Genomic DNA, 57,671 nt, shown 5'->3' with positions numbered 1-57,671 from the left:
ATCGGTCTTTTCTCATGTAGCTGTCGGGGAAACGAGGCAGGTTTTCCGCCAGAACCCGCCAGTCGTCGCGCTCGCGTTCGCCTTCCTTGCGCGCACCGAACAACTGGATGATGATCTTGCCGTCGGACCCATATGCTTCGAGCGAGGTGACGTGACTGTCATTGGTCGGCTTGCGCACGGCCCAAACCTCACGGATTTGGTGGGTCCTGAGATGCAGCCGGAACGTTTCGTCCAGCACATGGATGCACGGCCCGATCTGCTTGACCGACTTGATTAAGCCGGAATGGGTCTGGATAGAACCTCGGTTGCCGACGAAGCACATGATCGGCAATTCGTCTTCGGCCGCACGCTGGAGCACGGCGCCAACTGCGGCATTGTCGAGCAGCCAAGCGTAATCCTGGCCGACCATGCGCAAAGCCTGGCAGCGGCTGAGCTTGAGCGTCTTTAGAAGGTTGACGTCAGTCAGCCGGCTCCAGTGCTCGCGTAGGTCGTCCACCGTGCCGGCCCAGTCCGCAGTCCTCGCGCCCAGGTCGGCTACTCTCGCCTTAAGCGACATGGTCGGCTCCTGGTTGGCGGATACGAGCTCGGCCACCAGCTTTCGATAGGCATGAAGGTTGGAGACCGGCCTGAGATGCACCTTATGCACTGCTGCGCCGGTGGCGTCGAAGAATTGCAAACTGCGCTGGATTCCGCCGCGATGGCGCCTTTCAACAGCGAAACCATACCTCCAAGCTTGCGGGAAGACGCGAAGGTCGAATTCGTCACCAAGGACCATGGCGTGATTGTTGCCGGTTATCACTCTGTTGAAGACGCCAATCTTTTCGTGCACGGCACCTTGATTGCGGGTCAGCGCCGTCACTTCGCCCACGAATTCGAGGCCCGTCAGAACGTGATTGACGCGCGGGTCGATGCGTGCCGCGCCGAAACCGCAATGGGCCGCGACCAGTTCCGCTTCCGAAATGGCCAATTGGGCTGCGAAATCACGCGCGGGAATGTTCGGACAGACTTCCCACGCACGCCGGATTTCGTTGGGCGACCGCTTCTTGCGCTGATCCATGTTTTTACCCCTGCCCCGTTCTTCTTTTGACGATCGATCGAAAAACGGGCCTCAGGGGTGTGCACGGCGGACGCGATCGATCGTCAGGCACATGCCAGTCGAATCCTGTCTCCGGGCGGTCAGCGGCCAATCGCCGGTAGAGAGCGATTGTTGGGTGGTCGGCGCCAATCGGCCGATCGAGCATTCGGGTACCACCGGCGGTGCTGCTTTCCCACTCAAGGCGGGTCTGATGGATCATATTGCTCTCCTTCGTTCTTCGATTGCGAGGGCAACCCAAAGGTGAATCGGCCGGCAATTTTGCCGCCGCAACGAAGGCTTCACAAAAATCGTGCCAGTTGCTCCGCGGCAAGCTCTGAACATCTTTGGCTCTGTTCATTGCTTTACGCGTGAGTGCATCGCGAACTCAGGCGCCCTTCCTGTGACGCGGACGCGACAAATCCGACAGTAAGTGTCGGTTGTCGGACGTCTCCCCAGCAATCGAGCATAAGAGACGTCGGGATGTCCTACGGTTTTTGACACGTCTTCCCTTTGGCACGGTCCATGCGAGATGATCCGCGAAAACGTCGGACCGAGGAGAAATCGAGCCATGATTACGCTCACCGACAACGCTGTTGCCGCCATCAAGGCCGCTCTTTACCGCGCCAGCGAGCCGGCGGAAGGATTTCGCATCATGGTCCATGCCGGCGGCTGCGCCGGCTTCCAATACTCAATGGGCCTGGAGAGCGTCTCACGTGAGGGCGATGCGATCATCGAGCGAGATGGGCTCAAGGTGTTCATGGATAGAGGCTCCCAACCCCATGCAGCCGGCATGACCGTGGACTTCGTCACTGGGCTCGAAACATCCGGCTTTGTTTTCGATAACCCCAATGCGCGTGAGACGTGCGGCTGCGGCAAGTCCTGCAAATGATTGCGAGGGAACAGGCTATGTTCGACTATAGCGACGCCAAGGAATACTGCGTCGAACCGGCACCGCCGGCGCTCTGGAACCGGCCGACACGCACTGTCGGCCCGGAACAATTGCGTTCGGTGATGCGCCAAATCGCGATCATCGATCGTTGCCGTGGGCAAGCAAACAAAATTGCCCGAAACAGCTGAATTCCCGGCAGATGCCGCCACCAAAGGGCAATGTCGACAGCGACCGGTCAGCCAAGCCATCGCTCGCCCGGCCGCCCACCTTACCAGATACGATATGCGCCAGAGGTTCAATGGCCCGCCTACCCTTGAATCATTTCAGCAGTTGAAGGATCACTCCCATGAACCCTGTCTATCTCGACAACAACGCAACGACGCGGGTTGATCCTGCAGTCGTTGGAGCGATGTTGCCTTTCTTTACGGAGCAATTTGGCAATCATTCGTCCATGCACGCCTATGGCGCATCGGTTGCTGAAGCCGTGAGAAAGGCGAGGCAACAGTTGCAAGCCCTCATCGGCGCGGGATTCGAGGACGAGATCATCTTCACCTCGGGCGGGACTGAAAGCGACAGTACAGCCATCCTTTCGGCGCTGGAGGTGATGCCCGACCGAACGGAAATAGTGACTTCCGCGGTTGAACATCCGGCCGTTCTGAAGTTGTGCGCGCACCTTGAAAAGACGCGCGGCGTCAAGGTGCACATTATCCCAGTCGATCACCACGGCCGGCTCGACCTGGACGCCTACAGAACCGCTCTCACTCCACAAGTGGCAATCGTCTCGATAATGTGGGCGAACAATGAGACCGGTACGATCTTTCCCGTGGTTAAGCTTGCCGATCTAGCCAGGGAAGTCGGCGCGCTTTTCCACACTGATGCAGTGCAGGCGGTCGGAAGGCTTCCGATTGAGCTGAAATCGACCGCGATCGACATGCTGTCGCTCTCCGCCCACAAGCTGCATGGTCCAAAGGGGATAGGCGCGCTTTATGTAAGACGTGGCGTGCGCTTCTCCTCCATGATCAAGGGTGGGCACCAAGAGCGCGACCGGCGTGCAGGCACTGAAAACACACCCGGCATAGTCGGACTGGGCATGGCGGCCGAACTCGCCTTGAAATTCATGGACGAGACAAAACGAATAAAATGGTTGCGCGACCGCCTTGAGAACGGGATCATCCAGCGCATCCCAAACACATCCATCAACGGCGATCCGCAAGAGCGATTGCCAAACACTGCAAACATTGGATTCGAAGGTATCGAAGGCGATGCAATTCCAATTGTCCTGAGCCGGCTGGGAATCGCCTGTTCCGCCGGGTCCGCCTGTGCCTCTGGCTCACTGGAACCGAGCCATGTTCTGATCGCTATGAACGCGGCATGTGGGGCAGTCCGCTTCTCCTTGTCGCGTGACAACGGCGAAGATGACGTAGACCGCGTGCTTGAGGTCCTGCCTGCGATCACCGAGAAGCTACGGGCCGTTCCCAGTGCTGGACTGTGCGGGCGAGGTGCAGAACAGCTTCATTCCGGCCCGGGTCCGAGCGGCACAATAGCCGACGAGCCGTGAGGTCTTCCTCAACGTGACGACCCTGCGCAATGGAGAGCAGTCAAACTCGGGGTCGCCTTCACCACTTCAGAAAAGCTTGAGATCGCCAAGTCTCTTGCCCAGCCGCCGTGCCAGAGGTCGGCACGCCGTCAGCAATGTCACCAATGCATCGACACCACAATTACGCGCCGGGAGAATACAATGAACTGCTCCGCTGATAGCCGCCCGATCGATCGCACCGATATCCTAGCGCGACTGAAGGGCCTGTCGGCCGCGGAGGACTTCTTCGCCTGCCTTGGCGTCTCCTACGACCCGAAAGTGATGAATGTCTCGCGGCTCCATATCATGAAGCGCGTGGGCCAATACCTTGCCGAAGAAGATTTCTCCGGTCTGCCTAACCAGGTAATCGCCGCGCGGGTGCGCGCCAAGCTGGAACGCGCCTACGAAGATTTCGCGACTTCCTCGCCGCTCACGCAACGTGTGTTCAAGGTGCTAAGGGACCACGATCCAAACATATGTCCCGCACCTGGCCGCGCCTTCGTCCCGCTCGACTCTGCACTGAAGCGGTTCGGAAAGTAATGAGCCCGACACGGCTGCGACGCGACAATGTCGAGAAGTCGACAAATCCAGTCCTCATGACGCCTCCTCGGAAGCAAACGAAGCCACCTTCTGGAATAGAGGCAGGAAGACGACTTGGCATGAACGATGCAGGCAATGAGGCGAACCGCCAAGCACGAATCCGGACTGGGAGCTTAGAGAAACCGCCAATGCATATCGTAATCTGCATCAAGCAGGTGCCGGATTCGGCACAGATCCGCGTGCACCCGGTGACGAACACGATCATGCGTCAGGGTGTTCCGACCATCATCAATCCTTACGACCTGTTCGCCCTCGAAGAAGCGCTCAAACTGCGCGACGTTCATGGTGGCGAGGTTACTGTGCTCACAATGGGTCCGCCCATGGCGGAGGACTCGCTGCGAAAGGCGCTCGGTTACGGTGCTGACCGAGCAGTTCTCTTGACGGACCGCTATTTTGCCGGATCCGATACGCTGGCGACTTCCTTTGCTCTTTCGCAAGCAATCGCAAAAATTGGGGAGACTTTCGGCAGGCCGGACATCGTCTTCACCGGCAAGCAGACGATTGACGGCGATACCGCCCAGGTCGGACCGGGCATAGCCAAGCGCCTAGATTTATCGCAACTTACCTATGTCGCGAAGATTGCCTCCATCGATCTCGATACGCGAGAGATCGAAGTCGCGCGTCGCGCCGAAGGCGGCACCCAGTTGCTGAAGAGCAGACTCCCTTGCCTCATTACCATGCTGGAAGACACCAACGAAATCCGCCGGGGCTCGCTCCAGCAGGCTCTGTGCGCGGCGCGCAGGCAAGTCGTGAAGTGGACTGCAGCCGACGCCGGCATTGACGATCTCACCCGGTGCGGTCTGCGTGGCTCGCCTACAGTCGTCAAGCGTGTTTTCGCCCCCACCGCACGGGCAGAAAGGGCGGCGCAGATCGACACCGCGGAAAGGGGCTTGCAGGACATAGCCGATGAACTCATCGCCGATATCTTAACCCGCCGGCCGGCGCTGGAACATGAGCTGGCCTTCAACAGCGGCACGTGACGGCCAGGAGCAGAAAATGTCGACCGCAAGCCAAACCACCCCTCGCATTGCCCCCGGCCGTGCCGGTGTAAAGAAAGAACTTCCCGACCATTTCAAAGACTACCGGCACGTGTGGGTCTTCCTCGAGCTCGAACGCGGCAATGTGCATCCTGTATCATTCGAACTGCTGGGCGAAGGCCGCAAATTGGCCGACAAGCTTGAAGTCCAGCTCGCGGGCGTCGTGCTGGGACCGCCGGGCGAGATGGTCGAGGACGCTGTTGCCGAGGCCTTCGCTTACGGGGCGGATCTTGTCTACATCGTCGATGCGCCGCCGCTCGCCGACTACCGGAACGAGCCGTTCGCCAAGGCGCTCACGGATCTGGTCAATACCCATAAACCCGAAATCCTCCTTCTCGGCGCGACCACACTGGGCAGGGATCTTGCAGGCTCGGTAGCGACGACCCTGCAGACGGGGCTCACGGCCGACTGCACCGAACTTGATGTAGATTCCGACGGTTCACTCGCCGCGACCCGTCCGACTTTTGGTGGCTCATTGTTGTGTACGATCTATACACTAAATTACCGGCCGCAAATGGCGACGGTGCGACCAAGGGTCATGCCTATGCCGCAACGGGTGGATAAGCCGGTCGGGCGTGTCATGCGGCACAAGCTGTCGCTCGTTGAGGACGATATCGTCACCAAAGTCCTCGGCTTCCTACCGGATAACCAGTCGGCAATGGCAAATCTTGCCTATGCGGATGTCGTGGTTGCGGGAGGCCTCGGTCTCGGAGCGGCGGAGAACCTTCAGCTTGTGAAGAATCTTGCCCGAGCGATCGGCGCCGAGCATGGCTGTTCGCGCCCCTTGGTCCAGAAGGGCTGGATGCCGGCTGATCGACAGATTGGACAAACTGGCAAGACCATTCGACCGAAGCTTTACATCGCGGCCGGAATTTCCGGCGCCATCCAGCACCGAGTTGGGGTCGAGGGGGCCGATCTCATCGTCGCGATCAACACCGATCCGAACGCGCCGATTTTCGAGTTCGCCCACCTCGGGATCGTCACGGATGCAATCCGCTTCCTGCCCGCACTGACGGAAGCCTTCACCCGGCGGCTGTCGCCGCACAGTCGAGACAAGCTTGCGAGTTGAGGGAGAGGACATGATTGAACAATTCGATGCCATAGTGGTCGGAGCCGGCATGTCTGGAAACGCAGCTGCTTACACTTTGGCAAGCCAGGGGCTGAAGGTACTGCAGTTGGAGCGCGGGGAATATCCGGGCTCTAAGAACGTCCAGGGTGCCATAATGTACGCGAACATGCTGGAGAAGATCATCCCGGACTTCCGGGATGATGCGCCCCTCGAGCGGCACCTGGTCGAACAGCGACTTTGGGTGTTGGACGACACGTCTCACACCGGAATTCATTACCGGTCGGACGACTTCAATGAGGCGAAACCCAACCGCTACACGATCATTCGCGCCCAGTTCGACAAATGGTTTTCCCGCAAGGTGCGCGAGGCTGGCGCGACGGTCCTGTGTGAGACGACCGCGACGGAACTCGTCCGTGATGGCAATGGCAAGGTGATCGGCGTCCGCACAGACCGGGCTGGCGGAGTGGTCTTCGCGAATGTGGTCGTTCTCGCAGAAGGGGTGTCGGGATTGCTTGGCACTCGCGCAGGCCTGCGCGAGATGCCGAAGCCGGAGACCGTGGCGCTTGCCGTCAAGGAAATGCATTTCTTGCCCGAAGAGGTCATTGGCCAGCGGTTCGGGGTCAAGGGCGATGAAGGCTGCGTAATCGAGGCCGTGGGCACGATCTCTCGCAGCATGGCCGGGCTCGGCTTCCTTTACACCAACAAGGAGTCGATATCACTCGGCATCGGCTGCCTGGTCTCGGATTTCGCCGCGACGATGGAGAGCCCGTCCGCCCTCCTGGATGCGATGAAAAACCATCCTTCGATCCGGCCGCTGATCGCTGGCTCGGAGGTGAAAGAATATGCCGCCCATCTTATCCCCGAAGGTGGTTACAAGGCCATTCCGCAGCTCTTCGGCGACGGTTGGGTCATCGTCGGCGACGCAGCGCAACTGAACAATGCCATTCACCGTGAGGGTTCGAACCTTGCCATGACCTCGGGTCGTGTCGCGGCTGAGGCGATCATCAAAGTCAAAAGCCGCAACGGTCCTATGACCAAAGCGAACCTTGCGCTCTACAAGACGATGCTGGATGACTCCTTTGTGATCAAGGATCTTAAGAAATACAAGGACATGCCAGCCTTGCTCCACACCAATTCCAGCAACTTTTTTGACAGCTATCCGCGGCTGATGTCGCATGCCGCTCAGAACTTCATGCGTGTCGACGGCACGCCGAAGATCGAGAAGGAAAAGAACACCACGGCCGCCTTCATCAACGCGCGCTCGCGCTGGGGGTTGGTCAGCGACGCGGTCCGCCTGGCATTGGCATGGCGCTGAAGAGGGTACAAGATGACGATCGCAGTGACGAAGGTTCGTGTCGAGGACAAACTTTACCAGAACCGCTATCTGGTCGATTCCGGCCGCCCCCATATTATAGTGCGACCGCACGACAAGCCAAGCGCGAACTTGCTTGCGTTGACCTACGTCTGTCCGGCGAAATGCTATGAGTTGAATGACAAGGGTCAAGTCGAGATCACCGCCGACGGCTGCATGGAATGCGGCACCTGCCGGATATTGTGCGAGAAAGGCGGCGACATCGAGTGGAACTATCCGCGCGGCGGCTTTGGTGTCCTGTTCAAGTTCGGATGATCAGCCGGGACCGTGCCAAGAGCATGCCGGCAGCGAGCAACTGCGGCACACCATGAGCCTCTCCATCCACTTGCAAAGAGCTAGTGAATATTGGCCTTTCGCAATTCAAATTTCCTTGACTCGTTAGCGGTGTCCTCAGGCCACGGCGCTGCCCTGTGCGCCGGACTTACCACCGGTCACGTGGTCGAGCCCCTTTGGGACAACGCCCGGCCATCGTGCCGGATGGCAGCCACAACGGCCGGTGAGCAAGTGGAACGGCACAACCCATGGCAAAGACGTATGTGCTAGTGCATGGTGCCTGGCATGGCGGATGGTGTTGGCGGGACGTGGCTGCCAATCTTCGCAAGATGGGATGCCACGTGACCACGCCGACCAGGTGTCGGCGAACGCGCACGTTTGCTGTGCAAGGACATCACGCCCGACACATTCGTGACCGACATCGTCAACCACATTGTGACGGAAGAGCTGAGCGATGTGATCCTTGTCGGTCACAGTCTAGGCGGCATCAGCATCACCGGCGCCGCCGACCGGATACCCGACCATATCAGCCATCTCGTTTATCTCGACAGCGCCATCGTCGAGAGCGGTCAAAGTGTATTCAGCACCATGCCCCCCGACATCGTCGCGGCCCGTCGAAAATTGGTTGCGGAGGAAGGACGGGGTATCTTCATGCCGACTCCGCCGCCAACAGCATTCGGCATTCCCGAGGGACACTCGCTCACGGACTGGGTGCGGCGCCGGATAACACCGCATCCGGCAGGCACCTACGAAAGCGGACTTAAGCTCGAGCACCCGCTCGGCAACGGCAGACCCCGAACCTATGTCGTCTGCACTAATCCACTCCACCCGCCGATGGCGGGAGCGCGAGAATGGGTCGCGAAGCAGGATGGCTGGGCGTGGCAGGAACTCGCCACTGGCCACGACGCAATGATCCTCGCGCCGACGGAAGTTGCTCTCCTTCTTAGCGCAGTCGGCTGAGGAACCAAGTAGGGTGAGCGGCGGCCGATTCTCAGGCCGTGGCCTTGAGCTCTGGTGCACGGATAGGCCCAACGGGTCGTTCCGGTGGCGCCACCGAAACCACTAGGCGGGAGTGGCCTGTCCTGCCGACGTCGCAAGCTTGCGAGCGTTCCGCCGCGGCCGCAGCCCGTAGCGCCGGGCAACCTCCGAGATCACCGCGTCGGCTCCAGGGTCTCGGAATGACTCCGTGCCTTGTCGTCCATCGACCAATGCCGCCGACCAACAGCGCCGTTGATCACCCTCGAAAACGCCGAGGCTGCCGCTCAGGGTCAATCGTAAGTTCAAGTTCAGACACAAGCCGATCTCCGATCCACCTCAGAATCGGCAGGCCCACAGATCGCGGGTCCTCCTGGAAGGACACAGCGCTTACCCTTGAAATATGGAGAACCATGGCTTTGCGCCGTCGGCAGTTGAGCTGATCTCGCAATGCTATTTCCCCGGCAACGTCCGAGCCGGAGAACTGCGTGCTTGGCGTTCTCCTCTGGAAGGAACCAATCTTTCGGAACGTGGCAATGTCATCGACGAGCTCTCACGGGCCAGCACGATGCCGGTTCGGCGCATCGGCGCCCCCTGAACACGAGATAGCCACTTGCGATTCTAACGATACGGCCGGACGGGGGCTGAGACCGCGGCGGACGGAGCGTGACGGCTGATCGACACAATGGAGAAGGCCGGCTGGGTTCAGGCTAATGCGGCTCGAATTCTCGGCCTCAAGCTGCGACAAGTCGGCTAGGCGATACGCCGGCATAGTATCGAGGTGAAGGAAATTCTAAGAGCCTGATGAGCCAATCGTCAGGCCAGTGGTCTTGCGCGCCCTGTGCGCGACAAGGAGTGCTTCGTGCTTCTGAACGGATTTGGACTTGCACTGTCGCAAGCAGGACAAAATTGTGTCGCGCCGGCCTGACACAATGCGATATCGACCCGAATAGTGAACTGAAGCCGCTTTTTTCAGTTGGTATGGCTCTTGCACCTTGAACCGCGACGTTACCAGCAACGGAGCCGTTTGATGTCCTCACCGACAGTTTCGATTGAGGGGCCGACTAGCACGACATCCGAGGGTTTTCTGGCAGCCGCGAAATCCGGTGGCTGCGCATCGTCCTCCTACGGCTCGTCGCCGACCAGCCCGGGCGAAGGGGATCCGGCTATTTGGGAAAGGATCAAGGATCACCCCTGCTTTTCGGAGGAAGCGCATCATTATTTCGCGCGTATGCATGTGGCGGTCGCGCCGGCTTGCAATGTCCAGTGCAACTATTGCAATCGCAAATACGATTGCGCCAACGAGAGCCGGCCTGGTGTTGTGTCTGAGAAGTTGACGCCCGACCAAGCGCTACGCAAGGTCATCGCCGTTGCCAACAAAGTTCCGCAGCTTTCGGTTCTTGGCATCGCTGGGCCGGGGGATGCCTGTTACGATTGGGAGAAAACGAAGGCAACGCTCGACCGCGTCATCAGGGAAATCCCCGACATAAAGCTGTGCGTCTCCACTAATGGGCTCGTGCTGCCGGACCATGTCGCCGAGCTTGCCGAAATGAATGTTGATCACGTGACGGTCACCATCAACATGGTCGACCCGGAAGTCGGCGCGAAGATCTATCCATGGATCTTTTATGAAAATCGCCGCTACTTCGGCATCGAAGCCGCTCGAATCTTGCACGCGCGGCAGATGCTGGGCCTGGAGATGCTGAGCGCGCGCGGCATCCTCACCAAAATCAACTCGGTGATGATTCCTGGAGTGAACGACCAGCACCTGTTTGAGGTGAACAAAATGGTCAGGGAGCGGGGCGCGTTTCTGCACAACGTGATGCCTCTGATTTCGGACCCGGCGCACGGTACCCACTACGGACTCATCGGGCAGCGCGGCCCAACGGCAATGGAGATGATGGCTCTTCAGGATCGACTTGAAGGTGGCGCCAAGTTGATGCGCCACTGCCGGCAGTGCCGGGCAGATGCTGTCGGCCTGCTCGGTGAAGATCGTGGCCAGGAATTCACGCTGGACGGGATTCCCGACGATGTCGCCTACGATGCTGGCAAGCGTCAGGCCTATCGGCAGGTGGTCGCACACGAGCGCCGTGATCATGAGGCGGCGAGGAGCGAGGCCATCGGTATGGTCAAGGCAACAGACTCCGAAAAGTCGCTTCTGGTTGCGGTGGCCACTAAGGGAGGTGGACGGGTCAACGAACACTTCGGCCACGCGAAGGAATTCCAGGTTTATGAAGTCTCGCCTAGAGGGATCAGCTTGGTCGGGCATCGGAAGGTCGAGCGGTATTGCCTCGGAGGCGGGGGCGAAGACGCCATCCTCGAGGGCGTCATCGCAGCGCTCGAAGGCATACACATAGTGCTATGCGCCAAGATCGGAAATCGCCCGAAGGAACAACTCTCGCGAGCTGGACTGCGCGTAACCGACGCCTATGGCCATGACTACATCGAGACCGCAGTCAGCGCACTTTACGCGGCAGAGTTTGGGATCAGACCACTAGCGGCGACGGCCTGAGCCGTCTCGTCCGATAACCAGGAGTTAGAATGGCTTTAAAGATCATCGCATCCCAATGTACCCAATGCGGGGCCTGCGAGTTCGAATGTCCTTCGGAAGCGATCAAGTTCAAGGGCGACGCCTATGTGATCGATCCAAACAAGTGCACCGAATGCAAGGAGGCCTTCGATACGCAGCAATGCGTGTCGGTCTGTCCGGTACCGAAAACCTGCGTTCCCGCTTGATTCCTACCGAAACGGTCGGGTTCGCCGCACGACGACGCCTGCAACCCGCGACCACAACAAAAGCCTCGAGAAAGGAATGGACAGCATGTGGTCCAGACGCGAACAGGAGGTCGAAATCGGCAGACCGCCACGGTTCATGCAGGGTGAGCGGGTCCGTGCGATACGCCACATAAAAAACGACGGCACCTATCCCGGCAAGGAGATCGGCGAAAACCTCGTGCGGAAGGGCGACGAAGGCTACGTGCGCGACATTGGAACCTTTCTCCAGCAATTCTTCATCTATGCGGTCGAATGGATCGATCGTGGCACGGTCGTCGGCATGCGAGCGCGCGAACTCATTAGCCTCGACAAAGTCGAGGTTCCCTGCGGAGCTGAAGGCATTTCCAACGGGGGAACAGCCGGATGAAAGTAATGATTCGCAGGACCGCTACTGGCTTGTCGGCTTATGTCCCCAAGAAGGATCTCGAAGAGCCGATCACCGAGATTGAGAACGCTGACTTATGGGGCGGGACCGTGACGCTCAGGAACGGTTGGCGGCTCATGCTGCCCGACCTTCCGCGCGACACGCGTTTGCCGATCACCGTCGAGGCGATGAAGATTTCCGACGGGGCCTGATGCCGGTGGGTTCAGTGGCGGAGAGGAAACGCGTATGAACACGATGCTGAGCTGGGACCATCTCGTCGTCGTCCGGGGCAGTTTTGCCAAAAAACTGATTGACCTGCTGAACGGCGCTCTCAAGGCCGATCGAGTGATCCCCTATCTCGGTCCTGGTCTTCTGCAGCTTAACCCACCGGAATCACCTGTACCTTGCACCCCTGAAGATGTCGCCGCGGCCCTCAACAAGCGGGCGCCTGCCCCTTCCAGGATTCGCACCAATATGTGGTCGGTCGCGCAGTTTATCGAGCAGCGCCGACATCGTCGGACTCTCCAAGCGTGGATGGCGGAGATATTCGCAGCCCCCGCCGAGCCGACCGTTCTTCACGCCTGGCTCGCAACCCTTCAACTGTCTGTCATCATCGACAGCTGGTACGATGGCGCCATGCGAGCAGCCCTTGCAGAGGCCGGCCAAACAGACGTTGTCGAGATACAAGGAACGACGCGCGCGACCGGAATCGGTAACATCTGGACGAGAACTTACGATTTGTCAGGAACAGAACTCGAGGCCGAACAAGTGGCTAGGACGGTGCTCTATGCGCCGCACGGCAGCGTCAGGCCGGCGGCAAACTTCCTCGTGGCTGATTCCGATTACGTCGAAGTCCTAACCGAAATTGATATCCAGACGCCGATCCCGGACGCGGTGAAGCAACGGCGCGTCAACCGGGGTTTTTTCTTCGTGGGCTGCCGCTTCAACGATCAGATGCTGCGCACATATGCCAGACAGCTGATGAAGCGCTCCACTGGCCCACATTTTGCGGTGATCGATTCGGCTACGCTGACCAGAAACGAACGTCGTTTCCTTGCCGAAGGCGCAATCACGGTCATCGACATGCCGATCCGCAACGCCGCGGCTCGCCTCGTCGGGGTCGATGCTAGCCAGGATTAATGGCCGGCGATTGCTGGTGAGTCGCTGCTTGCCTCCAAGGGCGAAAACTCAGTTGGGAATACATTCGTGAGTAGTAATGCTAGTGGCAGCACAACGTAGGCTCTGAATTCGTTGGGCGATGTGAAAGGGTCCGCTGCTGCGGGACGTGAGCACGTTGCGGCGGCATTACGCACATGATCTTGTGACCCCCGTGGCAAAAGAACTGAAGCGCCCGAGTCGCGACAACATATGCAGCGCTCAATGGCTTCGACAAAAATTCGGCACAGTTTCGACAGTTCGCATGCACCTCCAGGGTCAACGAGGTTGATTATGCCTGTTTATGTGGGTCGGCCACGCGAGCAGGAATTCCCACTACCTTTGCCCCGGCGGGAACATCTCGTGTGACCACGCAGCCAGCGCCTACCACTGCATTATCACCAATCGTGACGCCAGGCAGAATGATTGCTCCACCGCCGATCCAGACACGGCTGCCAATGTGAACAGGACGCCCGACCTGCAGGCCGGCCTGCCGCTGCTCGGCATCATGTGGATGATCGGCGGTATAAATCTGCACAGCAGGCCCAATTGCCGTTCCTTGCCCGATTTTGACCTCTACCACGTCAAGAATAACGCAGTTGAAGTTGATGTAGGCATTGGCTCCAATGCGGATATTGAATCCGTAGTCGCAAAAAAAGGGCGGACGGATGACCGTTCCGCGCCCAACCTCTCCCAGCCGCTCGGACAAAAGCTCATGCCAATGCCCCGTGGTCTGCCCCAGCGTATCATTGTACCGCTTGAGCCAAGCCCCGGTGGCCAACAGGTCAGCTTGGATCTCCGGATCCGCCGCATTGTAAAACTCGCCTGCGAGCATCTTTTCTTTTTGGCTACGCATCATAGTCTCCCGTCAGGTCGTGTCCCGTACAGTGATGCAGGAACGCACATCAAACTGCCTCGGCAACTTTGTAACTCGGTCTTGCCGGGCGCGCGGTCGGTCACGAGCCGGGGCGACAGTTTCGTCTCGACCAACTTCCGCGAATTTGGATATCGCAGATCAACCGGTCGCAGGGGCCAATACCTGACGAGGTCGGCAACTGTCCAGCGGTCGAACTCACTTTCATGCCCATCTCAGATTGCGTGATATCGAGCGGTAAGCCATCAGCTAATGTATCGACCAGGTCCCGCCAGCGGAGATCTGCGCGTCGCCTCTACGCATGCTGGCGTGTCACCAATAATACATCGATTATTTCTGGATCCAGGCACGTCGAATTGATTTGCCTTGCGGTGTAGAGCGAAGTTACTAGCCATAGGATTACTCCTTTTTAGTTTGTCAGTCGCAGAGCCCCAGTATGACTACGTGGTAGAAAGCACACGGCCGGAATCTTGGCAGCGCTGTTCACACCCACTTCGTAAGCCTGGCCGATGGGCTCGCCAGAGCACCAATGCTTGACCTGCTCCAGCTCTTGCTCGGCGGGTTGTTTCAGAGACGCTTGATCTCGATACCGCGTTTTCTCAGCACGTAGCCGATCTGGCGCGGGGTCAAACCGAGCAGGCGCGCCGCCTTTGCCTGCACCCAGCCACACTTTTCCATGGCAGCAATGACCGTATCGGCATCGGGCACCCTACCACGACTCGTGGCAGGGCCTATCGGCGCTTGCCCGTCGCCGACGGGCGGGGCGGCACAGGCGGCGGAAGGCTGGATCGTAGTCGACTTCTCTGACGTCGGCGGTCCGTTCTTCCACAGCGCCGCGGCCAAGCACTGATCCGCGTAACAGGCAAAGTCAGTTCTGAGGATTGATGGACCCGTCGCCAGAACTGCCGTCCGTTGAACGCAGTTTTCGAGCTCTCGGATGTTGCCTGGAAATTCGCAGTTCATTAGCACCTCAATCGCTTCGGGAGCGAAGGTCAGCGTGTGATCATTCTCAGTATTGAAATTCTTGAGAAACTGAGCGGCCAAGAGCGGAATATCACCTCGCCTTTCGCGCAATGCCGGCACGCGTAAAGTGACGACGTTGATGCGATAATAGAGGTCTTGCCGGAACTCCTTGCGTTGAACTGCCGTTTCCAAGTCCCTGTTCGTTGCGGCAATCACGCGAACATCAACTTTAATGGTGTGGTTGCTGCCGACGCGCTCAAACTCCTGCTCCTGCAGGACACGCAGCAGCTTAGCCTGGAACGAACCTGATATTTCGCCAATCTCGTCCAGAAACAATGTGCCTTTGTCGGCAGCCTCAAAGCGCCCCTTGCGCAAACTGCTCGCGTCGGTGAAGGCACCCTTCTCATGACCGAACAAGTCAGATTCCAGAAGCGTCTCGGTGAGCGCCGCGCAATTGACCTTGATGAAGGGCTGCTTGGCGCGAGGCGAGAGCTCGTGAATGGCTTTGGCAACCAGCTCCTTACCGGTTCCGGATTCACCTCGCAACAGGACCGTAGTCTTCGCCTTGGCCACCTTGACAAGGTGCTCACGCAGCTTGCGCAGCGCCTGACTATCGCCAAGCATCTCCTTGCTGATCTTTTTACGTTCCATTTGGCAGCCCATCCCACTCCGCCACCCGCCGGTAGAACTGCACTGGACGGTGAGCTGTGTTGTATTTCGTCATCATCATTCTCGATCTCACCTTTGTTGCTTCGAAATTTTCGGCGCGCGGACGCCCTCGGCAAATGGCAATGGCGCCTGAGCATCGTTGCCTTTCACCAGGACGAGCGTCTTCCTCCGCGCGGGCGCTCGCAATATGCGGTTTGCGCAGGCCTTTACTCGACCGGTCGCTGTTCTGTCCGGCTTCTGCCGCACCGCAGCCTGCAAACTCATCCTTGACAAGAAAGGAGGGGAGTCAACCGAGCTCTCCTTGCATTTATGCAAGGAAAATTGTCAGTTTGATAGAATTCTATCAAAACGGCAGAAACGCCCCGCCCCAGTTTGGCTGTACCTGCGGCGTTCAGCGTACGTGACGACATGTGCGGACTTGTCCCAATTGCCATCCGAGTTGTGCGGAACAGTAGCTGCTGCGCTGTTCGCTTCAACCGCGTGAGGCCGGAGACAGTAGAGACGGCGGCTCGTCGAGCGAGGTTTCATTGTTCGGCTACTAAACCGGCTGTCCTTTGGTGGGAGTTGGTTTCGCCCAAGTTCTGGGCCTGGGGGCGTCTAGCCCGTTTCGCCGCACAGGCTCCTTCCACATCGTCGAGGCCGAGAAGGAGGGACCCCACAGCTCTCCCTGTATCACAATGCCCCGCCCCTCAAGCAGCTAGATACGACAGGTGACCTCAAATGAGGCGTCTTGCATGGCTTCTACACCTGCCTGAATGCCAGAACTGCGTTCGTACCGCCCATGGCGAAGGCGTTGCTCATGGCGACGCGCACCTTGCGCTCGCGCGGCACATTGGGTGTGATGTCGAGGTCGCAAGCGGGATCTGGCTCGCGATAGTTGGCGGTCGGCGGCACGACGTCCTCTTGGATTGCCATCACGCAGGCGATCATTTCAAGCGCGCTCGCTGCGCCGAGGCAATGCGCGTGCGTGGACTTGGTGGAAGAGATGGACATCGAATAAGCGTGGTTTCCAAACACACGCTTGATCGCCGCCGTTTCAGTCTGATCATTGCTCTTGGTACCGGTGCCGTGCGCGTTGAGGTAGTCGACGTCCTCGGCATTCAGCCCGGCATCGGCAAGGCAGGCGCGCATCGCCGACGCTGGCCCCTCGACAGATGGCGCGGCGATGTGAAAGGCATCGGCGGAAAGGCCGACGCCGGCGATCTCGGCAAGAATTGTGGCACCACGCCTCGTGGCATGCTCGTAGCTTTCCAGCACGGCCATGCCCGCACCCTCGCCCAGCACCAGGCCCTTCCTATCGGCGGAGAAGGGCCGGCAGGTATCGGGTGAAAGCACGCGCATTGCTTCCCATGCTTTCAGCACGCCCCATGCGAACGGCGCGTCGCTGCCCCCGGAAACCATTACGTCGGCCCGGCCCAGCTTGATCTGATCCACCGCCGAGGCGATCGCATGGTTGGCCGAGGCACATGCGGAGGTCACCCCGAACACCGGCCCGCGCAAGCCGAGGCGCAAGCTCACCTGGCCGGCGGCGGCGCTTGGCATCGTTTTGGGTACAGCGAGGATGCCAACTCGCCTCGCGCCGTCCAAAAGGAGGGCCCGGTAAGTTTCCTCCATTACATCCCAGCCCAAGCCGCCGACGCCCACTGTAGCGCCGAAGCGATGGGCATTCCCTTCGTCGCAGGAAAGTCCGGCCTGCCGCATGGCTTCGCGCGCTGCAAGCACGGCGAGCAAGCTGAAGCGGGCCATGGAGACGAGCTGCTTGCGATCGATGTCGTGCTCGGGCAGCGCCTTGATCTCAGCGCCGGTCATGCCCTCCAGGTCATGAAGCTCGGAATTGGCGAGCGGGCCGATGGCGGAGCGGCCTTCGCGCATCTCTTTCCACATAGAGGCGGCGTCAGTGCCCAGTCCGCACAGGCCGCCCACTCCGGTGATAACGACGCGCCTGTCCATTCAAGCCTCCTTCGCAAGCAAGCCGCGGACGGCTTCCACGACGTCGCCGACATTCTTGAGATTGGACCAGGCATCGGCCGTGTTCATGTCGATCTTGATGCCGTAGGCCTGCTCCACATCCCAGAGGACGTCCGCCAAACCCAGCGAATCGAACCCGAGCGCGTCCAGTTCCGTGGCGATTGTTATCTCGCCGACGAATGACGCAGGCATTCCCTCACCGCTCTCCGACTCGGCGCGTTTCTTGATCAGGGCAATGACGTCCGTTGCGAATTGATCGGCCATTCTGTTTCCTGTCTTTCTTTCCCGCGTTTCGACCTGGACGCGGCTCAGTTCCTGAGGCGCGCCGCGTCGCGAAAGCCACGACGCTTGTGCGTCTGACAAAGCCCAATGCTCATAAAGCCGGATCAGGTCCGGCCGGTGTGTGGCGTAGGTGCAGTATGACGATGTGAGCCGCTACACCGTGCGCGTCTCCCAGTCTGTCCATAGGCTCGGAAGAAGTCGGACAGTTTGACATGGCCGGTCAGTTGCAACTCCCTTTCCCAGCACTCCACTGCCCGGTAGAGCGCATGAAAATCTCCTTTCGGGCGGTTTCTTAAGACGCTCGCCACGCTATGAGGCAGTGGGGCATCGGTGTGCGTCAGGTGCTTCTGCCCATGCAGGATTCCAGAACATTGATGAAATCGTTTGTTTCGATGAAAGGCATCCACACTTTGGATAGTTGACCACGCGTTTCAAAGGTCGTGAACTACATCTCCTCGTTGTGCTCGACGCACTCCCGACAGAGCGCAACCTCATGGGCGCGGCATGCAGGATTAACCGAGCCCAGCCGGTCATGAGTGCGGCCGGCGCTCGGCTGCTCGATTATTTGCGCGATGAGCTCGCGACCATGTCCGCGGAGGTATTCAAACTTAACGCTGCGTCCGGGAGCTCTTGCCCTCCAGTTCGCGACGCTCTCCCGCCCATCCAGTGCTCGTTTATTTCGTCGGATAGTTTGACCCGGCTCTACCGAATCGCCGCTTCAGGATCATTCTTTCCGATTTCGTCACGCTCGTATTTCTGCCGCGTCCTACACCGATTGGGCGCGAACAAAACTGAGCGCCTTGGAACCCGAACCCGTGCGTCGTGACCGGGAGCATCCGGGGCGAACTCATCCGCTCGGGGGCATCGCATCACCGGACGGCGACAGGCACGGTCGACCGGCATCTCGGCATCGGCTGGGAATTCGTCCATGGTCTGCATTGGCGACGCTTCCTGAGGCCACGTAGCCCTTATGCCAAGCTGGGCGCCCGGGTCGAGCGCGTAATGACGACAATTGCTTCGCTACAGGTCAAACGCTTTCCGGGCCACCTGCAAAGTCTTCACCCGGCCGTACAGCGCCCAAGACCACTGATGTGATCGACAAGAGCCTTTTTGATAAATCTGCGCTATTCTCCTGTCGCGCACGGACGACCGCGTGGCGAAGAGCAGGGTCCGAGATGAGAGCCCTGCCGCGCAGCTTCTATCGTCGCGCCTCGTTTGCGGCATCCGTGCCTACCCTCTTCGGACCTCGTGGGTTCCAACCGGCGACGAGGCGTGCATAGGCGCCCTCGGCCTGCTCCACCCAGCGGCGCTCTTCTTCCCGGTGGCTCTTTATGTTGTAGGCGTGCGCTCCCTTTTGGCCGCGCACAGCCTTGCTCCCGGCCTTGAGTTCCACATCGCGCAAGCTTCTTGGCATGCAGGGAGGGTCGAGCCCACGCGTAACTCTCGCCCTTCTCAACAGATGCCAGATCACGACAGAGAGTTTGCGTGCGGTTGCCACGGCCGCGACATGCTGTCCGCGCCGGGCTCGCACGCCGCAGGGAGAAGGCTCGCAACGGTCCGGGAGCACGAGCGGCCGCCCAGGCCGCCTCGACGAGCATGCCGCGCGCATGACCACGGCCTTGCTTGGTGATCCGCCCATGGTAGGCCGGACCTGGCCGGACTGCCGGACGCTTGGGTTCAACCCGAGATAGTCACGAGCTTCTGCGGATCGTCGAAGCGCGACACGTCGCCGATCGCCGCCTTCATCGCCAGCGCGACGGTGATGTCGACGCCGGGAATGGTCATCAGCCGCTTCACGCCTTCATCCTCGAGAGCCGAGCGGACAAGATCGCGTTCGATGACCTGGAGGTCTTCGCCCAATCGGTCGAACTCGCGCAGATGCCCATCGATCGCGAGGCGCTCGTCCTGCGGTACGACCTGCTCGATTAACCAGGTCCGACCCTTGGCGCCGCACAGGTCGGCATGCGGGCAGGACGGGATCAGGTGGCTATGAAGGATCGACTGGATGACGCTCTTCAATCGAGATCTCTGTCGGACAATCTGATTGCGCCGTGTCACCTGTCGACGCAGAGCCTGCGTCGGCTCGTCCGCAATCCAGACTTCTGGCAAGAAGCCGCTGGCATAGAGCTGCGCAAGAACGTCGGCGTCGATCGTCGTTTTGATCTTGGCATAGGCAACGATAAACACCTGTTTCGGGTTGGCGATCCCCACCTTCTTCACATGCGGCGCAACCACAGCTGCAGCGGACGTCGCGTTGCCGGTGGCCTCGATCACCCCGACATCGTTCGGCGACAGCTTCGCGGCGAACGCCGCCAGCAGATCGCGCCGCATGTCGACGCGGCCGAGTCGCCTGAACCTGCCCTCCTCCCATGCCACTGCTTCGGCGAAGGCGCGGTGAATATCCAGTCCGATGATAAGCATGCCCGTTCCTCCTTCTTGGCTCGGTCAAAGACGGGAGCTGGCGGGCAACACGACATCTACTGATCCGCGCTCGCAGCGCATCCGGGAAAGTCGCGAGGGGCGGCCATGTAACGAGCTCGGGCTCTCAGCCCACGGTCTATTGACGGCCTGCCTGCACCTTTGTGCTCCCGGTGCCCCACGTCCCGGATGGGCTCACCATAAGGGCGTTCCAAAACAAGAACAGCAGGACGAAAAGGCACCACAGATCACATACCGGATAGCGGCAAGGCCAAGCGCTTCGTTCAGACAGGCTTGCGCCAATGGGCTTAGGCCGAGCCTACAACAGCTCTCAAAAACGCTGCCGGACTGCTGCATTGGCTTCGCCGATACAATTGGCACAGGCCTCACGGCAGCTTAGGATCAAACCGCCCATCAGTCGCCTCGGACTGGAAGGGTGCACCCTATTAGGTTCCACGCCTAGCTAGGTCGGGGCCGCCGAAGACGCTGGTTGATAGCCCGGCGCCATCGGCCCGGCGTTTCAAACTGCCAATCTCTGACCTGCACAGTACGAACGATTGCTCGCTTCGGCAGATCACGCGGCTCATATGTCGGACCTTTACGTCATCCATCATAAACTTTTTGCGACAAAAGATTGCAAGAATGCTAAATTGTTAAAGTCGTTTGTTTCGGTTAAAGGCATCCATCCCATGGATGGCTGATGACATGCGTTTCAAAGGACTTGATCTAAATCTCCTCGTTGTGCTCGACGCACTCCTGACGGAGCGTAATCTCTCGGCGGCGGCACGCAGGATCAACCTGAGTCAGCCCGCCATGAGTGCGGCCGTCGCCCGACTGCGCGATTATTTCCGCGATGAACTGTTTACGATAAGAGGTCGCGAACGATTTCTAACCCCGCGTGCGGCAGCATTTGCCCCCGCAGTTCGCGACGCTCTCCAGCACATCCAGTGCTCGATTATTTCTTCGGATCCGTTTGACCCAGCTCGAGCCGATCGCCTCTTCAGGATCATTCTTTCCGATTTCGTCACGCTCGTGTTTTTCGAAAAGCTTGTGGAGCGTATTTCACGGGAAGCCCCCGCCGTCAGCTTCGAACTGCTGCCTGTCGACGATAGCCCCGATGAGCTTCTCCGGCGCGGTGACGTCGATTTTCTAATTCTACCGGATATGTTCACGTCGAGTGTGCATTCAAGCGTTGCGCTGTTTGACGAGAAGCTCGTGTGCGTAGGCTGTCCCACAAACAAGCAGCTGCCACAGCAGCTTACATTCGAGAGATACATGTCGATGAGGCACGTCGCGGTCAGGTTCGGGCGTACGATGAAGCCGTCTATCGAGGAATGGTTTTTGCTTGAGCATGGCCTTAAGAGACGTGTCGAGGTCGCCGTGCAGGGCTTCAGCATGATTCCACCTATGGTGTCCGGCACAGCTCGTATAGCGACCATGCCCTTACGGCTGGTCAGGCATTTCGAAAAAACGTTCCCCCTGCGGGTTATCGAACTTCCGCTGCCATTTCCCACATTCACCGAGACCCTCCAATGGCCGGCCCTCCACAATAGCGATCCGGCAAGCATCTGGATGCGGGAGATAATGATACAGGAGGCATCTCGGATGGCTGCCCCGCTGTGAACCCACGGAAAATTCAGGCGCACCTATAGTCACTACTCCTGTCACCATCTACTCTGACGACAATAGCCCTCGCCGGATAAAGTCGATGCTGGCGGCAAGTGCGCCTGCGAGATCGTCCAGAGAATGGACTTCCTCGACCAGCTCGAACGAGAAAGGTCCCGCGTAGCCGCCATCCAGCAGCGCCTGAATCTGGCTGCCATTGTCGGAACCTGCAAGAAAGCGATCGGGGTAAATCCAGAAGGTCGGGTCGTTTACGCTTGAAATGTGCACCAGGCCGGTAAGCTCGCAGAACAGGCATGTCTCCCCGGCCAGGGTGTGGTGGAACGTGTCGTGCACGAGGCGAAAGACGGACTGGCCATCAACCGCGGCAACGGCCTCGGCCGCTTCCTTCTTTGATCGAAGCGAGCAGGTTCGGAAACCCAGCGGCTCGATGAGACCGATCAGACCCCGCGACTGGAGGATTGGCTTGATCTCGTTTAGAGCGAAACGAAGATTGTCCTGGCGCTCGCTATTGGTGGGCCACGAGCTGCGGTTGGCCGGCACCAACACGAGCGTCTCCGCCCCGCACGCCGTCGCATAATCGGCGAGGTTGCTTGCCTCGGCCTGACGCGTTGGAGTCCAGTCGTTGAACCGCTGCAAGGCGTTGACAGAGATGATCGTGACGCCCGCTTCGGTAGCGGCAAACCGAACGTCCGCAGCCGGAATGCCGCGTGCGACAGGATTGCTGAAATGAGGGTAACGGATTTGGACGTCGGTCAGGCCTTGGTCACGGGCAAGCGCGAAAAGCGCACTGACGTCAAGGCGGGGCGCCGCCATGTGATCGAGTGCAAAGCGGGGCGATACCTGGCGCATTGCTTGACTTTCCTTCCATGAAGCGCGGCTGCCATTTCGGCATCCGGCTTCTTTCAAGACGGAACCACGCCGGTTCACAGATCGGACAGAGACGGCCGAGTCAATCGAGCTTTCCTTTCATCGGTGAAAGGAAAATGGGCGCTCATGATAGAAATCCATCAAGGTCAAATATTTTCCGGAAGATAAATGTCGAACGGCAGAAATGTCTGCCCCGGGCTCTCCGCGACGCCGGCTTTGATGGCCCGCTCCATTGCCATTATCAGCTCCTGGCAAAGTCGGCGCATTGGCGTGCCGACCGCCATCGTCAAGATGTCATCCGCAAGCGCCCCACGTGACTGCGGCGTCATTTCACTCACGATCGCGACGAGATCCTGACCGCTCCCCTCTTCTCGGAGCGCGGAAATTGCTCCCTCTATACCCCCGCCGGCCATATAGAAGCCGACGAGCTCTGGTTCCCGCTGCATAAGATCCAGCAATTTTTCGTAAGTGAGCTGCCGTTCATCAAGGTTCACGAGCGGATCAAGCACCTCGAATTTGGGCGCGTTCTCACGAAAATAGGCACGAAAGGCCGTTTCCCGCGTCGCATGCGCCTGGAAGCGATGGCTTCCGACAAACACCGCCACCTTGCCGGGCCGTTTTGCGGCCTTGGAAAACACCCAAGCGGCAGTCCGTCCGACCTTGCTGTTGTTGAGGCCGATGTAGCCCTCGCGCACGCCATCGGCGAAGTCGGATAACAGCGAAAATACCGGGATACCTTTCGCCTTGAGCTCCTCGACTGATGCTGTGATTTTCGGGTGATCGGCCGCCACCATGGCGATCGCCTGGCAGCGGCTTCCAAGGTCCTTAAGAAGCGGGAGCAGGTCACGCGGCAAATGTGACTGCGCGAACTCGATGATCGGAAGGCCGTGGAAGGATTTAGCCATACTGACCGACTCTTCGATCTTGCGAGCGAAATCTTGGTAAAAATCGTGGGCAGGTTTTCTCAAGATGAAGCCCAGCTTGTAGTGCGGCAGGTGCTGCTGCAAGCGCTGTTTGATGAGACCGGCAGCATGATAGCCGATCGCGTGCGCGGCCGCATGGACCCGCTGGGCGGTCTCCTCTCGCACCGGAAGGCGGACGTTCAGAACCCGATCGACTGTTGCTACGCTGACTCCGGCTTCGCGGGCGAGATCGGCAATTGTGACGCGCTTTCCCCTAGCGATTCTGATCGGCCGGTCCTCCGTCATCCGGTGCGATCCCGCGACGGCTTGGGGCGGCAAGCTGAAATAGTTCCCCCACCCCGCGGATAGCGCATTCGACGAACAGCGCTCCATGCGCACCCAGATGAGTCTCCGTGAACCGTTCGTTTGCTTAGGGGCTTCATGGTGTTGTATTACTCACTGCGTTAGTACTCTATTTCCAGCGCTCTTTGGAGGCTGGCAATTCGACTGTTGTGTCAAGGCCGCTACTTACACGTCGCGCTGTTGCGATCTTGCTTGCGGGGAGCCAGTTTGATGTAACCCTAACCGCGGAAAGCGGTTTCCATCCGTGACTGGTCCAATTCGCCTTCCCAGCGAGCGACAACGAGCGATGCCACCGCATTACCGACTAAATTCGTCAGCGCGCGGCATTCCGACATGAAGCGGTCCACGCCAAGAATTAGAGCCATTCCGGCAACGGGAACACTCGGCACGACAGAGAGAGTAGCGGCCAATGTGATGAAGCCGGCGCCGGTGACGCCTGCCGCACCCTTCGAGGAAAGCATCGCAATTAGCAGCAGGAGGATCTGATCGGCAATTGACAAATCTGTGTTCGTCGCCTGGGCGATGAAGAGGGCGGCGATCGTCATGTAGATATTGGTACCGTCCAGATTGAATGAGTATCCAGTAGGGATGACGAGACTTACGACCGAACGGGCGGCGCCGGCCTTCTCCATCTTCTCCATTAGCGAGGGCAGCGCGGCCTCCGAGGAGGACGTTGCCAGGACAAGCAGCAGCTCGTCCTTGATGTAGCGGACGAGAGAAAAGATCGAGAAGCCGTTGTAGCGGCAGACCGCGCCGAGAACCCCGAACACGAAGAGGAAGGCGGTAAGATAGAACGTCGCGACCAGTATCGCGAGGTTGGCCACCGAACCGATTCCGTATTTGCCGATCGTAAAGGCCATTGCGCCGAAGGCGCCGATGGGTGCAGCCTTCATCAGAATGCCGACGAGCTTAAAAATGGGGGCGGTAAGCGCCTGGAGAAAGGTAACGACCGGCCTGCTCGTCTCTCCGGTCATCGCCAAAGCAATGCCGAACAGGACCGAGAAGAACAGGACTTGCAGGATGTCGCCTTCCGCGAAGGCACTGGCAATCGTTGACGGGATGATGTTCATCAGGAAGCTGGTCACGGACTGCTCGTGAGCCGTGGCCACATAGCCCTTAACGGCTTGGACATCGAGCGAGGCCGGATCGATGTTGAGGCCAGCGCCAGGTTGAACGATATTCGCGACAATCAGTCCGACAACGAGTGCAAGTGTCGAGAAGGTGAGGAAATAAACCATCGCCTTGGCGGCAACTCGGCCGACCTTCTGCAGATCGCTCATGCCGGCAATGCCGGTCGCAATTGTCAGGAAGATGACAGGTGCGATAATCATCTTGACGACTTTGATGAAGGCATCGCCGAGCGGCTTCAGGCTCTGGCCGGTTTCCGGATAGAGGTAGCCAATTGCGGCTCCCAGGACTATGGCGGCAAGCACCTGCACGTAGGTCCGGGCAAAATGGGGCTTGCGGGGCGCTGCGATCGCGCGGGGGACTCTTGGAACCAACACCGTTTCTCTCTCCCTGACCGGATCGGGGTGGGGGCTCCTCCTTCTCCCATGCTGCGCTCCGGTCGAGCGCTGCTGTCATCTCGGAGCAAGCGCCGTGCCAACTGGAGGCCTGTCCCGTCCAGCGAGATTGGTGCGGGTTGCGCACTGGAACCCTCCACCTTTGCCGGAATTTGCACTCAAGGCTCGCCAAAGATCGCGTCTGAAGAAGTGCTTCGCCAGAGAGGGAATTGACCAGGTCGCCTTGCGGCCGTGTCTTTGATGTCTGCCGCAGATCGACTGCCGGCCGATATCTCTGTCGTCTTGGTGACTTTGGTTTGTCAGTTTTGCGACGGAATGCGCGCAAACTGCAGGATATCCTACACGCCCATCAGAGCACGCGGTACAAGCGATTAAGCGTAGGAGCGCATTGAATCTCCGAGGTCAAAAAATCTTGAATAAGGTCCGCGTGCGAAGTGAATCCGCAACTCGTCAAAGTTCTCCACCGTTTGATCAAGCGGTCGCGTTTCCTGGCGCTGCAAGATGGCGTTATCTGATGGCTCAAGCGCTGGAACGCCCAGGAAATCCCAAACCGCTCCCAAGCATTGGGCAGGTTCGTGAAGTAGGCTCTCGTATTCCATTACAAGCAGGTTGGTCGACGTGAAGGAGTCCATAACGCGAGCGTGAAAATCGTCGGCGGCTTTGAAATAAGCCTCACAGTCGGCGATTGACAACCTGACGCTCGGTGGCCGAGCGGTATCGTTGTCCGAGCTGAACTTCAGCCACTGACCGCTTTCCCTGGCCTGCACAAAGGATCGGAGCGATTCCAATACGTTTCGGCGAACAACGAGGATGACCTTGAGTGCTGGCCAACGAGCTAATTCCGCAAAGAATGCTGGACGCTCGCGAAACTGAGGTTCATTGATCTTGCAGCCAAGATGCGTCACATTCTTGTAGTCGCGCATAGGGCAGCGCACATAGGCAAGCTCAAGAAGCTCGCGATCCGTGCCTAGCAGGCGATCCGTGCTGGGCCAATTGGGATCATATTCGTTTAGCAACTCACCGTTACTCAGAACGGTCGGATGCTCGTTTAGCAATTCTTCTAAATAGTGTGTTCCGGTCCTTGGCATAGCAAGGATCACAAAAGGCTCAGGAGTTGGTTCGTTGTGGGTCATTGCATGTGTATCCAACTAAATAATGGCCGCGACGGTCTGGGGACGCGCACAAGAAGCTTGGCTGCTATCGCTTGAACGCTCCGGGTGGGTCCGCGCGCCTCACCACCCAGCCTGTACTCCGAGGTGTGGTCGCGAAGATGGGCGCGTGCCTGCAGCGGCTGGGTGGCGCCCGGCTTCGGCGTTGTTGTACCACTCGCGATTCCTGGCACACGCATGCCTCCGGGCCGCTGGGGGCAGTTTGCAATCCGGCATTGCGGACCTCCTTCTCGTTGATGGGCGTAGGTAAGCGTCAACGCATTAGTCGTCGATGAAACAGTCCAGCCGACAGAAAAAAAGGCAATACAGCGAACATGCAAAGTGCGCCTATATGCAGCCCTACATTGTCGCCCAGGCGGCCGAGCATCACCGGACGGATTAGATCGATAGAATTCGCCAGCGGCGAGAAGGCCGCAATCTGCTGAAACACTCCTGGCAATTGGCCGACTGGAAAAACCGCGCCCGAAAGGAACAGCATGGGTGTGATGACAAGCGTCTGATAGAAAATAAAATAGTGATAACTGGGCGCGAGCGCGATGACGAGCATGGCCAGGCTCGCAAAGGCGAACCCGGTGAGAGCGATGACCGGCAGCACGTAGAGAACCGACGTCCACGCGGCATAACCTAGCGCGGCGGCAACAATCGCAATTGTCGTACCGGCCAGAAAGGCCTTTGTGGCTGCCCAGGTCAATTCACCGAGAACGATGTCGCCGAGGGTAAGTTGTGTGTGCAGGATTGCTTCCCAAGTGCCCTGATCGCGCATTCGACCGAAAACCGCGTAAATTGTTTCGAAGGTTGATGCTGTCATCGCGCTCGTCGCAACCATGCCGGCTGCCAGAAAGGCGATGTAGGATGCACCTTCGATGCGGCCTACCAACAGTCCAAGGCCAGTGCCGAGCCCGAAAAGGTAAATCATCGGATCAGCAAGGGTGCCGAGCATTGAAGCAAATGCCACCTTCTTCCATGCCAGATGATTGCGGCGCCACACCGCGATCCAGTTCCAGGCGTTGGCGGGTAGAGCGGCCGCAAAACGTTCACCCATTGCTCACTTCTCCATCTCACGTCCGGTTAACCTCAAGAAAACGTCCTCCAGACTGGGTGGACGCTCTAGAATACGCAGACCCGCTCGACCGCGAAGCTGGATGCGCACATCCTCCGGCTCAGGCGCATAGCAAAAGAGCGTCTCGCCGCTTACCTCGACACGCTGAACGTACGGTCTGATCAGCGAAATCAGCTCCTGTGGATTGCCGCCGAAGATCTCGATCACGTTGCACCCAATGTACTCGTCGATCAGCGCATGAGGACTGCCCTCGGCGATCTTGCGTCCCCGCTCGAGAACACACAGCCGATCACAAAGCCGCTCAGCCTCTTCCATGAAATGGGTGGTCAAAATGATCGTTTTTCCGCTCGCCAGCAGGAAACGAAGTCGCTCCCAGATCAGATGGCGGGCATGCGGGTCGAGGCCGGTCGTGGGCTCATCCATCACAAGCAACTGGGGGTCGTTGATCAGAGCACGTGCCAGCGTCAGGCGCCGCTTCATCCCGCCGGATAGCAGGCCGACACGTGAATCCGCCTTGCTCTCAAGGCGAGCGAACTCGAGGAGCCGTGGGATGACGGCGTTGATCTCTCTTGTACTCATGCCGAAGTAGCGCCCGAACACCAACAGGTTCTCGCGTACCGTAAATTCCAGGTCGAGATTGTCGAACTGCGGGACCACGCCTATGCCCTTGCGGGCCAAGCGGCTGCGTGCCGGCACTGGTAGACCGAGGACTGTTATATCACCCGCGTCAGGCCGGGTCATACCGAGGAGCATACGCGCAATCGTGCTCTTGCCTGCGCCGTTCGGCCCCAGCAGACCGAAGCACTCTCCCGATGCAACGGTGAAGGACAGCCCGTCCACAACGAGCTTGTTTCCGAATAATTTGGTTACGCCGGTAAGGTCGATTGCTACATTGGACATGCGTCTATCTCAAGCGGAATGAGTCCGATTGGCCACCGGCAGCTTACTTGCGAATTCTGGTTCAGAGCAGGCCACCGCCTTGAGATGGCACCTTTGGAAAGTCGCGGCCGGAGCGACGCGTGTATCGCTTCCGCCAAAGAATAACGTCAAGATGCCACGTGTCGCTTCCAGATAGTTCCCGTTCTGACCATAGGTAACTCGAAAGCTTCACCCCGTGTCGACTGACACAACTTACTCGGTCACTCGGCGCTGCAAGGCCGTCAGACTTCACCAGCTGTGAGCGAAAGATCTGCAGTATGAAGTGACTCCGCAATTCCAGAATTGCCCGCAGCATTTGCTCCGGCAAGCGGCATCGCGCTTGTGATTTCCTTTGTGCTCCTGTTGGGCAGGGGAACACTTTTACGCGACAGCCAATCGCTATTGCTCAATGTACACAGGGCGTAAGCCTTCAAGGGGATCAACAGGAATATCCTGATTAACGCGTGCATTGAATAGCCGATGAATCGAAGCTGCCGAGTGCGGAAAGATAACACCGTAGATCTGATTATGGTCATCGTGACAATAGCCAGCACCGTCCACCAATTTACTGTATGTGAAAATAGTAGCTCACCGAGCGCCGTTACTACCGCGATGCCGAGCAACAATGGGCCGAGATTCTCTCCCATCACATCCAAAGTTAGATAGCGATCCAGGCCACGCAGTAGACCTCGCGCAAGCATCGTGTCCCGGAAGGTGCTTCGTGCCCAGCGGAGTTGTTGGCGCAAATAAGGTCCCATCTTGTCCGGAACGACTGTCGCCGCGACGGCACCTGGAACGTACTCGGTTCGAAAGCCTGCTTTCAGCATGAGGATCGTAAGATGACGGTCTTCACCGAAGTCGCTTGGTTTCCCCCTGAACAGCTGCGTCTCGTATTGATCCAGCAGAGAAAGAAGACAAGACCGGCGGTACATTGCACATGGGCCGCAGCAGCACATGACCGCACCAAAGCGACCTTGCGCCGCGCGCTCCTCATTGCAAGCCAGCCAGTATTCCATATCGATCAATCGGGTCAACCAAGTGTCGCTGCGGTTGTATGCCGTCAGCTGGCCCATGGCCGCTCCGACCATGGAATCCCGCATTTTTACTGCAAGCTTTGTGATGACGTCGGACGCAAGTGTCGTGTCAGAGTCGACGCTGAGCACGAAATCTCCAGATGAGCGGCGGATGGCGGCGATCTGCGCCTTGCGTTTGCCAACATTCTCGCGGAGCAGAATGAAATTGAATCTCGGGTCGCCCTCGTAGGCGTGATGTACCGGGATGACGGCATTACGATTTCCAGAACCGTCGTCAACCAGATAGACCTGAAATGTTCCGGCGTAATCTTGATTTGCAATGGAAGCTAAACACGCCGCGAGTGTGCGCGGGTCCTCATTGTAGCAGGGGATAATGACATCCACGCTCGGCCAACGGTCGGATCCGAACAAGCTTTCCGACGGCGGCGTAACATTTTCCGGTTGGGAGTAGACCGCTTGCATGCCTCTGTAAACAGTCGAGAGCACCGCATAAGACGAAACGGCAACAGTACTGGCTGTGGTGAGAAGGTCCATAGGATCTCTGTTTGTTCAGGGGTGTTGAGGAAGTGATCGGATTACAAATCCGCGGCCGTGCAATTCTGGAATTAGGCGTGACAACGCTGTCACCGTCTGGTCGCGCAGACTGGCTTGATTGCCTGGTTGCAATTCGTCGGGAGCGCACCCGTCGTGCAACAGCACGATTGCGCCCGGCCGGATATCGGCGAGCACTCTGTCGACGATGGCGTCAACGCCGGGGCGAGACCAGTCGCGTGGATCAATGGACCAATGGACGGGCGCCAATGCCGCACCCGCTGATGCAGCGATTACTTCTTCGGTCCAGATGCCATACGGTGCACGAAAGTACCGAACCATGGCCTGCGGGCAAGCCATCCCTATGACTCTGTTTGCCTCAACTATCTGGCGGTCGACTTCGACGGGCCCGCATTTAGCCAGGTCCGGATGAGTCATCGTGTGGTTGGCTATACCGTGCCCGTCTGTAATAATTCGGCGAACGAGTTCCGGCTCGTCGGCCGCGTAGGCCCCAACAACGAAGAAGGTCGCCGGCACCTGATGTTGCGCCAGCACATTGAGTATCTGCGGTGTGAAAAATGAATTGGGACCGTCGTCAAACGTCAGATAGACGCTGCGCTCTGCAGTGCCATCGGCATTGTCACTCTGCCCTTCGCATATGTAGTCCAGAGGCTTCATAGTTCCGGACCGTTCCGGTCGATCAGGGTACCGGACGGCCACTCGTCCATCGAGCGTCCGATCGGCGAAACCAACACGAGTACGTCTTCCAGGCGCGTGGGCGGCAGGTCGGGATGCACATCTGGACGGGTCGATCGTACGCGAACGCCCGACACAATGTTCGCGAGGCCGGCTCTGCAGAATCTTTCGACATGGTTTCGCAGCGCGTGCCGAACCGTGCCGAAAGCGAATGGAACACCCAACTGATGGAGCACTGGGTACGCCACGCGCATCGAAAAACCGATTCCGAGCCCTTCAAGATCCGGACGAACCGCGTACAGGCCCAATTCAGCGACGATCAAGTCGACCTCGCCAACTTTGATGAAGCGCCGCAGCATGCCGATGTGAGCCGCTACCCCATGCGCGTCGTAGCCGATTGCGCGGAATTCCGGCCTCGCGCCGGCCCAACTGCGGCCGCCTTCGAATGGCTCCGCGTTGAAGGCGCCAGTCCGTCCATAGGTCTTTCGAAAAAAGTCGGAGAGTTCGACATGGTCGGCCAGTTGCAGCTCATTTTCCCAGCACAACTTCCAATCGACATTCGGGCGCATGGAAGACCTCACCTTGTAGCTGTCTGGTTGAGATAAATGTCCAAGCATTGGTTAAATAATTGGCGTCGCGCCAACGGGGCGTAACTTGTGGAGACCGCCGAAAGACCAAGCCGCAATGCAGATGCGACTGACTTTGTACGCCCCGCACACCAGATGATGCTCCTCGGATCCAACGCAACCATCGGAACTACCTATCTTTCCAACTTGAAGCGCTTCTATGGGACCTGCAGCAAAAACGGTAAAATCCTTTGTTTAGATGAAAGGTATCCACGCTTTGGATAACTGGGCGAATGCGTTCCATATGGCTGGTCAATTATCGTCGTCACGCTCGAGGCACTTCTGACGAAGCGCAAAGCTCACGCCCGCGGCACGCGCGGCCGTTGCCGGGCCGCGCGATTATCTCCGTAAGAGCCGAGCGGAGCTCAGACACGACGATTGATCAGAATCTGATTCGCGGGTTCAGTATCTCTTTCGTGTATCCAGCTCTGGGCTGTCCTTTGGCGGGAGTTAGGTTCGCCCAGGTTCTGAGCCTGGGGCGTCGGCCCGTTCGCCGCACAGGCTCCTTCGCACATCGTCGAGGCCGAGAAAGAGGGGGCCACACAGCTCCCCCTGTACTTTCCACCACCCGACACCAGCGCTCACCCAGGGCGCCGGCCTTGCTCACCTCAACGGATAGCGCACTCGCGCCGCTTCACGATTAAAAGAATTCTACAAGCAGATGCCTGTTTGATCGTGAGACGTCCGCTGCCAATTCCCGCATCGCAGAGGCAGCCAATAGCGCTCGCTTCACATAGTGGTCCGGCAAGCAGCTAGATACGACAGGTGACCTCAAATGAGGCGTCTTGCATGGCTTCTACACCTGCCTGAATGCCAGAACTGCGTTCGTGCCGCCCATGGCGAAGGCGTTGCTCATGGCGACGCGCACCTTGCGCTCGCGCGGCACATTGGGTGTGATGTCGAGGTCGCAAGCGGGATCTGGCTCGCGATAGTTGGCGGTCGGCGGCACGACGTCCTCTTGGATTGCCATCACGCAGGCGATCATTTCAAGCGCGCTCGCTGCGCCGAGGCAATGCGCGTGCGTGGACTTGGTGGAAGAGATGGACATCGAATAAGCGTGGTTTCCAAACACACGCTTGATCGCCGCCGTTTCAGTCTGATCATTGCTCTTGGTACCGGTGCCGTGCGCGTTGAGGTAGTCGACGTCCTCGGCATTCAGCCCGGCATCGGCAAGGCAGGCGCGCATCGCCGACGCTGGCCCCTCGACAGATGGCGCGGCAATGTGGAAGGCATCGGCGGAAAGGCCGACGCCGGCGATCTCGGCAAGAATTGTGGCACCACGCCTCGTGGCATGCTCGTAGCTTTCCAGCACGGCCATGCCCGCACCCTCGCCCAGCACCAGGCCCTTCCTATCGGCGGAGAAGGGCCGGCAGGTATCGGGTGAAAGCACGCGCATTGCTTCCCATGCTTTCAGCACGCCCCATGCGAACGGCGCGTCGCTGCCCCCGGAAACCATTACGTCGGCCCGGCCCAGCTTGATCTGATCCACCGCCGAGGCGATCGCATGGTTGGCCGAGGCACATGCGGAGGTCACCCCGAAGACCGGCCCGCGCAAGCCGAGGCTCAAGCTAAGATGGACGGAAGCGGCGCTGGGCATCACCTTTACTCCAGTGAAGAGTTCAGCACGGATTGCGCTACCCAAAAGCAGTGAGCGGTAAGTTTGTTCTGTTGCGTATGAACCGGTAAATCCGACGCCCACTGTAGCGCCGAAGCGATGGGCATTCCCTTCGTCGCAGGAAAGTCCGGCCTGCCGCATGGCTTCGCGCGCTGCAAGCACGGCGAGCAAGCTGAAGCGGTCCATGGAGATGAGATGCCCCCGGTTGATGTCGTGCTGGGGCAGCGCCTTGATCTCAGCGCCGGTCATGCCCTCCAGGTCATGAAGCTCGGAATTGGCGATCGGGCCGATGGCGGAGCGGCCTTCGCGCATCTCTTTCCACATAGAGGCGGCGTCGGTGCCCAGTCCGCACAGGCCGCCCACTCCGGTGATAACGACGCGCCTGTCCATTCAAGCCTCCTTCGCAAGCAAGCCGCGGACGGCTTCCACGACGTCGCCGACATTCTTGAGATTGGACCAGGCATCGGCCGTGTTCATGTCGATCTTGATGCCGTAGGCCTGCTCCACATCCCAGAGGACGTCCGCCAAACCCAGCGAATCAAACCCGAGCGCGTCCAGTTCCGTGGCGATTGTTATCTCGCCGACGAATGACGCAGGCATTCCCTCACCGCTCTCCGACTCGGCGCGTTTCTTGATCAGGGCAATGACGTCCGTTGCGAATTGATCGGCCATTCTGTTTCCTGTCTTTCTTTCCCGCGTTTCGACCTGGACGCGGCTCAGTTCCTGAGGCGCGCCGCGTCGCGAAAGCCATCACGCTTGGGCAACTGACAAAGCCCAATGCTCATAAAGCCGGATCAGGTCCGGCCGGTGTGTGGCGTAGGTGCAGTATGACGATGTGAGCCGCTACACCGTGCGCGTCTCCCAGTCTGTCCATAGACTCGGAAGAAGTCGGACCCGGTCAGTTGCAACTCCCTTTCCCAGCACTCCACTGCCCGGTAGAGCGCATGAAAAATCTCCTTTCGGGCGGTTTCTGTTCTGCCCATGCAGGATTCCAGAACATTGATGAAATCGTTTGTTTCGATGAAAGGCATCCACACTTTGGATGGTTGACACGCGTTTCAAAGATCGTGAACTACATCTCGTCGTTGTGCTCGACGCACTCCCGACAGAGCGCAACCTCATGGGCGCGGCATGCAGGATTAACCGAGCCCAGCCGGTCATGAGTGCGGCCGGCCGGGTCGGGCGATAGGCAGTCATGCCCTGCCCTTCCTGCGGGTCAAGCACTCCGAAAAAACATTTCCCCCATAAATGCTAGATCTTCCGTTGCCTTTTCGCGGGCTTCTGCGTGAGGTGAGGCACGCCATCCATGGCATGTGGCACACGCACGCGATGCCAGTGCACGGTCGTTTTCTCGGCAAGGCCGTTCTCTACCTCGACCCGCACGCGCTCGCCCTGACGGACCCGGATTTCCGGGCCTGGAACGGGCCTTCGGCGCGCAATCGAGCCCGGTTCACCCGGCCCAATGGCGTCCACTTTGGGGGCGCATGCACTGCAGACCCGCTGGACCTGATCCGGGAGAGGATGGGCGCGGCGATTGGAATAGCTATGAAAGCGCATCGGACCGTGGAACTGCGCGCGCAGACTTTCGGAGGAAGGCTCGCTTTTAAACGTTATCGTGCAACTCTGACCGTTCTTCGCCTTGGCGGGTGCCGCGGAAGAATCCCGGGTTCTGCGAGCGCTGCGAGAACACCTGCGGTCGATCCTGTACCACAATCTCGCGAAGCTCGATGCTCTCTACAAACGATGTCTTGGATTCTCACGCCCTTATTTCAGCACTTCGCTCGCTTGCCCGACTCGGCCGCGGTCAGCCTTCACCGCCAATTTTATTGGCGCAGCGACGTTCCTATCGGTTCAGGCGAAGCTTCTTGAACCTGCCGCTCTCTCGTTGCCCTGGCACGATTAATCGTCCTCTCAGTCTGTCATTGGCGGAGTCGCTCCTGAGGCGCGCGCCGGCGAGTTCGAGGAGCGCGTGGCTATCTCCTCGGTCCAGCCGGATTCCGCTGCGCGCTCAGCCAATTCCTGGAAGGCCGATTCCAAGGCGAGCTGGCATTGAAGGCCGCGGTCCGGATGGTCGACTAGCTTGGTTCCACGATCGCAATGCTTGATCGCTTCATTGCAGGCCATGGGCTCTCGCCCTCTCCTTTTGCCACACGAGGCGCCAGCTCACGTGTTGTGCGCCCCGGCAACCGCTTTCACCAGCCGCTCCAGCGATCCCGCGCGCTCCAGCTCCGCAAAGAATGATGCGGCGTGACGCTACCCAGCCGGTGCTTCTCGGCCATTTGCACACATAGGGATAGTCGACCATGAAATCGGACCGAGGCGAGGCGTTGGACGTTTCAGTCTTGGTCTGAATGCGCCGCCCACGAGCCGATCGGCCTTCTCGATGATTTGGCGCACCCTCGTTGTCGACAAGCCATGTTCCTGAGCCAGGTCGGCGAAACTCTTGCCCTTCAGAAAGCCGTCGACCAGGGCTATGTTCCTATCGACGGTCGGCTAAATCCCAGCAGGCGCGCGCAGTTTTCCGGCATCATTCCGTTTGTTCATCCGCTTGTCCGCGCCCCCTGCAAATCCTACCGGGCCAAATCGGTGCTTGGAAGACCCACTCATGTCATGGCCTCGGGAAAGTACAAGGCCGACGGTTATGTGAATACGAAAGATGCTGGCGATCACCATGATCGTTGGTGACCGCTGACCTCCCCAATGTCGGCTTCGACGGCACACCGGGAGCTCTCGGCAATGTTGAATAATTCCGTTTGAAGATGGTTGACTTCGTCGTCGAGGCTCGATCCATCAGGATCGGTATCGACGATTCTATATTTGAGAAACCCAAATTCGTTTGACTCGCGCAATTCGCTGTACGGCGTATCATCGCAAGCGCGGGATTCCGACATCCTGCGAAGTGCCCGCGTTGCTGGAATCGATTTTGCGGAAGTAAAAAGGCCCCGGCGCTGGGTCGGCGCGCAGGGCCTTCAGGCATGTACGAGCTACCAGCATGTCCAGTTATGATCGTGCGCTATCATAATGAACAAACGGTGAATGATCGCTATCCGAGGTGCAGGGCGGGCGAGATGGTGGGGCGGTGGGGGACCTGTACCGCTGCAGCGGGGCCACGAGCAGCGACTCGAGCCATGCGCCACGCTGCAGGACCTCGATTTCGGGCCAAGCCTCGAGCCCGCAACTCGCCTTGCTTCTCGGAAATCATAAGGCTTTGTGGGGCGGTTAAGCAGCGCGATATGGCCGCGGCGATACGAAGTTTTCATCTTTACCCTGTTCAGACGGTCAGGCTGCCTTCGCCGCCGGCTTGGCTGCCTTGACATGGGTTATACTGCGGCGACCGTCGACGCCGATCGGAACGTCACCGTCAACCGTAGCGCGACGCACAACCCGGTGCTGGTCGCCATAGTCGTTGACCGCATAATGCTGGTTAGCACGGTTGTCCCAGATAGCGACGTCGCCTACTTGCCAGCGCCACCGCACGGTATTTTCCGGGGCAGTGACGTAGGACTGGAACACCTCGTAGAGTTTGGCGGAATCGCTCTTGGAAAGGCCGACGAGGCGCTGCACGAAATTGCCGAGCAGCAGCGACTTCTCCCCGGTTTCCGGATGGACGCGCACGACCGGATGCTCGGTCTCGTAGATCGTCGATGTGAAAACTTCCTCGAAGTGCTTCTTCTCTTCGGCTGTGGCGCGCGGGCGCACGGCTGCGTAGTCGTAGGCATTGCTATGAATAGCCCACAGATTGTCCGCCAATATTTTGAGCGGCGCCGGCAGATTCTCGTACGCGGCGTGCGTGTTGGACCAGATCGTGTCGCCCCCCGCCGCCGGAATGACGACGCCACGTAGGACCGAGAATTTCGGATAGGCATCGACGAAAGTCACATCGGTATGCCACTGGTCTGCCCTGCCACCGCCACGGCCGGAATCGAGATTGAGGATTGAGGCCGTGCCGGCTGCCGGCCCCTGCGTGGGATGAGGTACAAGGTTACCCAGACGCCGCGCGAACAATTCCTGCTCCGCATCGTCGAGATGCTCCTGGCCGCGGAAGAAGATCACCTTGTGTTTTAGAAGAAGCTGGTTGATGGCTGCTATCGCTGCGTCCGAAAGGTCTCCACCAAGGCGAACTCCTCTGATTTCAGCTCCAACACGGCTGGTCAGCGGTACAACGTCGGAGTCAGGAATTCTCTTCGTCAAGCTCGAAAGCCAAAATCCCGGCGGATCGATCAAGGATCGCATTGCGTTGTCGATGATCGTTAATGCCGAACAGCGTGGCCAGCTCGCGCCGGGCGGTACAATCATCGAAGCGACCGCTGGCAACACAGGGCTCGGCCTGGCCTGGCGGCACGAAGCGCGTGATCGCGTGTCCAAAAGCTGACAGCGTCAGACAAATGTCAGGTTCATTACAACCAACATCTGGGCACTGACGAGGTTTTTCGAAGCAATGGGCGCTAACTGCGCGCTGAGCGCGTTGGCATGGCTTTTGAGACTGAGTGACTGTGACTGCACTTAATGGGGCAAGACGAGCGATGCGCTCCTCCCTGAACCCGTGTGCCGTCTCTGAGAGGAAACCAGCTCGTGCAGAAACCTTTGGAAATAGCTTTGGACCGCAACGTGGTATTGCAGATGGAGTCCCCGGCTCCTTCGATTAGAGTCGAGAACTGGCTGCATGGCGAGCCCCTCACGAGCTTTGAGCCCGGCAAGTGTACATAGTCGAATTTTGGGCAACTTGGTGCGGCCCATGTGTGGACGGGATGCCCCATCTGATCCAGCTGCAGGGCGTCGCCAGGCGCGCCATCTGGACAGCAGGAGCTGGACTATGGGCAAGGTAACAGGCTTTCTCGAAATCGACCGGCAGGTGCACAAGTACCAGCCGGCCTCCGACCGCATCCGGCATTTCCGTGAATTCACGCTGCCGATGTCGGACAAGGAGGTCGAGAAACAGGCCGCGCGCTGCATGGATTGCGGCATTCCGTTCTGCCACGGGCCAACGGGCTGTCCCATCCACAACCAGATCCCGGACTGGAACGACCTCGTCTACAATGGCGACTGGGACAATGCGATCCGCAACCTGCATTCGACCAACAATTTCCCGGAATTCACCGGCCGCATCTGCCCCGCACCTTGCGAGGAAGCCTGCACGCTGAACCTCGAGGACATTCCCGTCGCCATCAAGACGGTCGAGCAGGCGATCGCCGACAAGGCTTACGAGACCGGCCATATCAGGCCCTATCCGCCGGAGAAGAAGACCGGCAAGCGCGTCGCCGTCATCGGCTCCGGCCCGGCCGGCATGTCGGCTGCCCAGCAGCTCGGCCGCGCCGGCCACGACGTCCATGTCTATGAGCGCGAGAGCCGGCCCGGCGGGCTGATGCGTTACGGCATTCCCGACTTCAAGATCGAGAAGCACTATATCGACCGGCGCATCGAGCAGATGCAGGGCGAGGGCGTCACCTTCCATTGCGGCGTCAATGTCGGCGTCGACAAGCCGGTTGCCGAGCTGCTCGCCGAACATGACGCGGTGCTTTATTGCGGCGGTTCCGAAACGCCGCGCGCGGCCGGCATTCCCGGCGACGATCTCGGCGGCGTGCATGACGCGATGCCCTATCTGGTGCAGCAGAACAGGCGTGTCGGCGGCGAACCGATCCAGTCGGTGGCGTGGCCGTCGCATCCGATCCTCGCCGGCGGCCAGCATGTGGTCGTCGTCGGCGGCGGCGATACCGCGTCCGACTGCGTCGGCACCGCCTTCCGCCAGGGCGCGGTCCGCGTCACCCAGCTCGACATCCGTCCGCAGCCGCCGGAAAAGGAAGACAAGCTTTCGGTCTGGCCCTACTGGGCGACCAAGATGCGCACCTCGTCCTCGCAGGCCGAAGGCGCCGAGCGCGAGTTTCAGGTGGCGACGCTCGAGTTCATCGGCGAAGACGGCCAGCTGACCGGGGTCAAATGCTGCGAGGTCGACGAAAAGCGCAAGCCGATCGCCGGCAGCGAATTCGTCATTCGTGCCGATCTCGCGTTCATCGCCATCGGCTTTGCCGGGCCAGCCGCTCGCGGGCCGGTGTCGGAACTGGCCGGCCAGATGAAGATCGCCATTGACAGCCGCCGCTCGAAGAATGTCGAGGCCAATGACCGGGACTACAGGACCAGCGTCGAAAAGCTCTATGCGGCGGGCGACGTGCGGCGCGGCCAGTCGCTGGTCGTCTGGGCGATCCGCGAGGGCCGCCAGGCGGCGCGCGCCATCGATGAGGCGCTGATGGGATCGAGCGTGCTGCCGCGCTGAGTCCGTCTCGAGACCCTACTTGTGCGGCCACCTGAAGGCGCTTTCCGCCCTTCCGCTGCCCCGGGCAGCTTACGGACTGATCGCCGTGGTCGTTTCGGTTGTGGCCCCGGCCGCAGGCTGCCGCCTTGGCGGCCAAGAAAAATCGTCGGCGCGGCCGGGCGAAGCAGCGCTGGGTTTAAGTGCTTGGGGTGACACGGCGTGATCTCCGCCGTTGGCGGGAACAGGGCAGTGCAATAGTACTGCCCTGTTCCTTTTGATCAGAGGCCAGTGCGGATTTCTTCGGCAAGCGCCCTCAACGTCGTCTCGACGTCATCGCCGTTTGCCATCTTCTGCATCGCCACGGCCCATGCGTTCATGGCTTCGCCGAAGCCGACACGCGGTGTGAAAGCCAGCGCGGCTTGATCCTGTATCTTTTTGAAGCTGTCAACGAAGTTGTTGAACTCGGGCTGCGAAGCGTACTTAGTCTAGGTATCGTCCTGCCAGGTCGACGTGCGCGGCGGATTGACGAGCTGGCCAGCAAGGGCACCCTTGAGCGCCACCTGCTTGGAGGTGGCCCACGGGATGAACAGCCAGGCCGTGCCCTTCTTTTCGGAAGCCGCGTTCATGGCGAGAGCCCAGATCCAGATGTCAGAATCCAAGCTCGTGGCGCTCGGTGCGTGCAGCGGCGGAGCGAAGGCGATCTTGCCGGATGCCGGCTTCCCCGCAACATCGTTCCAGAAGCCGAACATTTTTGAGTCGATCGTCATCGCGGTGCGGCCGGACGAGATGCCGTCCACGACCTGGTTCCAGTTATCATTGGCGAAGGAAGGAGCCGCGCACTTCTTGATCATGTCCGAATGTAGTCGTATCCAGCATCGGTAAGCTTCGGATCACTCAGGTATTTGTCCAGCAGGCGCCACTCGGAGCGAGGTCCTACGCGGGCTGAATGCCAGTGCCGAACACATCCCATGCTGGCGACTTCGTCGTCAGTTGGATCGTCATCTTGTTCCAGTAAGAATCGTCTGGGTAGAGTTCCGGCGTGACCTTGATGCCGGGTCAGCTTCTCGAACTCCGGAAAGTTGCGCAGCGAGAGCATCCGCATAGGGGTGGATGTCGTAGGCCCAAGTTATGCTGGTCCCTTCGAATTGACGCCAGTTCACGGTGTCGGCAGCGGCCGAATTAGTGAGCGATGCCGAAACGGCAAGAAACGCCAAGTCAAAAGCAAGCTGTTTGCGTAGCGACGCGCACCTGTAACGAGTACGGGGAATGAGCGACCCATGTAATCCTCCCTGGGGCATTTTGCCAATTTTTGGGTCCACTCCTCCATCCCGAGTTTGCTCATAGCCACAATAAGCGGTTTCCAACGACCTCGCTCTGAATGCACCAGGCCAACTGGGTAAAAACGGGTAACCGGCACTTAAAGGCGATGTAGTATCGCCACCAGAAATACTGCTCCGTGGTGCTGGCCTTTGCCTGGGGGCGCAACACGGCAACTACCCGCTCAAAACGGTTGGTCCTCTACCTCTTATTCACCGTCGCTTTCCTCGCGGCCTAACCCGGCCGGAATATCCGTTGCCAGAAAAAGGCCTCGCGGCCGGTTCGAGGCGCATCCCTCCTCCGAAGCAGCACGCTCAAGTATCGTCACAAGCCCCGAGCGCTTCGCGTTCGGCGATGTCCAAATTCCGACAATGTCGGATACAGTCAGATCTACTGGATTGCGTTTGAATGGTTTTCTCATTTGGCACAGTACATGCGGGTCATCCGCAAAACACGTGACCGACCAACAAGAGTTCGCATGATCACCTTACCACAACATACAGCCGCCGCGGAACAATCACTTGGCCCCTGATCGCCCGCCCCGGCACCACAACCGGAGTCATCGATGTTCTGACAGGCTGCCCAAGGATACCTGCTGCAACAGGGCTTGCCCTGGTGACGACCACTCCGGCTCCGCCGGTTACCGACGAGGGCAAAGTGACGGATTTCCTGCTTTTCAACGGCATGGAGGTGGCTGTCATTCCCGACCACCGCGCCGCTCGTCACCGATATGGTCTGGTGCAGGATCGGCAGCGCGGATGAGCCGCCGGGGATATCTGCATGTCTTCGAGCATCTGATGCTCAAGGCGCCTCATGACGAGCACGGCTCCGTCGCCTGGAGAGATTGAACCCAAAGGGAGATTCAGATGTCTGAAGCGAATCAGGAAAAGTTGGACGCATTCTTGGGGAAAATGGTCGGCGATCTCGGTGCGATCGCAACGGGCGCGGGAGTCCTGCTGGGGACAGACTCGGCCTGTTTAAGGCATTGCGCGAAGGCGGCAAGATGACGGCCGCCGAACTTTCGACACGCACCGGCACCCAGGAACGCCTCGTAAGGGAATGGCTTTCCGGGCAGGCGGCGGCGGGTTACGTCGACTACGATGAAGCGAGCGACAAATTCTATCTCAACGCCGAGCAAGAGCTGGTGTTCGCTGATGAAGACAGCCCGGCCTTCATGGCAGGCGCATTCGAGTTCCTGTCCGCGCTGTGGCTCGATGAAGAAAAGGTGAGGCAGGCATTCCAGTCCGGCAAGGGCGTCGGGTGGCACGATCATAGCGCGTGTCTGTTTCGCGGTACGGAACGGTTCTTCCGTCCAGGCTACAATGCCAATCTGATCGACTCCTGGCTGCCGGCCTTGGAGGGCGTCGTCGAGAAGCTCGAACGCGGCGTGGACGTCGCGGATGTTGGATGCGGTCATGGTGCATCGACCGTGCTCATGGCACAGGCCTTCCCCAATTCGCGCTTCGTCGGCTTCGACTATCATGCCCCCTCGATTGAGCGCGCCCGCAAGGCGGCCGAGGTAGCCGGCGTCGGCGTTAACACGCGGTTCGACGTGGCGGCCGCCAAGAGCTATCCCGGAACGTATGACCTCGTCACATTCTTCGATTGCCTTCACGACATGGGCGACCCGACGGGCGCCGCCACCCATGTCCACGGATCGCTCAAGCCGGACGGCACGTGGATGATCGTCGAGCCGTTCGCGCATGATCATCTGGCGGCGAACCTCAATCCCGTCGGCCGCGTTTACTATGCCGCTTCCACTTTCGTGTGCACGCCCGCATCCGTGTCGCAGGAAGTCGGGCTCGCGCTTGGAGCCCAGGCCGGTGAGGCGAGGCTGCGCAAGGTTGTGACCGGCGGCGGCTTCAAGCGATTGCGTCGCGCCGCGGAGACACCGTTCAACATGGTGCTGGAGGCCCGCCCTTAGCGTGGCCGTCGCCAGAAATTGCAGCTCATCGCATTTGATTGAAGATCACCGCCAAAAATCCGGACGCATCGGGGACATTTTCAAGGCGCCTGGGTTCACGCAGAGGTCGCTGCCGAGTTGTGTGCCAAGAGTCCCATACGTTGCGGCTCAGAAAGGACCCGACGCACGGCTACGAACATGCCCATAGTGATGGCCGCTATAATCACATATGCCCACCATGGCGCGTTCACAAAGCTGGTAAGCCACGTCGCACCGAACGCGCTTACGACAAAAACGAGAGCCTCGATAAAATGACTGAGCCTGTACACATTCAGTCGTCTCATCCTCATACCACCCATCCAAAGACTGAGCTTGTTGCGCTACTGCGACAGAGCCTAACATATTGGAGAGCGCTCACTATTTCTATGCTAAACAGTCTCGCCTGAGTATATGTTTTGAGTCGCTAATTATGGAATTCTGCCAGTCTGCATTTCCCCTGATCTGATGTAGAGCAGCTTCTAAGTGGGAATTAGTCCCCCATCGACCGGATCGGGCGACACGAACATGCGCTGAAGGCTTGGCGGAACGGCTACTGGGACCATGATGCTACTCGAATGCAAGATCGTGTCAGAACGTCCCGGGAAGGCTGCAGGCAGGGGATGTCAGGTCAATCAGCCTATAGATATGATACCGCCCATTCGCTGAGACTTCACGATGGGCATAGGAGGTGGGAATTCGTGCCTTGAGATGGACGCGGCTGTCGGAGCAGGCGAGCACGGCAGCAGCGATGGCCTGAACCTTCGGGCCGCTGACAAAAACGTTCACCACCGCACGCGAGCCGAACCCGTCGAGATACGTCTCGAAAGCATCGAGGTGGGCCATCAGCCCGAAAGCCTGGATGTCGCGAACTTCGCCATCTTCGAGCCGGTGGGTTTCACGTACCTTGGCCACCTGTTGATCGAGCAAAGCATCGATATGCGCATTCTTCTCGCTTCTTGGGACGAGGAGCGAGATCCGTTCCGGACTGACGATATCGATCAATCCGTAGAATACGTCGGCATCTCCTCCGATCCCCACGAGCAGGACTTTCTCTTCGCCCATTCCTCCGCTGCCTTGAAGATGAGGGACGGTGACGTATCGGTCCAAGCCGCTGGAAAAATCCTCTTTGCCGATCGCGTTCCCGTAGATACCTTCGGCGTACCCGAATTCGAGAGACTGAATCGACATTTTCTTGAATGCCACCGCAATCAGCCATTGGATGTAGATTCGCGGCATCGTCGAGCACTCGACGAAAACCTTCCGCAGGCTTCCTTCGTATGAGCCACATGAAGCGGCCATCTGAGTGAGCAGGTGATCGAGGAGATTGATGTTCTTCTGATACTCGATGGAAGGCTCGAGGGTGATCGCAGTCACTTCGACGCCCCATCGGGTACCCATAGCGATGAGCTTTCGCCGGTTTTCTTCGACGGCTGGGACGTTCGCTTCCTTCAGAGCAAAGTCCAGAACCACGATTTTGCCGACCTTCAGGTCAAGATGGTTTTCGAACGCGGCGAAACGCGTTTCCCATCCAAGCGCGACGATCGCGATATCTGCCTCCATCGTTTCGCAGGTACCTGCATCTCTCGCCTTCTCAGTGACGGCCAGATGGCCGAAGACTCGATACTCGACAGTTGAAGCGGTCATTCGAGATCGCTCTCGAAAAGCGAGTGCTGGAATTCGGTCTTGAGTGCGGGCCGCGCGACGAGCTCCTTAAACACCGAGTCGGCCCAGTCTTCTGGGAGCCGATGCCTGGTAAAAAGCAGGTCGACCATCTGCGCCGCAGGGATTGTGTTGATTTCGTACGGGCCGCGATAGGAGAACCCGAAGTAAGGTGCAAATCGCCGATGCAATCTGATCAGCATCTCCTTCGATGCGGGGTCGGCGCGGTCCACCTCAAAGTTGCCGGCGGCGGAGACCTCCCGGATAAACCCATCCCTTTCCGCCCGACGCAGGACCTCGTCCAGTTTTCCGCTGGGTTGCTCCAGTCGGTTCACCAGCGAGCGCATTTCCTTTAGATCAACCCTGAAAATGCCTCTCTCTGTCGTTCCTAGAGCATTTTCTTCGGCAAACTCTGTCTGGAGGCGAGCGGTCAGGTAACCCAACGCCCGCACCATGCGCACGCTCTCTTCTTCGTACGGATGTGAAAGCGCCTGAAGTCCATCAAGCTTCCGTTGAGAGGCGGCGTTCACAGCCTGTCTCTGCTGTTCGAGATGAATCTGTAAATCCGAGTTGATGAATTCCACCAGTTTTCGTGGATCACTGGAACTCGGAACACTGCGGCGGAAGATCTCTCCCATTATATCAAGGAAATCGCGTATACAGACGTCGCTCAATGATGTGATGATCTGGTGCCCTACGTACGGGTAGTCATGCAGACGCAGCATCTGGCACGCTTTCAGAAAAGCCCATCCCTGTTTCCGGGCGATCGACCTCTTCAGATTTGAAGCATCCGCCTTGCTCATGGGCCGGCGCTTGATTTCCGGGTTCATGAGCGCGAGCGCCAGCCCTTCGGCATAAGGGCGCGCTTTTCGATCAAGAAGGAATTGCTGCTGATCCGCCGTCCTCAAATTCACGGAGAGGAATTCACGTGCTGCATCAGCGAGTGCCACAAGCTCTTCTCTGCCCTCGGAATGACCCGATATGATAACCCGCTCGATGATGTCATTGACGGAAAGCCGCCCCAGCCGGTTTTTGAGCGAAAACGCGCTGAGCGCATCGTTGCGCTTGAGATCACTCCGCAGATGGTCAGGAAGCGCATAGTAGAGCCGAAGCGACGACACGTTCTCGCACAGCGTGGCGAACTCCCTCGGATCGACTGAATCAAGATTCTCGACGTCCCGGTCAGCATTCGAGAGCGACTGGCCGGGTATGATCGTCCGGATCGTGTCGTAAAGGCCGCCGATGTAGGCGAGGACCCATTTCACATTGCCGCGCGTCTTCCTCACCAAGGTGTTCAGGAACTGCTGTTGGAGCGGTGTCAGTGCCTCACAGTCGTCAATCAGGATCTTGAAGAAGGGCGCCCTGTCACCGGCGAAAGATGGGCCATTTAAAAGTGGGGTGATCGCGGTCGCGACCTTGTTAATGATCGCGCCAGGGTCTGTCGCTCTGAAGCCGGTCGCTCCCTCATCGGCGGCAAAGAAGAACGCGTTGAAGCATTCGTCGACGTACCGGGTTATCCCACCCCGCAGCTCATCTATGCTGAAGAAGTCGAGACGGGCAGGTTGGGGTATGAAGTGCAGCACTTCGCGATGCAGTGCCAAGGCGACGTCCCTATCTTCAGAGGCCCGGTATTTCAAGTGGCTGTCGCGTCTGAGCTGGCTGATGCTCTCGAGCAGGCGTTCGACTATCTTCAGCTCCAGATAGTGAGAGAAGATTACGAATTGCCGCGGGATCACGGCGGCCGTGTCGAAGCGTATCCGCTCCGGAATGAGGTTCAGAACCGCGTTGTCGATTAGGGGCGAAAATGTCTCATTGAGCTGGAAGAAGACGCCATACCAGCCGAGCTTGCCGACTTGGTCCGCGAGACTTTTGTCTTCGAGGATATGAACTGTGGAAAGCGAGCGAAGAATACTGGTCTTGCCGCTGCCTCTCGTCCCTGCGACGAAGACCGGCTTGGCGGCGGCAGAAATCAAGGCCGACTTCTGACTGAACCACAGTATCGGGCGACTTTCGTACTCGATCCTGTTGGGGCCGAACGGATTCTCCATCTCTATTCGTCCCTTACCTTAATGCGCCAAGCCGAGTTTGCCTTCGTGAGGCCGTCTATCTCGACGAAGCGCGCCGCTTGGAGCATCAGAAGAGAGTCTTCCAAATCTAGCCCGAGCTCGGCGGAGGCGGCAATCTCAGTGATCTCGTCCCAGAAGAGTAACCCATTCCCGCGCCTGGTGGCATGGTCGCGCAGTCGGCGCATCAGGTCAAACGTGTCGTTGTTCAGAAAGGCCTTGCCGTTGGACATAGTCGAGATGAAGCAATGTTCGCCTTCCATGACCGTCCCGTCGGCGACATTGGTGCGGTAGGGTATAAGTCGGATGCCGACGAGCTCTCCCTGATCGGTCGTGAAGAAGACGAGCTCATTGAAACCTGACTGTATCTCTGGTGCTGAGATGCAGATCAATTTGCCGTCCGGAAACCTTGGATCGTTGACGATCTCGACCGGATCGGCATGTATGTGTCCATGCAGGTAGACGATAGGCTTGTTGCCCTGCAGCAGCTGAGTTCTGACAAATCCGCTGTTGAGCATCTCCGCGTATGGCGTAATGCGCGGAGTCTTTTGTGGCAGCAGATTGTGATGGCCGATCATGATGCCGTAACGCATGTCGGGCTGCTGGAGCAATTCCTGTAGGCCTGCAAGCATCTCACGCGAGATGTATGGCGTGTCCATCTGACCGTAATACTCGTCGTCGGACGCCTCCTTGTCTGGATCGCTGGGAGGTGTCGCGGGCGAATGTCCCGAGGTGTCCGGCGAGCCGAGATCTACAGGTTCTGTAGAAGGACCGAGTGCCTCGAGACGATCACGAAGGAACGCGGGAAGGTTCTGAAGCTCCCAACTGCCTATCGCTGTGTTGACGAGGATGAAGTTTGCGCCTGCGGATCCTGTCGGAAGTCTGAAGTGCACGGGTTGGTCCACGGGAACGGTCTGCCAACCCAAGCGGGCGGCTAAACTCGCCATTTCGCTGAATTTCTCAGTCGGTCCAAGTTCGCGCGCGTCATCACGGTTCACATCGTGATTTCCCGGTACGAATATCAACGGAAGCGCCTTTGAACTGCGCCCCTGTGCGCGGCAGAGCAACGTGAAATGCTGGAATGCCGAAGCAATGAAAGTCTTGTCGCCACGGCTCGTGAAATCCCCCATGAAGGCGATCGAATCCAAGGGCTTCGAAGTCGTCAGCCGCCGAAGCTTCGTCAAGACGGCACGCAGCGAAGACGCGCGTAGCTTCTGCGTTATTTTCGGAGCGAACTTGCTATCCTTGGCATCGATGTTGCTAGAGGAAGGATGCCAATCCGGATAGTGAATATCGCCTACTTGAAGGATTCGCACCCGTCGCATAACTCGCCCCCCCGCCGAGAGCCATAGACTAATCCGTTCGCTTTTGCCAAGCGCGAAACGATCATCCGACCGCATCGCCTGGAAAGCGCGTTTATCTTTTTGTTGGTAATGGAGAGGCACGACGCAATTGTGCCCCCGGTTGCTTGTCTGCCCACCAAATGGGCACTCAATCTGGGCGCATGGCTTATGATTTCTCGAGTTTGTCCCATAACGAGTTTGAGGATTTGGCCCGCGACCTCGTAGGTCGCGAGATCGACAAGCGTTTCGAGGCCTTTCCCGAGGGACCGGACGACGCGATGGATGGTCGACATGCCCTTGCCGGCGGCGACATTGTGCAGGCGAAGCACTACCAGCGGTCAGGCTTCTCGGCGCTGAAATCCAAGATGAAGAGCGAGCGCACAGCCATTGATGGCTTGGCGCCCTCGCGATACTTCCTCGTCACGTCGGCTTCGCCCGCGGCAGGCGGACACCGGCATGCGCAGCAGGATGAAGCCAGTGAGGGCCAGTAATACACGACAATAGTCATTAGGCTAGAGTACAGTCGCCTTGGGAGGCTGTTCGAATTCAATCCGGCGCTTTTCGGCATCCTTTTTTCGTTTGGTGGTGTCGATACGATATTGGTCAATTCCATCAAGATCGCTCTTCATATCGTTTGGTGTTGGAACTGGAATGGCCTTGGCGGACGCCATGTCATGTCCAGAACGCTCCGAAACTCGCTTCATGGCCCAATAGATTCGCTTGTGGTCTTCGTCCTCGACCACCACACCCTTCAGGCTCTGTGTCTTGACATCGCTGTTAAATCGCTCGACGACTTTACCGAGCAGGATTTCTTCAACGAGCCTCTCCCAGGTTTCCCGAAGATCGCTGTAGAAATCCTTCGCTGACCTTCGCCAAGCATCGGTGGTGAAATCAGTGGCGCCGTCGAAGCTCTTCAGGCGCGTCTTGAGAGTCTCGATGCGCTTCGTGACAGACTGTGCGATCCACGGCTCGTCAGTTTCGCTAATCAAGCCAAAACCGGCAGATTCGGACTTGTTGATGTAGTTTCGAACAAGGGGAATCGGCGGATTGGCCTGCGCAGCTGCGTCAACCACCTCGTTGAAGAACAGAAGATTATGGGTGAAAATAATAATCTGACGTCCTGTGGCCGCTTCTTTTACGAGCCTTGCCGCGACCCGCCTGATCCGAACATGGTCGAGAGATGACACGGGGTCGTCGATGATCATGCCTTGACGCGATGTGTCTCCTCCGACCTCGGCTAAGAAACAGGCCAGGGCAAGCGCGCGCTGCTCTCCTTCGCTTAAGACCTTGCTGTTTGAGATCGCTTTTGCCGCGTTGAGCCCGACCTCGAAATAGCTCTGCCCATCTTGACTACGATCATTAACTGCGAACGGGATGTGCGTTAACGCCAGAGTCTCAATCTCGGCGACGACGCGCTTTTCGAGATCCTGCATGACGAGGCTTCGTCGAAGCGACGTCATCTGCCGTGACACCGAGCCTGTTTCGACAGCATCGCAGCATGAGAGAAGCTTGCGCCGCTCTTCGAGATTCGCCAAGCGCGCGAGAACGATGGTGAGATCGTCGCCCAGTTTTTTCCGATCCTTGAGTGTATCGCGACGAGCTCGATCGGTAGCGCGGTTCCCGTCGTCGGCCGCTGCCTTGTCGTCCGTCAGCGCTTCGGCCTCTAGCGCCTCCGCCTCCGTTCGGAGTTTCGATGCAACTGGCGCCGCAAGTTGCGGGAACGCAGCGTACTCGGACAGCGCAGCCGCAACGACAATTGCATCACGCCTTTTACCTGCCTCGACATAATATGCCGAGATCAGGGCCACCATCGCCTTGCGTGCGGCGGACAGATCGCCAAACTCTCCGAGAGCCGCCTCAACCGCCTCCCCGGTCGCAATGGTGAGTCCTTTGATTTGGCGCAGGGCCTCTTCATGGGCAATAGATGCGACTTGCGCCGCCTTATTTGCGGCGCCCGTTACGAAGTCATTGAAGGATTGGATCCGCCCCGCGGCGTCCGCCGTCATCGGCTCCTGGCAGAGCATGCAACGATCGCCTTCCTGATCTGGCAAGTGCTGATGATCGATGCCAGTGACGCTCGCTAAATAGGCTCGTGCATGGTCGAACATATACCGCCAGGGAGAAAGCCCAACGCCGCTCAACGGCATAGTCGCGAACGCTCCTGAGGCGGCAAGTTGTGCAGCCTGCGCTGTAGAATCGGCTGTTGCATATAGATTGCGATAAATCTCGAGGGCCGCCGCTGAGAGAGCCGCGTCGATCTGTTCAGATGCAGTCAGCAGTTTTTCCAAGGCCGCCTTGGCACGCCGACGCTTTGTCGCCATCGTTGAAGGGTCGCTTGCCAGAGCCTGTTCGAGGCCAGCGAGATCAGCCATGTCCTGCTCTGAGAGGGCAGCGAGGTTTTTGATTTCGGCTGCGGAAGGCATCACGTCCTTTGACTTGATTTCGAGACGAGCCAGCAGCTTTACGACCGCGCCGGCAGCTGTGTACCCACTCGGCAATGGTGTCTTTAGGTTCTTTTCGATCGCTTTGATTTCTTCCCGGAAGTCGGCTTCGAGCTCGGTGCGGTGACGTCCATGGCTTTCGAGAAGCGCGATGGCTGCGGGCAGAAAACCGATACGGTTTTGCTTATCGACGTAGAGGCGAGCGTTCGCGGAGTCGAAAACGGAGATCCGTGCAATTGACGCGGGGGGCAGCGTTCCGTCCTTCCAGGTTATGGGGGTCGGTTCCGTAGCACCCTCTTCGAGAAACCGGACAAGCACTTCGGCTGGCGGTTTGGTGCCGATCTCGAACACGTTGCCAAGAAGATCATCCGCCGTCAGACTACGGCAAAGCTTCTTCGCGATCCGGCAATAGCCGCTCTTTCCGCTTCCATTGTCGCCGTAGATAATGGTGATGCCATCGGTGGCGAAACGCAGTTGCTGCTCTTCGGCGAGGCGGTTCAAATGCTTGACGGGGCCGAGTGAGCAAAGCACCGCGCGCGGCTCGTTCGAACTGTTGGCCCTCAAATGCTCCGCCGAGAGCGGAGAGCATTCGGGCAGATCAGCGGTAAATCCACCGACGTGGCGGACCCGAGCTGTTACACCGGCCTTATCCTCCTGCTCGAGGTTGAAGCCCGGCCGCGCGGCGTGTCTTCTTAAGGCATCCCTAATCCAGTCGGGCTGCTTATCCGCCCATTCCAAAAGTCCAACCTCGGCCATTCCTGCCCCCGAATCTTACCATCATTATACTTATTGATTAGTCCAGATTCGATGAATTCGCTTGTCTGGACAAATTTTCCTCGCGATCGCACATAGAGTGCTGGAGATGTACCCAATAAATGACCTCCCCCCGCGCCGCTAGGTCAGCAAACAAATGCTTCAGCGATCAAACGTCTCCACAACGACATCAGCAATCAAAGGCATTGGACCGCGCGCACGAATTTAGGTAGCCGGCAACGCGTACGAGGAGATAGAGCTGGAAGTGCGTGCCTTTCGATAGTCTATGGGCGGAATTCGACCGCCTCACCGATAGGCCGATCGAGGTTCGCCGTCACTGTCGGGCTGGGTCCGAGTCCGCGATAGGCGCCACGACAGCGCTCGCGATAGGCGCGCAACGCTTGGTCCATGGCGCCCGGACCGCCACACATTTGCGGATGACGTCCTGCCCGTCTTGGGTTTCAGCAGCGTGCGCCGGCGCTCCGATTTCCGCGACTTTTGGATCCCCTCCAATCGTGACGACCGATTATCGCCTGTCTCCATTTCGACCGTTATCTGGGCGGTAACACTTTTAGAAATCTATGCTGCTGGACATAAGCGGCGACCATACCGAGAATTTACTTTCAAATTCTGGCGGCAAAGTTCTATCGTAAATGAAAATAGGGGATGGGGTATGGAAACGAGTTCGGAGACTGGCGATGCTGCCGGTATATCAGCCGCGCCCGTAATAGAAGTCGTGGCGGACATCGCCGCCAGCTTTACATATGCGTCCTTCCAAAATGCTATTCCGGTGATCCGGTCTATCGCGCTCAACAACCCGACCCAGCAGGGTTTCGAAAAATGCACTCTCGAGCTGACATCGAACCCCCCTTTTTTGCGCGCCAAAAGCTGGACAATTGATCGGATCGTTGCTGGCGACCGGCTTCCCTTAAGCGATCGAAAAATCGATCTCGACGCCGGCTATCTGGCCGGTCTCAACGAGGCTGAGCGCGGGGAGATAACGTTGCGCCTAACCTCAGGAGGCGCAGTGCTGGCCGAGCAGCGCGTTGCGGTGCGCCTGCTTGCCCGCGACGAATGGGGTGGCGTCGTCGATATGGCGCAATTGCTCGCCGCATTCGTCATGCCGAACGACCCGGCGATCGCAGGACTGCTGCGTTCCGCAGCGGAGCTGCTCGCAGCGCATGGTCATCCTTCCAGCCTCGATGGCTATCAAAGCGGCAATCCGCAACGCGCATTCATGCTGGCGGCCGCAATTTATTCGGCCATTGCTGGCCTATCGCTGCATTATGCAGAGCCACCTGCGAGCTTCGAAAGCCGCGGCCAAAAAATTCGACGTCCCTCAATTATTACGGCAGAAAAGCTGGCAACCTGTCTCGATACCAGTCTGTTATTCGCGTCCGCCCTGGAGGCGACGGGCTTGCATCCCGTCGTTTTGATGTTTCAGGGACACGCGGCCGTCGGCGTCTGGATGACACAAAGGACGCTCGCCAACGCCATTGAACCCGATGCCATGGAGGTCCGCAAGGCGCTGGCATCGCGCGAACTCATCGTGTTTGAGACGACAGGCGTGACGCATCGGCCGGCGATGACGTTGGAGGCTGCCCAACACGCAATCGAACAGCGGCTCGACGAAACGCAGGTAGCCACCTTTGTCGCAGCCATCGATATACGCCGCTCGCGCAGCGGCGGCATCACACCGCTTGCTTCGCACGAACCGACGCGCCGCAGCGTGGATGCAGAGGCGGCAACCGAAATCGCGTTGCCGTTGCCAGCCGCACCGGCCGTGGTAGCCCTGCCGGTCGAGATCGTCGAGGTAAAGCCGACGACAGCGGCCGGACGGATCGACCGCTGGCAGAAAAAGCTCCTCGATTTGACACTGCGGAACCGCCTGCTCAATTTTCCGGACTCCAAGAAGACAATTCCGTTTCTTTGTACTGACGTCGGCTACCTCGAGGACCGTCTGATGGCAGGCGCTTCGATCCGGCTGATTTCGCTCCCCGAACAGAATCCACTGGGCGAGCGGGATGCTGTCCTCTATCGCGAGGTGCACGGACGTGACCTCCAGCGTGGCTTTGCCGCGGAAGCGCTTCTGCGCGACGAGCTCCCGTCGACGCTCGATGGGCGTCAATTGGAATCCCGGCTGATCGATCTTTACCGGCAAGTGCGCAACGATTTTGCCGAGGGCGGCGCGAATACGCTCTTCCTGGCGGTCGGCTTCCTGCGCTGGAAGAAGAAGGCCGAGGACGAGCGCAGCTATCGCGCGCCATTGCTGCTCGTACCGGTCAAAATCGAGCGCCGCAGCGCAACATCGCATTTTACCTTGCGCTTCCATGAAGATGAACCGCGATTCAACGCAACCTTGTTGCAGTTTCTCGAACGCGACTTCGAGCTCAAACTGCCACAGTTTTCCGGTGAGCTGCCCGAGGACGAAAGCGGCGTTGATGTGCCGAGGCTGCTCGGTCTTATGCGCCAGGCAGTGCGCGACGTCCCCGGCATGGAGGTGGTGGACGAGACGGCGCTGTCGACCTTTTCCTTCGCCAAGTTTCTCATGTGGAAGGATCTGGTCGAGCGTACCGATGCGCTGCGCGAAAACCGTGTCGTGCGCCATCTGATCGACACGCCGGAGATAGCTTTCGAGGGCAATGGCGCATCATTCCGCGACGAGCGCGAACTCGACCGGCACTATGCCCCGTCCGACATGGTTTTGCTGCTGCCGGCCGACTCCTCACAGACCGCCGCAAGTCTTGCCGCCGCTGAGGGTCGCGATTTTGTCATCATCGGTCCTCCCGGCACTGGCAAGAGCCAGACCATTGCCAACATGATTGCCAACTGTCTTTCAGTTGGCAAAACCGTGCTGTTTGTGGCCGAGAAGACGGCGGCGCTCGATGTGGTGTATCGCCGCCTGCGCGAACATGGCCTGGGCGCGCATTGTCTCGAACTCCATTCCAGCAAGGCGGACCGACGCAACTTTCTCACCCAGCTCAGGATCAGCTGGGAAAGCGGCGTGCGCGTGGACGCAGCGGAGTGGATTGCGATCAACGAGCGGCTTCGCGTCCGTCGCGACGAACTGAATGCCTATGTCGAAGCGCTGCATCGGCACCATGTCAATGGTCTGACGCCTTATCTGGCGCTCGGCATCGCTCTCAAGAACAAGCGGCAGCACGCTCCGAGATTGTCCTGGCCATCGCGCGATTCCCATGACGAGGCAAACCGGCTGGCGCTGGAGCATATTGCCGCCGAAACAGGTCTCGCATTTCAGTCGGTGGAGATGCGGTCGGTCTTGCGTCTTATAGATGTCACCGAGTGGACGTCAGGCTGGCAGGACAATTTGCTCGAAGGGGCAAAGACCCTCAAGAATGCGTCCGAGGTTCTAGCGACCGCACTCGACGCCTTCCTGGTGAGCATCGGCCTGCGCGCCAAAGGCGACGCGTCAAAAGCGGAGCTCGAAGCGCTGCGAAAACTAGCAGCGGCACTCCAGGACAGTGCCGGCTATGACGTCAGCATTGTCTTTGATCGAGATTTCGCCCAGTTGCGGGGAGCCCTCGCCACTCTCAATGAGGCAATCGGAGACTATCGCAAGTCTCGCAAGGACCTGTCGGCCCGCTATGACGAGGCTGCCGTTGCGCGCATACGGGTGGAGGACATAGAGCAGCAATGGCAGCAGGCCGCTTCTGCATTCTGGCCAAACAGTCAGTTGGGCAAACGCAAAGTCCAGAAGCTGCTTCAAGGCTATGTCACAGAGGGGGTAGCCGATCCTCAGCACGACTTGCTGCTGTTGCGCCTGATGCAGGACCGCCGGGCCACTGTCGAAGCCAACATCCTATCTGGGAAGCCGATCGGATTTGCCGCACTTGATACCGACACCCACCGTATCGATCAGATACTCTCGATGGCCGAAAGGCTTCGACAGACGCTACGCCTGCCCGGCCTCGGCACGGAGGATTTCAAAGCGCTCCTGCAAGCAACCGCCCCGAGCCTGCGAAGCGGTGCAGCAGATAGCACGATGCGCTATGGGGCAGCCCGCTTCCTTGCGGCTTCTGCAGCATTCGAGGCTGCCAAGACCCAATTTGCGATCCCTGCTGGAAAGACGCCTTCTTGGGCAGAACATGATAACCCGCTGACCGAATTGACGACTGCGATGGGAGACTTGCTCGACGCCCGTCATCTTCTCCGGGACTGGACTTCGTGGTGCGGCATTCGTCGCAGGGCTGTCAGTCACAATCTGGGAGCGTTGGTCGACGATATCGAGGCGGGTCTAGTGCGACCAGCTGAAGCTCAATCCGCGTTCCGCCTGGCCTATGTACGCTGGTGGCTGCCGGCCACGCTGGATGCCGATCCGGTGCTGCGGAATTTCCGTCGCTTCCAGCACGAGCACGCCATCGAAGATTTCCGGGAAATCGACGATCTTGTCCGCGCTCAAGCAAGCCTTCGCGTCATCAGTGCCATCGCTCATGGTTTGCCGGCTGTGCAAGGCGTCCCGCGCAATTCCGAGTTGGGCCTGTTGCGCCATCAGATGGAATTGCAGCGGCCCAGCCGGTCAATCCGCGAGATGATTGGCGCGATGCCGACGAGCTTTGCCAAGCTCGCGCCGTGCATGCTGATGTCCCCTCTTTCAATCGCTCAATATCTACCGCCCGACCAAGCCCTGTTCGACGTGGTGATTTTCGACGAAGCATCGCAGATCACCACCTGGGACGCCGTCGGTGCCATCGCGCGAGCCCATCAAACCATAATCGTAGGCGATCCCAAGCAGTTGCCGCCCACCAATTTCTTTGGCCGCAACGAGGAGGACGAGGAAGTCGTCGAACACGAAAAGGATCTTGAGAGCATTCTCGACGAAGCCAAAGCGGCCGGCATCCCGGTACGTGACCTGCGCTGGCATTATCGTAGCCGCAATGAGTCGCTGATCGCCTTTTCCAACCATCACTACTATCAGAACCGGCTCATCACATTCCCTTCGCCAACGGTGGAAGATCGGGCAGTTCAGCTGCGAAAAATCACGACCGGCATCTATGACCGTGGCAAAAGCCGCACCAATCGAATCGAAGCCCAAGCGGTAACCGACGAGGCGGTCAGCAGGATGCGGCGTTGGCTGGCCCTACCGGAAAAGGACCGACCCACGCTCGGAGTCATCACTTTCAACGCGCAACAGCAGTCGCTCATCCTCGACCTTTTCGACAAGGCACGCCAGACAGAGCCGGAGCTTGAATGGTTCTTTGCCGACGAGCGTATTGAGCCCGCCATCGTCAAGAATCTGGAAAATGTCCAAGGGGACGAGCGTGACATAATCCTGTTTTCGATCACCTTTTCGCAAGATAATGCCGGCAAGCGCAGCATGGATTTCGGCGCGCTGAATCGGGACGGCGGCGAACGCCGGCTGAATGTCGCGGTGACGCGTGCGCGGCAGGAACTGATCGTATTTTCAGGTTTTGCCGCCGACCAGATCGACCCCAACCGAACCAAAGCGATCGGCGTACAGCATCTCAAAGCCTTTCTCGATTTTGCCGAACGCGGCGCTGTGGCATTGCCAGCGCAGGAACGCGGATCGGTCGGAGCCCTGGAATCCCCTTTCGAGGAGGCCGTCGCTGCCGAGCTTGAGAAGCGCGGATGGACCATCGTTCCTCAAGTCGGCATTTCGGGCTTTCGAGTGGATATAGGGATCCGGCATCCCGATCTCGCCGGCGCCTATCTGGCTGGGGTCGAATGCGACGGCGCGACCTATCACAGTTCTGCCACGGCGCGAGATCGAGACAAGGTCCGCGAGCAGGTCCTGCGCGGCCTCGGGTGGAACATTGTCCGGGTATGGTCAACCGATTGGTGGTTTGATCTCGAAGGTTGCACCGAGAGGCTTCATGCCAGCCTGGCCGCGCTGCTCGAGGAAAGCCGTCGCAAACAGGCTGAACAACAGGAAAGTGAAGCCGCGATCCATTGGGACATGGGACATAAGGTCGACCCCATGGACCCATTGCCAGCCGAAGACCTAGCATCGGCCGGCGAACCGGAACATCCGTCGATAAAATCAGAGCCAGAACTTGTCGCCGCTCCCCTCGCGACGGGAGAGCGCCCATCGGCATCTGCAGGAATTTTGCCTGCGGCCGCGCATTCGACGCATGATACCGTACCGACGGGCGGCCGTTATCGCCTGACTGATCTAACCGGATTTTCCACCAGCCCGGATCAGTTTTATGACTTCGTCTACCGAGGCACGCTGCGGTCCATGGTCGACGCGGTGATCGAGCAGGAAGGACCTCTGCGAGATGACGTCCTTGCGCAGCGCATCGCACGGGCGCATGGCTGGCTCAGAACGGGCAACAAGATTCGGGAGCGGATCGACCTGCATCTGCGCGAGTTCGATAGAACTGAAGAATCCAGCGGCAGCTTCCTATGGAAGAGAGGGACGGTGGTCGACCTGCTTGATTATCGCATGCCGTTCGATGCCGATGCCCGCCGGTCCATTGCCGACATTCCAATCGCCGAGCTGGCCGCTGTCGTCGTTGCGAACGAGGACATTCTGGAACAGTCCGACCCCGCTCTCGACCTTGCACGTCTGCTCGGTGTCGAGCGACTTGCGGCGATTTCACGCTCCCGGCTGGATGAAGCCATCGATCGCGCCCAGCGCAACCTGGCATCGACATAGTCTCG

40 protein-coding genes and 11 pseudogenes are annotated in these 57,671 nt (G+C 58.9%); 27 read left to right on the top strand and 24 right to left on the bottom strand.

Going from position 1 to position 57,671, the window contains the following annotated elements; translation table 11 throughout:
* Window positions 1-25 precede the first annotated feature (25 nt).
* Window positions 26-1,057: pseudogene (locus EJ071_RS06680) on the bottom strand (ChuX/HutX family heme-like substrate-binding protein); the annotation flags it as partial.
* Between the two features lie 586 nt (window positions 1,058-1,643).
* On the opposite strand from EJ071_RS06680, the gene EJ071_RS06675 reads away from it, so the two are divergent.
* The 15 genes from EJ071_RS06675 to EJ071_RS06610 all read left to right on the top strand — a co-directional run bounded on the left by EJ071_RS06675 (window position 1,644) and on the right by EJ071_RS06610 (window position 13,145).
* Window positions 1,644-1,964 (top strand): iron-sulfur cluster assembly accessory protein, encoded by a 321-nt coding sequence (locus EJ071_RS06675; protein ID WP_029356570.1) that lies wholly within the window; start codon window positions 1,644-1,646, stop codon window positions 1,962-1,964.
* 17 nt (window positions 1,965-1,981) lie between these two features.
* A complete protein-coding gene (locus EJ071_RS38380; RefSeq protein WP_165349961.1) occupies window positions 1,982-2,152 on the top strand; it encodes a hypothetical protein in 171 nt (56 codons plus the stop codon).
* 158 nt (window positions 2,153-2,310) lie between these two features.
* Window positions 2,311-3,522: a cysteine desulfurase NifS gene (gene nifS / locus EJ071_RS06670; RefSeq protein ID WP_126063817.1), complete on the top strand. Its 1,212-nt coding sequence runs from the start codon at window positions 2,311-2,313 to the stop codon at window positions 3,520-3,522.
* 180 nt (window positions 3,523-3,702) lie between these two features.
* Window positions 3,703-4,080, top strand: coding sequence for a nitrogenase stabilizing/protective protein NifW (gene nifW, locus EJ071_RS06665; protein WP_024505239.1), 378 nt, complete (start codon window positions 3,703-3,705; stop codon window positions 4,078-4,080).
* A gap of 188 nt (window positions 4,081-4,268) precedes the next feature.
* Entirely contained in the window at window positions 4,269-5,120 is an 852-nt protein-coding gene (locus tag EJ071_RS06660) for an electron transfer flavoprotein subunit beta/FixA family protein (RefSeq protein WP_126063816.1), read from the top strand.
* Between the two features lie 16 nt (window positions 5,121-5,136).
* Window positions 5,137-6,246, top strand: coding sequence for an electron transfer flavoprotein subunit alpha/FixB family protein (locus tag EJ071_RS06655; RefSeq protein WP_126063815.1), 1,110 nt, complete (start codon window positions 5,137-5,139; stop codon window positions 6,244-6,246).
* Window positions 6,247-6,256: 10 nt separating this feature from the next.
* Complete coding sequence (locus EJ071_RS06650; RefSeq protein ID WP_126080604.1) at window positions 6,257-7,561, top strand: FAD-binding protein; 1,305 nt, start codon at window positions 6,257-6,259, stop codon at window positions 7,559-7,561.
* A gap of 12 nt (window positions 7,562-7,573) precedes the next feature.
* Window positions 7,574-7,873: a ferredoxin family protein gene (locus EJ071_RS06645; RefSeq protein WP_024505235.1), complete on the top strand. Its 300-nt coding sequence runs from the start codon at window positions 7,574-7,576 to the stop codon at window positions 7,871-7,873.
* 396 nt (window positions 7,874-8,269) lie between these two features.
* The gene (locus EJ071_RS06640; protein ID WP_287152319.1) at window positions 8,270-8,851 is read left to right on the top strand and encodes an alpha/beta fold hydrolase; all 582 of its coding nucleotides are present in this window, start codon (window positions 8,270-8,272) and stop codon (window positions 8,849-8,851) included.
* 700 nt (window positions 8,852-9,551) lie between these two features.
* Window positions 9,552-9,623 (top strand): helix-turn-helix domain-containing protein, encoded by a 72-nt coding sequence (locus tag EJ071_RS39010; RefSeq protein WP_245467364.1) that lies wholly within the window; start codon window positions 9,552-9,554, stop codon window positions 9,621-9,623.
* A 273-nt stretch (window positions 9,624-9,896) separates the two neighbouring features.
* Window positions 9,897-11,378: a nitrogenase cofactor biosynthesis protein NifB gene (gene nifB, locus EJ071_RS06630; protein ID WP_024505233.1), complete on the top strand. Its 1,482-nt coding sequence runs from the start codon at window positions 9,897-9,899 to the stop codon at window positions 11,376-11,378.
* Between the two features lie 29 nt (window positions 11,379-11,407).
* Window positions 11,408-11,602, top strand: a complete 195-nt coding sequence (locus tag EJ071_RS06625) for a 4Fe-4S binding protein (protein ID WP_024505232.1) — start codon at window positions 11,408-11,410, stop codon at window positions 11,600-11,602.
* An 85-nt stretch (window positions 11,603-11,687) separates the two neighbouring features.
* Entirely contained in the window at window positions 11,688-12,008 is a 321-nt protein-coding gene (locus EJ071_RS06620) for a nitrogen fixation protein NifZ (RefSeq protein WP_024505231.1), read from the top strand.
* Window positions 12,005-12,217, top strand: coding sequence for a putative nitrogen fixation protein NifT (nifT, locus tag EJ071_RS06615; RefSeq protein WP_024505230.1), 213 nt, complete (start codon window positions 12,005-12,007; stop codon window positions 12,215-12,217). Before EJ071_RS06620 ends, nifT begins: the two co-directional genes overlap by 4 nt.
* Before the next feature lie 34 nt (window positions 12,218-12,251).
* Complete coding sequence (locus tag EJ071_RS06610; protein WP_024505229.1) at window positions 12,252-13,145, top strand: SIR2 family protein; 894 nt, start codon at window positions 12,252-12,254, stop codon at window positions 13,143-13,145.
* Between the two features lie 307 nt (window positions 13,146-13,452).
* Here the strand turns inward: EJ071_RS06610 and EJ071_RS06605 are convergent, their stop codons facing one another.
* From EJ071_RS06605 to EJ071_RS06590, 4 genes and pseudogenes are all read right to left on the bottom strand, one after another.
* Window positions 13,453-14,019, bottom strand: coding sequence for a sugar O-acetyltransferase (locus tag EJ071_RS06605; protein ID WP_024505228.1), 567 nt, complete (start codon window positions 14,017-14,019; stop codon window positions 13,453-13,455).
* Window positions 14,020-14,601: 582 nt separating this feature from the next.
* A pseudogene (nifA, locus tag EJ071_RS06600) lies at window positions 14,602-15,645 on the bottom strand (nif-specific transcriptional activator NifA); the annotation flags it as partial.
* Window positions 15,646-16,407: 762 nt separating this feature from the next.
* Window positions 16,408-17,616 carry a beta-ketoacyl-[acyl-carrier-protein] synthase family protein gene (locus EJ071_RS06595; protein ID WP_126097316.1) on the bottom strand — a complete coding sequence of 403 codons (1,209 nt, stop codon included), beginning with the start codon at window positions 17,614-17,616 and terminating at the stop codon, window positions 16,408-16,410.
* The gene (locus EJ071_RS06590; RefSeq protein ID WP_029356603.1) at window positions 17,617-17,898 is read right to left on the bottom strand and encodes an acyl carrier protein; all 282 of its coding nucleotides are present in this window, start codon (window positions 17,896-17,898) and stop codon (window positions 17,617-17,619) included. It abuts the gene before it with no gap.
* Window positions 17,899-18,334: 436 nt separating this feature from the next.
* Between EJ071_RS06590 and EJ071_RS40215 the strand changes: the two are divergent.
* A pseudogene (locus tag EJ071_RS40215) lies at window positions 18,335-18,672 on the top strand (LysR family transcriptional regulator); the annotation flags it as partial.
* 442 nt (window positions 18,673-19,114) lie between these two features.
* On the opposite strand, the pseudogene EJ071_RS06585 reads toward EJ071_RS40215, so the two are convergent.
* Window positions 19,115-20,337 (bottom strand): annotated as a pseudogene (locus tag EJ071_RS06585) (IS110 family transposase).
* A 258-nt stretch (window positions 20,338-20,595) separates the two neighbouring features.
* Between EJ071_RS06585 and EJ071_RS39205 the strand changes: the two are divergent.
* Together EJ071_RS39205 and EJ071_RS06580 are read left to right on the top strand one after the other, a co-directional pair.
* Window positions 20,596-20,801 (top strand): annotated as a pseudogene (locus EJ071_RS39205) (integrase core domain-containing protein); the annotation flags it as partial.
* A 238-nt stretch (window positions 20,802-21,039) separates the two neighbouring features.
* Window positions 21,040-21,957: a LysR family transcriptional regulator gene (locus EJ071_RS06580; protein WP_063170390.1), complete on the top strand. Its 918-nt coding sequence runs from the start codon at window positions 21,040-21,042 to the stop codon at window positions 21,955-21,957.
* A 48-nt stretch (window positions 21,958-22,005) separates the two neighbouring features.
* Here the strand turns inward: EJ071_RS06580 and EJ071_RS06575 are convergent, their stop codons facing one another.
* From EJ071_RS06575 to EJ071_RS06525, 11 genes are all read right to left on the bottom strand, one after another.
* On the bottom strand, window positions 22,006-22,809 hold the full coding sequence (locus EJ071_RS06575) for a TIM barrel protein (protein WP_029356612.1): 804 nt from the start codon (window positions 22,807-22,809) through the stop codon (window positions 22,006-22,008).
* A gap of 164 nt (window positions 22,810-22,973) precedes the next feature.
* Complete coding sequence (locus tag EJ071_RS06570; RefSeq protein WP_126097315.1) at window positions 22,974-24,035, bottom strand: LacI family DNA-binding transcriptional regulator; 1,062 nt, start codon at window positions 24,033-24,035, stop codon at window positions 22,974-22,976.
* Between the two features lie 275 nt (window positions 24,036-24,310).
* Window positions 24,311-25,594, bottom strand: coding sequence for a dicarboxylate/amino acid:cation symporter (locus EJ071_RS06565; RefSeq protein WP_210326678.1), 1,284 nt, complete (start codon window positions 25,592-25,594; stop codon window positions 24,311-24,313).
* 392 nt (window positions 25,595-25,986) lie between these two features.
* Entirely contained in the window at window positions 25,987-26,748 is a 762-nt protein-coding gene (locus EJ071_RS06560; RefSeq protein WP_024505871.1) for a sulfotransferase, read from the bottom strand.
* 289 nt (window positions 26,749-27,037) lie between these two features.
* The gene (locus EJ071_RS06555; protein WP_029356621.1) at window positions 27,038-27,826 is read right to left on the bottom strand and encodes an ABC transporter permease; all 789 of its coding nucleotides are present in this window, start codon (window positions 27,824-27,826) and stop codon (window positions 27,038-27,040) included.
* Between the two features lie 3 nt (window positions 27,827-27,829).
* Complete coding sequence (gene nodI, locus EJ071_RS06550; RefSeq protein WP_024505873.1) at window positions 27,830-28,744, bottom strand: nodulation factor ABC transporter ATP-binding protein NodI; 915 nt, start codon at window positions 28,742-28,744, stop codon at window positions 27,830-27,832.
* Between the two features lie 260 nt (window positions 28,745-29,004).
* The gene (gene nodC, locus EJ071_RS06545) at window positions 29,005-30,330 is read right to left on the bottom strand and encodes a chitooligosaccharide synthase NodC (RefSeq protein WP_032899868.1); all 1,326 of its coding nucleotides are present in this window, start codon (window positions 30,328-30,330) and stop codon (window positions 29,005-29,007) included.
* A 15-nt stretch (window positions 30,331-30,345) separates the two neighbouring features.
* Entirely contained in the window at window positions 30,346-31,005 is a 660-nt protein-coding gene (nodB, locus tag EJ071_RS06540; RefSeq protein WP_126097314.1) for a chitooligosaccharide deacetylase NodB, read from the bottom strand.
* Window positions 31,002-31,592, bottom strand: a complete 591-nt coding sequence (locus tag EJ071_RS06535) for a NodA family N-acyltransferase (protein WP_024505875.1) — start codon at window positions 31,590-31,592, stop codon at window positions 31,002-31,004. Before EJ071_RS06535 ends, nodB begins: the two co-directional genes overlap by 4 nt.
* An 853-nt stretch (window positions 31,593-32,445) precedes the next feature.
* Window positions 32,446-33,654 carry a beta-ketoacyl-[acyl-carrier-protein] synthase family protein gene (locus tag EJ071_RS06530; RefSeq protein ID WP_095794006.1) on the bottom strand — a complete coding sequence of 403 codons (1,209 nt, stop codon included), beginning with the start codon at window positions 33,652-33,654 and terminating at the stop codon, window positions 32,446-32,448.
* The gene (locus EJ071_RS06525) at window positions 33,655-33,936 is read right to left on the bottom strand and encodes an acyl carrier protein (RefSeq protein ID WP_029356603.1); all 282 of its coding nucleotides are present in this window, start codon (window positions 33,934-33,936) and stop codon (window positions 33,655-33,657) included.
* A gap of 370 nt (window positions 33,937-34,306) precedes the next feature.
* On the opposite strand from EJ071_RS06525, the pseudogene EJ071_RS39200 reads away from it, so the two are divergent.
* Window positions 34,307-34,435: pseudogene (locus EJ071_RS39200) on the top strand (LysR family transcriptional regulator); the annotation flags it as partial.
* Window positions 34,436-34,539: 104 nt separating this feature from the next.
* On the opposite strand, the pseudogene EJ071_RS06520 reads toward EJ071_RS39200, so the two are convergent.
* Window positions 34,540-34,686 (bottom strand): annotated as a pseudogene (locus tag EJ071_RS06520) (multicopper oxidase domain-containing protein); the annotation flags it as partial.
* Between the two features lie 993 nt (window positions 34,687-35,679).
* Here EJ071_RS06520 and EJ071_RS38375 point away from each other — a divergent pair.
* On the top strand, window positions 35,680-35,949 hold the full coding sequence (locus EJ071_RS38375; RefSeq protein ID WP_024504272.1) for a hypothetical protein: 270 nt from the start codon (window positions 35,680-35,682) through the stop codon (window positions 35,947-35,949).
* Window positions 35,950-36,543: 594 nt separating this feature from the next.
* Here EJ071_RS38375 and EJ071_RS06510 read toward each other — a convergent pair.
* Window positions 36,544-37,497, bottom strand: a complete 954-nt coding sequence (locus EJ071_RS06510) for a TauD/TfdA family dioxygenase (RefSeq protein WP_024504271.1) — start codon at window positions 37,495-37,497, stop codon at window positions 36,544-36,546.
* On the opposite strand from EJ071_RS06510, the pseudogene EJ071_RS39195 reads away from it, so the two are divergent.
* The 3 genes and pseudogenes from EJ071_RS39195 to EJ071_RS06495 all read left to right on the top strand — a co-directional run.
* Window positions 37,412-37,597: pseudogene (locus EJ071_RS39195) on the top strand (pyridoxal-phosphate dependent enzyme); the annotation flags it as partial. The gene EJ071_RS06510 and the pseudogene EJ071_RS39195 sit on opposite strands and share 86 nt — an antisense overlap.
* 275 nt (window positions 37,598-37,872) lie before the next feature.
* Window positions 37,873-38,036: pseudogene (locus tag EJ071_RS06500) on the top strand (thioredoxin domain-containing protein); the annotation flags it as partial.
* Window positions 38,037-38,077: 41 nt separating this feature from the next.
* Window positions 38,078-39,532 (top strand): glutamate synthase subunit beta, encoded by a 1,455-nt coding sequence (locus tag EJ071_RS06495; protein WP_024504270.1) that lies wholly within the window; start codon window positions 38,078-38,080, stop codon window positions 39,530-39,532.
* A 464-nt stretch (window positions 39,533-39,996) separates the two neighbouring features.
* On the opposite strand, the gene EJ071_RS39190 is transcribed toward EJ071_RS06495, so the two are convergent.
* Window positions 39,997-40,362 carry an extracellular solute-binding protein gene (locus tag EJ071_RS39190; RefSeq protein WP_245454714.1) on the bottom strand — a complete coding sequence of 122 codons (366 nt, stop codon included), beginning with the start codon at window positions 40,360-40,362 and terminating at the stop codon, window positions 39,997-39,999.
* Window positions 40,363-41,416: 1,054 nt separating this feature from the next.
* Here EJ071_RS39190 and EJ071_RS06485 point away from each other — a divergent pair.
* Both EJ071_RS06485 and EJ071_RS06480 read left to right on the top strand, forming a co-directional pair.
* Window positions 41,417-41,637, top strand: a pseudogene (locus EJ071_RS06485) (insulinase family protein); the annotation flags it as partial.
* A gap of 57 nt (window positions 41,638-41,694) precedes the next feature.
* Window positions 41,695-42,752 (top strand): annotated as a pseudogene (locus EJ071_RS06480) (class I SAM-dependent methyltransferase).
* 606 nt (window positions 42,753-43,358) lie between these two features.
* Here EJ071_RS06480 and EJ071_RS06475 read toward each other — a convergent pair.
* The 3 genes from EJ071_RS06475 to EJ071_RS06465 are packed head-to-tail and all read right to left on the bottom strand — an operon-like array spanning window position 43,359 to window position 47,937.
* The gene (locus EJ071_RS06475; RefSeq protein ID WP_126057630.1) at window positions 43,359-44,414 is read right to left on the bottom strand and encodes a hypothetical protein; all 1,056 of its coding nucleotides are present in this window, start codon (window positions 44,412-44,414) and stop codon (window positions 43,359-43,361) included.
* Window positions 44,411-46,477 carry a hypothetical protein gene (locus EJ071_RS06470; RefSeq protein WP_126057629.1) on the bottom strand — a complete coding sequence of 689 codons (2,067 nt, stop codon included), beginning with the start codon at window positions 46,475-46,477 and terminating at the stop codon, window positions 44,411-44,413. The genes EJ071_RS06475 and EJ071_RS06470 overlap by 4 nt, the downstream gene beginning before the upstream one ends.
* 2 nt (window positions 46,478-46,479) lie before the next feature.
* Complete coding sequence (locus tag EJ071_RS06465) at window positions 46,480-47,937, bottom strand: metallophosphoesterase (protein ID WP_126057628.1); 1,458 nt, start codon at window positions 47,935-47,937, stop codon at window positions 46,480-46,482.
* A 59-nt stretch (window positions 47,938-47,996) separates the two neighbouring features.
* Here EJ071_RS06465 and EJ071_RS06460 point away from each other — a divergent pair, with 59 nt between their 5' ends.
* Entirely contained in the window at window positions 47,997-48,326 is a 330-nt protein-coding gene (locus EJ071_RS06460; protein WP_186815491.1) for a hypothetical protein, read from the top strand.
* A 21-nt stretch (window positions 48,327-48,347) separates the two neighbouring features.
* Here EJ071_RS06460 and EJ071_RS06455 read toward each other — a convergent pair whose 3' ends face one another.
* Window positions 48,348-51,032 (bottom strand): AAA family ATPase, encoded by a 2,685-nt coding sequence (locus EJ071_RS06455; protein WP_126063811.1) that lies wholly within the window; start codon window positions 51,030-51,032, stop codon window positions 48,348-48,350.
* Window positions 51,033-51,702: 670 nt separating this feature from the next.
* Here EJ071_RS06455 and EJ071_RS06450 point away from each other — a divergent pair.
* On the top strand, window positions 51,703-57,666 hold the full coding sequence (locus tag EJ071_RS06450; protein WP_126057627.1) for a DUF3320 domain-containing protein: 5,964 nt from the start codon (window positions 51,703-51,705) through the stop codon (window positions 57,664-57,666).
* The last annotated feature ends 5 nt before the right edge of the window (window positions 57,667-57,671 follow it).

It is taken from the genome of Mesorhizobium sp. M1B.F.Ca.ET.045.04.1.1, from assembly GCF_003952465.1.
Classification (GTDB): Bacteria; Pseudomonadota; Alphaproteobacteria; order Rhizobiales; family Rhizobiaceae; genus Mesorhizobium; species Mesorhizobium shonense.
The sequence above is the reverse complement of the archived record's forward strand: the minus strand, read 5'-3'. Positions and strand labels throughout refer to the sequence as shown.

Coding starts and splice junctions, on each gene's coding strand:
- EJ071_RS06675 (WP_029356570.1), top strand. CDS start 1,644: ATGATTACGCTCACCGACAACGCTGTTGCCGCCATCAAGGCCGCTCTT.
- EJ071_RS38380 (WP_165349961.1), top strand. CDS start 1,982: ATGTTCGACTATAGCGACGCCAAGGAATACTGCGTCGAACCGGCACCG.
- nifS (WP_126063817.1), top strand. CDS start 2,311: ATGAACCCTGTCTATCTCGACAACAACGCAACGACGCGGGTTGATCCT.
- nifW (WP_024505239.1), top strand. CDS start 3,703: ATGAACTGCTCCGCTGATAGCCGCCCGATCGATCGCACCGATATCCTA.
- EJ071_RS06660 (WP_126063816.1), top strand. CDS start 4,269: ATGCATATCGTAATCTGCATCAAGCAGGTGCCGGATTCGGCACAGATC.
- EJ071_RS06655 (WP_126063815.1), top strand. CDS start 5,137: ATGTCGACCGCAAGCCAAACCACCCCTCGCATTGCCCCCGGCCGTGCC.
- EJ071_RS06650 (WP_126080604.1), top strand. CDS start 6,257: ATGATTGAACAATTCGATGCCATAGTGGTCGGAGCCGGCATGTCTGGA.
- EJ071_RS06645 (WP_024505235.1), top strand. CDS start 7,574: ATGACGATCGCAGTGACGAAGGTTCGTGTCGAGGACAAACTTTACCAG.
- nifB (WP_024505233.1), top strand. CDS start 9,897: ATGTCCTCACCGACAGTTTCGATTGAGGGGCCGACTAGCACGACATCC.
- EJ071_RS06625 (WP_024505232.1), top strand. CDS start 11,408: ATGGCTTTAAAGATCATCGCATCCCAATGTACCCAATGCGGGGCCTGC.
- EJ071_RS06620 (WP_024505231.1), top strand. CDS start 11,688: ATGTGGTCCAGACGCGAACAGGAGGTCGAAATCGGCAGACCGCCACGG.
- nifT (WP_024505230.1), top strand. CDS start 12,005: ATGAAAGTAATGATTCGCAGGACCGCTACTGGCTTGTCGGCTTATGTC.
- EJ071_RS06610 (WP_024505229.1), top strand. CDS start 12,252: ATGAACACGATGCTGAGCTGGGACCATCTCGTCGTCGTCCGGGGCAGT.
- EJ071_RS06605 (WP_024505228.1), bottom strand. CDS start 14,019: ATGATGCGTAGCCAAAAAGAAAAGATGCTCGCAGGCGAGTTTTACAAT.
- EJ071_RS06595 (WP_126097316.1), bottom strand. CDS start 17,616: ATGGACAGGCGCGTCGTTATCACCGGAGTGGGCGGCCTGTGCGGACTG.
- EJ071_RS06590 (WP_029356603.1), bottom strand. CDS start 17,898: ATGGCCGATCAATTCGCAACGGACGTCATTGCCCTGATCAAGAAACGC.
- EJ071_RS06580 (WP_063170390.1), top strand. CDS start 21,040: ATGCGTTTCAAAGGACTTGATCTAAATCTCCTCGTTGTGCTCGACGCA.
- EJ071_RS06575 (WP_029356612.1), bottom strand. CDS start 22,809: ATGCGCCAGGTATCGCCCCGCTTTGCACTCGATCACATGGCGGCGCCC.
- EJ071_RS06570 (WP_126097315.1), bottom strand. CDS start 24,035: ATGACGGAGGACCGGCCGATCAGAATCGCTAGGGGAAAGCGCGTCACA.
- EJ071_RS06560 (WP_024505871.1), bottom strand. CDS start 26,748: ATGACCCACAACGAACCAACTCCTGAGCCTTTTGTGATCCTTGCTATG.
- EJ071_RS06555 (WP_029356621.1), bottom strand. CDS start 27,826: ATGGGTGAACGTTTTGCGGCCGCTCTACCCGCCAACGCCTGGAACTGG.
- nodI (WP_024505873.1), bottom strand. CDS start 28,744: ATGTCCAATGTAGCAATCGACCTTACCGGCGTAACCAAATTATTCGGA.
- nodC (WP_032899868.1), bottom strand. CDS start 30,330: ATGGACCTTCTCACCACAGCCAGTACTGTTGCCGTTTCGTCTTATGCG.
- nodB (WP_126097314.1), bottom strand. CDS start 31,005: ATGAAGCCTCTGGACTACATATGCGAAGGGCAGAGTGACAATGCCGAT.
- EJ071_RS06535 (WP_024505875.1), bottom strand. CDS start 31,592: ATGCGCCCGAATGTCGATTGGAAGTTGTGCTGGGAAAATGAGCTGCAA.
- EJ071_RS06530 (WP_095794006.1), bottom strand. CDS start 33,654: ATGGACAGGCGCGTCGTTATCACCGGAGTGGGCGGCCTGTGCGGACTG.
- EJ071_RS06525 (WP_029356603.1), bottom strand. CDS start 33,936: ATGGCCGATCAATTCGCAACGGACGTCATTGCCCTGATCAAGAAACGC.
- EJ071_RS38375 (WP_024504272.1), top strand. CDS start 35,680: ATGTTCCTGAGCCAGGTCGGCGAAACTCTTGCCCTTCAGAAAGCCGTC.
- EJ071_RS06510 (WP_024504271.1), bottom strand. CDS start 37,497: ATGCGATCCTTGATCGATCCGCCGGGATTTTGGCTTTCGAGCTTGACG.
- EJ071_RS06495 (WP_024504270.1), top strand. CDS start 38,078: ATGGGCAAGGTAACAGGCTTTCTCGAAATCGACCGGCAGGTGCACAAG.
- EJ071_RS39190 (WP_245454714.1), bottom strand. CDS start 40,362: ATGATCAAGAAGTGCGCGGCTCCTTCCTTCGCCAATGATAACTGGAAC.
- EJ071_RS06475 (WP_126057630.1), bottom strand. CDS start 44,414: ATGACCGCTTCAACTGTCGAGTATCGAGTCTTCGGCCATCTGGCCGTC.
- EJ071_RS06470 (WP_126057629.1), bottom strand. CDS start 46,477: ATGGAGAATCCGTTCGGCCCCAACAGGATCGAGTACGAAAGTCGCCCG.
- EJ071_RS06460 (WP_186815491.1), top strand. CDS start 47,997: ATGGCTTATGATTTCTCGAGTTTGTCCCATAACGAGTTTGAGGATTTG.
- EJ071_RS06455 (WP_126063811.1), bottom strand. CDS start 51,032: ATGGCCGAGGTTGGACTTTTGGAATGGGCGGATAAGCAGCCCGACTGG.
- EJ071_RS06450 (WP_126057627.1), top strand. CDS start 51,703: ATGGAAACGAGTTCGGAGACTGGCGATGCTGCCGGTATATCAGCCGCG.